Annotated in this window: 48 protein-coding genes and 1 pseudogene (1 of these 49 cut by a window edge); 25 read left to right on the top strand and 24 right to left on the bottom strand. The window is 71.8% G+C overall.

The window, feature by feature from the left end:
* From ACZ601_RS02470 to ACZ601_RS02455, 4 genes are all read right to left on the bottom strand, one after another.
* Positions 1-4,753, bottom strand: partial view of a beta-ketoacyl synthase N-terminal-like domain-containing protein gene (locus tag ACZ601_RS02470; RefSeq protein WP_469532187.1) — the 5' portion only. Its footprint begins 1,880 nt before the window's first position; 4,753 of the gene's 6,633 nt are visible here — the first part of the coding sequence; the start codon lies at positions 4,751-4,753; its stop codon lies beyond the left edge, outside the window.
* A gap of 70 nt (positions 4,754-4,823) precedes the next feature.
* Positions 4,824-10,880, bottom strand: a complete 6,057-nt coding sequence (locus tag ACZ601_RS02465) for an SDR family oxidoreductase (protein WP_469532185.1) — start codon at positions 10,878-10,880, stop codon at positions 4,824-4,826.
* 56 nt (positions 10,881-10,936) lie between these two features.
* Positions 10,937-12,517, bottom strand: a complete 1,581-nt coding sequence (locus tag ACZ601_RS02460) for a PfaD family polyunsaturated fatty acid/polyketide biosynthesis protein (RefSeq protein ID WP_469533795.1) — start codon at positions 12,515-12,517, stop codon at positions 10,937-10,939.
* Between the two features lie 93 nt (positions 12,518-12,610).
* Positions 12,611-13,753: an SDR family oxidoreductase gene (locus tag ACZ601_RS02455; RefSeq protein ID WP_469532183.1), complete on the bottom strand. Its 1,143-nt coding sequence runs from the start codon at positions 13,751-13,753 to the stop codon at positions 12,611-12,613.
* Positions 13,754-14,575: 822 nt separating this feature from the next.
* Here ACZ601_RS02455 and ACZ601_RS02450 point away from each other — a divergent pair.
* Positions 14,576-15,943, top strand: coding sequence for a wax ester/triacylglycerol synthase domain-containing protein (locus ACZ601_RS02450; protein ID WP_469532181.1), 1,368 nt, complete (start codon positions 14,576-14,578; stop codon positions 15,941-15,943).
* A gap of 41 nt (positions 15,944-15,984) precedes the next feature.
* Here ACZ601_RS02450 and ACZ601_RS02445 read toward each other — a convergent pair whose 3' ends face one another.
* Positions 15,985-17,358, bottom strand: a complete 1,374-nt coding sequence (locus ACZ601_RS02445) for a flavin-containing monooxygenase (RefSeq protein ID WP_469532180.1) — start codon at positions 17,356-17,358, stop codon at positions 15,985-15,987.
* 318 nt (positions 17,359-17,676) lie between these two features.
* On the opposite strand from ACZ601_RS02445, the gene ACZ601_RS02440 reads away from it, so the two are divergent.
* The 3 genes from ACZ601_RS02440 to ACZ601_RS02430 all read left to right on the top strand — a co-directional run bounded on the left by ACZ601_RS02440 (position 17,677) and on the right by ACZ601_RS02430 (position 19,910).
* Positions 17,677-18,291 carry an ABC transporter ATP-binding protein gene (locus ACZ601_RS02440; RefSeq protein ID WP_469532178.1) on the top strand — a complete coding sequence of 205 codons (615 nt, stop codon included), beginning with the start codon at positions 17,677-17,679 and terminating at the stop codon, positions 18,289-18,291.
* On the top strand, positions 18,288-19,163 hold the full coding sequence (locus ACZ601_RS02435) for an ABC transporter permease (RefSeq protein ID WP_469532176.1): 876 nt from the start codon (positions 18,288-18,290) through the stop codon (positions 19,161-19,163). Before ACZ601_RS02440 ends, ACZ601_RS02435 begins: the two co-directional genes overlap by 4 nt.
* A 183-nt stretch (positions 19,164-19,346) precedes the next feature.
* Positions 19,347-19,910, top strand: coding sequence for a hypothetical protein (locus ACZ601_RS02430; RefSeq protein ID WP_469532174.1), 564 nt, complete (start codon positions 19,347-19,349; stop codon positions 19,908-19,910).
* A 130-nt stretch (positions 19,911-20,040) separates the two neighbouring features.
* Here the strand turns inward: ACZ601_RS02430 and ACZ601_RS02425 are convergent, their stop codons facing one another.
* A complete protein-coding gene (locus ACZ601_RS02425; RefSeq protein ID WP_440575831.1) occupies positions 20,041-20,310 on the bottom strand; it encodes a hypothetical protein in 270 nt (89 codons plus the stop codon).
* Between the two features lie 267 nt (positions 20,311-20,577).
* On the opposite strand from ACZ601_RS02425, the gene ACZ601_RS02420 reads away from it, so the two are divergent.
* Positions 20,578-21,372 carry an SDR family NAD(P)-dependent oxidoreductase gene (locus ACZ601_RS02420; RefSeq protein ID WP_469532172.1) on the top strand — a complete coding sequence of 265 codons (795 nt, stop codon included), beginning with the start codon at positions 20,578-20,580 and terminating at the stop codon, positions 21,370-21,372.
* Positions 21,373-21,420: 48 nt separating this feature from the next.
* Here ACZ601_RS02420 and ACZ601_RS02415 read toward each other — a convergent pair whose 3' ends face one another.
* Entirely contained in the window at positions 21,421-22,551 is a 1,131-nt protein-coding gene (locus tag ACZ601_RS02415) for a glutathione-independent formaldehyde dehydrogenase (protein WP_469533792.1), read from the bottom strand.
* Between the two features lie 275 nt (positions 22,552-22,826).
* Between ACZ601_RS02415 and ACZ601_RS02410 the strand changes: the two genes are divergently transcribed.
* The 12 genes from ACZ601_RS02410 to ACZ601_RS02355 all read left to right on the top strand — a co-directional run bounded on the left by ACZ601_RS02410 (position 22,827) and on the right by ACZ601_RS02355 (position 29,910).
* Positions 22,827-23,588 (top strand): hypothetical protein, encoded by a 762-nt coding sequence (locus tag ACZ601_RS02410; protein ID WP_469532170.1) that lies wholly within the window; start codon positions 22,827-22,829, stop codon positions 23,586-23,588.
* Positions 23,589-23,807: 219 nt separating this feature from the next.
* A complete protein-coding gene (locus ACZ601_RS02405) occupies positions 23,808-24,131 on the top strand; it encodes a gas vesicle protein GvpO (RefSeq protein WP_440575828.1) in 324 nt (107 codons plus the stop codon).
* A gap of 33 nt (positions 24,132-24,164) precedes the next feature.
* Positions 24,165-24,620 (top strand): gas vesicle structural protein GvpA, encoded by a 456-nt coding sequence (locus tag ACZ601_RS02400; protein WP_440575827.1) that lies wholly within the window; start codon positions 24,165-24,167, stop codon positions 24,618-24,620.
* The gene (locus ACZ601_RS02395) at positions 24,617-25,378 is read left to right on the top strand and encodes a GvpL/GvpF family gas vesicle protein (RefSeq protein WP_469532167.1); all 762 of its coding nucleotides are present in this window, start codon (positions 24,617-24,619) and stop codon (positions 25,376-25,378) included. Before ACZ601_RS02400 ends, ACZ601_RS02395 begins: the two co-directional genes overlap by 4 nt.
* Before the next feature lies 1 nt (position 25,379).
* The gene (locus ACZ601_RS02390; protein ID WP_440575825.1) at positions 25,380-25,634 is read left to right on the top strand and encodes a gas vesicle protein GvpG; all 255 of its coding nucleotides are present in this window, start codon (positions 25,380-25,382) and stop codon (positions 25,632-25,634) included.
* A gap of 7 nt (positions 25,635-25,641) precedes the next feature.
* On the top strand, positions 25,642-26,496 hold the full coding sequence (locus ACZ601_RS02385) for a histone protein (RefSeq protein ID WP_469532165.1): 855 nt from the start codon (positions 25,642-25,644) through the stop codon (positions 26,494-26,496).
* A gap of 6 nt (positions 26,497-26,502) precedes the next feature.
* Positions 26,503-27,603, top strand: coding sequence for an SRPBCC family protein (locus ACZ601_RS02380; protein WP_469532164.1), 1,101 nt, complete (start codon positions 26,503-26,505; stop codon positions 27,601-27,603).
* Positions 27,596-27,967, top strand: a complete 372-nt coding sequence (locus tag ACZ601_RS02375; protein WP_440575822.1) for a gas vesicle protein — start codon at positions 27,596-27,598, stop codon at positions 27,965-27,967. The genes ACZ601_RS02380 and ACZ601_RS02375 overlap by 8 nt, the downstream gene beginning before the upstream one ends.
* Positions 27,964-28,779 carry a GvpL/GvpF family gas vesicle protein gene (locus ACZ601_RS02370; protein ID WP_469532162.1) on the top strand — a complete coding sequence of 272 codons (816 nt, stop codon included), beginning with the start codon at positions 27,964-27,966 and terminating at the stop codon, positions 28,777-28,779. The genes ACZ601_RS02375 and ACZ601_RS02370 overlap by 4 nt, the downstream gene beginning before the upstream one ends.
* A gap of 4 nt (positions 28,780-28,783) precedes the next feature.
* Entirely contained in the window at positions 28,784-29,011 is a 228-nt protein-coding gene (locus ACZ601_RS02365) for a gas vesicle protein (protein ID WP_469532160.1), read from the top strand.
* Entirely contained in the window at positions 29,008-29,286 is a 279-nt protein-coding gene (locus ACZ601_RS02360) for a gas vesicle protein K (protein WP_469532158.1), read from the top strand. The genes ACZ601_RS02365 and ACZ601_RS02360 overlap by 4 nt, the downstream gene beginning before the upstream one ends.
* Before the next feature lie 159 nt (positions 29,287-29,445).
* Entirely contained in the window at positions 29,446-29,910 is a 465-nt protein-coding gene (locus ACZ601_RS02355) for an Asp23/Gls24 family envelope stress response protein (RefSeq protein ID WP_469532157.1), read from the top strand.
* Here the strand turns inward: ACZ601_RS02355 and ACZ601_RS02350 are convergent.
* The 5 genes and pseudogenes from ACZ601_RS02350 to ACZ601_RS02330 form a co-directional block, all read right to left on the bottom strand.
* Entirely contained in the window at positions 29,904-30,941 is a 1,038-nt protein-coding gene (locus ACZ601_RS02350; protein WP_469532155.1) for an iron-containing redox enzyme family protein, read from the bottom strand. The two genes, ACZ601_RS02355 and ACZ601_RS02350, sit on opposite strands and share 7 nt — an antisense overlap.
* On the bottom strand, positions 30,938-31,180 hold the full coding sequence (locus ACZ601_RS02345; RefSeq protein ID WP_440575817.1) for a CDGSH iron-sulfur domain-containing protein: 243 nt from the start codon (positions 31,178-31,180) through the stop codon (positions 30,938-30,940). The genes ACZ601_RS02350 and ACZ601_RS02345 overlap by 4 nt, the downstream gene beginning before the upstream one ends.
* Positions 31,164-31,841: a HemK2/MTQ2 family protein methyltransferase gene (locus ACZ601_RS02340; protein ID WP_440575816.1), complete on the bottom strand. Its 678-nt coding sequence runs from the start codon at positions 31,839-31,841 to the stop codon at positions 31,164-31,166. Before ACZ601_RS02340 ends, ACZ601_RS02345 begins: the two co-directional genes overlap by 17 nt.
* A 107-nt stretch (positions 31,842-31,948) precedes the next feature.
* Positions 31,949-32,488, bottom strand: a pseudogene (locus ACZ601_RS02335) (PP2C family protein-serine/threonine phosphatase); the annotation flags it as partial.
* A gap of 243 nt (positions 32,489-32,731) precedes the next feature.
* Positions 32,732-33,178, bottom strand: coding sequence for a hypothetical protein (locus ACZ601_RS02330; RefSeq protein WP_469532152.1), 447 nt, complete (start codon positions 33,176-33,178; stop codon positions 32,732-32,734).
* A gap of 469 nt (positions 33,179-33,647) precedes the next feature.
* Here ACZ601_RS02330 and ACZ601_RS02325 point away from each other — a divergent pair, with 469 nt between their 5' ends.
* The 5 genes from ACZ601_RS02325 to ACZ601_RS02305 all read left to right on the top strand — a co-directional run bounded on the left by ACZ601_RS02325 (position 33,648) and on the right by ACZ601_RS02305 (position 38,180).
* Complete coding sequence (locus ACZ601_RS02325) at positions 33,648-35,159, top strand: cryptochrome/photolyase family protein (protein ID WP_469532150.1); 1,512 nt, start codon at positions 33,648-33,650, stop codon at positions 35,157-35,159.
* A 340-nt stretch (positions 35,160-35,499) separates the two neighbouring features.
* Complete coding sequence (locus ACZ601_RS02320) at positions 35,500-36,366, top strand: phosphotransferase (RefSeq protein WP_469532149.1); 867 nt, start codon at positions 35,500-35,502, stop codon at positions 36,364-36,366.
* Positions 36,367-36,639: 273 nt separating this feature from the next.
* Positions 36,640-37,065 (top strand): aspartate 1-decarboxylase, encoded by a 426-nt coding sequence (panD, locus tag ACZ601_RS02315; protein WP_073734563.1) that lies wholly within the window; start codon positions 36,640-36,642, stop codon positions 37,063-37,065.
* 30 nt (positions 37,066-37,095) lie between these two features.
* On the top strand, positions 37,096-37,458 hold the full coding sequence (locus tag ACZ601_RS02310; protein WP_311301829.1) for a GNAT family N-acetyltransferase: 363 nt from the start codon (positions 37,096-37,098) through the stop codon (positions 37,456-37,458).
* 62 nt (positions 37,459-37,520) lie between these two features.
* Positions 37,521-38,180: an aspartate/glutamate racemase family protein gene (locus ACZ601_RS02305; RefSeq protein ID WP_469532146.1), complete on the top strand. Its 660-nt coding sequence runs from the start codon at positions 37,521-37,523 to the stop codon at positions 38,178-38,180.
* 437 nt (positions 38,181-38,617) lie between these two features.
* Here ACZ601_RS02305 and ACZ601_RS02300 read toward each other — a convergent pair whose 3' ends face one another.
* The 4 genes from ACZ601_RS02300 to ACZ601_RS02285 form a co-directional block, all read right to left on the bottom strand.
* Positions 38,618-39,415: a family 1 encapsulin nanocompartment shell protein gene (locus ACZ601_RS02300; RefSeq protein ID WP_469532144.1), complete on the bottom strand. Its 798-nt coding sequence runs from the start codon at positions 39,413-39,415 to the stop codon at positions 38,618-38,620.
* A complete protein-coding gene (locus ACZ601_RS02295; RefSeq protein WP_469532142.1) occupies positions 39,415-40,491 on the bottom strand; it encodes a Dyp-type peroxidase in 1,077 nt (358 codons plus the stop codon). Before ACZ601_RS02295 ends, ACZ601_RS02300 begins: the two co-directional genes overlap by 1 nt.
* 172 nt (positions 40,492-40,663) lie before the next feature.
* Positions 40,664-41,419: an MgtC/SapB family protein gene (locus tag ACZ601_RS02290; protein WP_371774891.1), complete on the bottom strand. Its 756-nt coding sequence runs from the start codon at positions 41,417-41,419 to the stop codon at positions 40,664-40,666.
* A gap of 152 nt (positions 41,420-41,571) precedes the next feature.
* The gene (locus ACZ601_RS02285) at positions 41,572-42,210 is read right to left on the bottom strand and encodes an HAD-IA family hydrolase (protein WP_469532141.1); all 639 of its coding nucleotides are present in this window, start codon (positions 42,208-42,210) and stop codon (positions 41,572-41,574) included.
* A gap of 240 nt (positions 42,211-42,450) precedes the next feature.
* On the opposite strand from ACZ601_RS02285, the gene ACZ601_RS02280 reads away from it, so the two are divergent.
* Together ACZ601_RS02280 and ACZ601_RS02275 are read left to right on the top strand one after the other, a co-directional pair.
* On the top strand, positions 42,451-43,146 hold the full coding sequence (locus ACZ601_RS02280) for a type 1 glutamine amidotransferase domain-containing protein (RefSeq protein WP_469532139.1): 696 nt from the start codon (positions 42,451-42,453) through the stop codon (positions 43,144-43,146).
* A gap of 128 nt (positions 43,147-43,274) precedes the next feature.
* The gene (locus ACZ601_RS02275; protein WP_469532137.1) at positions 43,275-44,942 is read left to right on the top strand and encodes a sigma-70 family RNA polymerase sigma factor; all 1,668 of its coding nucleotides are present in this window, start codon (positions 43,275-43,277) and stop codon (positions 44,940-44,942) included.
* 18 nt (positions 44,943-44,960) lie between these two features.
* On the opposite strand, the gene gndA is transcribed toward ACZ601_RS02275, so the two are convergent.
* From gndA to ACZ601_RS02250, 5 genes are all read right to left on the bottom strand, one after another.
* Positions 44,961-46,400, bottom strand: coding sequence for an NADP-dependent phosphogluconate dehydrogenase (gndA, locus tag ACZ601_RS02270; protein ID WP_469532136.1), 1,440 nt, complete (start codon positions 46,398-46,400; stop codon positions 44,961-44,963).
* A gap of 504 nt (positions 46,401-46,904) precedes the next feature.
* Positions 46,905-48,263, bottom strand: a complete 1,359-nt coding sequence (locus ACZ601_RS02265; protein WP_440574034.1) for a GH1 family beta-glucosidase — start codon at positions 48,261-48,263, stop codon at positions 46,905-46,907.
* Between the two features lie 20 nt (positions 48,264-48,283).
* Complete coding sequence (locus ACZ601_RS02260) at positions 48,284-49,192, bottom strand: carbohydrate ABC transporter permease (RefSeq protein ID WP_469532133.1); 909 nt, start codon at positions 49,190-49,192, stop codon at positions 48,284-48,286.
* Positions 49,185-50,195, bottom strand: coding sequence for a carbohydrate ABC transporter permease (locus ACZ601_RS02255; protein ID WP_469532132.1), 1,011 nt, complete (start codon positions 50,193-50,195; stop codon positions 49,185-49,187). Before ACZ601_RS02255 ends, ACZ601_RS02260 begins: the two co-directional genes overlap by 8 nt.
* A gap of 8 nt (positions 50,196-50,203) precedes the next feature.
* Positions 50,204-51,517: an ABC transporter substrate-binding protein gene (locus ACZ601_RS02250; protein WP_440574037.1), complete on the bottom strand. Its 1,314-nt coding sequence runs from the start codon at positions 51,515-51,517 to the stop codon at positions 50,204-50,206.
* A gap of 145 nt (positions 51,518-51,662) precedes the next feature.
* Here ACZ601_RS02250 and ACZ601_RS02245 point away from each other — a divergent pair, with 145 nt between their 5' ends.
* Positions 51,663-53,021, top strand: a complete 1,359-nt coding sequence (locus tag ACZ601_RS02245) for an ROK family transcriptional regulator (protein ID WP_469532129.1) — start codon at positions 51,663-51,665, stop codon at positions 53,019-53,021.
* Between the two features lie 79 nt (positions 53,022-53,100).
* On the opposite strand, the gene ACZ601_RS02240 is transcribed toward ACZ601_RS02245, so the two are convergent.
* From ACZ601_RS02240 to ACZ601_RS02230, 3 genes are all read right to left on the bottom strand, one after another.
* Complete coding sequence (locus ACZ601_RS02240) at positions 53,101-53,664, bottom strand: hypothetical protein (protein ID WP_469532128.1); 564 nt, start codon at positions 53,662-53,664, stop codon at positions 53,101-53,103.
* 112 nt (positions 53,665-53,776) lie between these two features.
* On the bottom strand, positions 53,777-54,886 hold the full coding sequence (locus ACZ601_RS02235; protein ID WP_469532126.1) for a LacI family DNA-binding transcriptional regulator: 1,110 nt from the start codon (positions 54,884-54,886) through the stop codon (positions 53,777-53,779).
* 8 nt (positions 54,887-54,894) lie between these two features.
* The gene (locus ACZ601_RS02230; RefSeq protein ID WP_469532124.1) at positions 54,895-57,417 is read right to left on the bottom strand and encodes a glycoside hydrolase family 3 C-terminal domain-containing protein; all 2,523 of its coding nucleotides are present in this window, start codon (positions 57,415-57,417) and stop codon (positions 54,895-54,897) included.
* Between the last annotated feature and the right edge of the window lie 70 nt (positions 57,418-57,487).

The raw sequence follows: 57,487 nt of genomic DNA, 5'->3' as shown, positions 1-57,487 counted from the left end.
CACCGCCGCTGCCGGCGAGCTCCGCCGGGGTGAAGAACCCGGCCTGGCCCTCGCGGACACTGAGCCGCAGTTCGCCGTCCACGTAGCAGTCGTAGTGGAAGAAGGCCAGCCGGACGCCGTCGGCCTCCGCGTGGCCGTCGACATGGATCTCGAAGCACAGGGTGTCGCCCGCTTTCGGCGGGGTGCCGTGGAACGTCACCTCGCAGCCGAGCAGCCGGTACGCGCGCTCGCCCCGGTTCAGGAGGTCGACGCCGAGCCAGCTGAGCAGCAGCAGATCGGCCTGGCCCGCCTCGATGAGCAGGCCGGCCGGCATCCGGCCCGTGGGGTCCAGGTACCAGCTCCCGGGCAGGACGTCGGTCTCCGTCCAGATCCTCCCGTCCGTGCGCACCGGACCCGGCAGCGTGAGCGCCGCGGGCACCGCGTCGAGGCCGGTGACCCGGTCGGCGAACAGCATGGGCGGCCCCGGCATCCGGGTCTGTACCGCGTATCCGTCCTGTTCGGCGAAGCGCGGACCGAACAGGACGGAGATCTCCCCGGAGGCGAGGTGCTCCAGCTGGGCACGGTCGAACTTCGGCCCCGGCCTGTGAACGTGCGAGGGCGAGGGCGAGGGCGAGGGCGAGGGCACCGGCACGCGTGCAGGTGGTGGAGCGGGGGGCCGTACCGGAGGGGAGCCGGGCCCGGCTCCCCTCGTGCCGGCGGCGGTCAGCGCCCTGACGGCGAGCGCGGACACCCGCAGGAACCGCTGGTGGGCCTCGGTGTGCGCGGCCATGACCTCCTGATGCAGCGTGGCGACCCGTAGGCCGTGCGCTGCGGCCACGGCCCCGGCGCCCGTCGCCTCCGCGACCCCCGGCTCCTGGGCGGTCCGCGCGGGCAGCCGGGCCGGGGCGGGGGAGGAGGGCGACGGTACGACGACAGCGGGCTCGGCGGGCTCGGCCGGCTTGGGGATCACGGCGGCCCCGGAGATCACGGTGGTCGCGGTGGCCTCGGTGATCTCGGTGGGGGAGCCGGGGGGCGGGACGGGGCGCCGGTCCGGCACGGGGGCCAGCTCGGGGGCCCGGGGCAGAACGGTCACAGCACGCTCCAGGGACGGCAGGCACGGGGTCGGTGGCACGGGAACGGTGACGGCGGGGCCGGGCGGCGGGAGCTGCGCCGAGGCCTCGGCGAGCCGGGCGAACACCGCGTCGGCCCGCACCGGCACTCCGGCGACGACGAGTTCACCGACCGCGAGGCACAGTTGCCGCAGCCCGGCGTCCCCCGAGGCGTCCAGCGCGACGGCCACATGCTCCCGGTCGCCGAGCACCCGCTTGATCCAGCCGGTGCACAGCCTCCGGGGCCCGTGCTCCACGAACACCCGCACGCCGTCCGCCCACGCCCGCTCGACGGTGGCCGCGAAGTCGATCGTGCCGACCCCCTGCGCGGTGATCGCCTCCGCGGCCCGCTCGGAGGTCGGCCGGTACGCCCGCCCGGTGGCCCCGCTGTAGAACCGCACCCCGGGCACGTCGACCGTGGGACGGCGGTGGGCCTCGCGCCACACCTCGGAGACCTCGGCCAGCTCCGGCGCGTGGGCCGCCAGGTCGTAGTCCAGCTCGATCGCCCGGTCGGCGCCGATCCTGGCCACAGCGGCCGCACACGCCCGGGACTCGCCGCCGATGACACAGACACCGGGCGCGTTCACCGCCATCAGGTGAACCGAGGCGTCCGAGGCCAGCTCCGCGCGGACCGCTTCCAGCGGTACTCCGAGGAGGTAACTCGACCACCGGGAGCCCTGGATGCCCCGCTGCCGCCAGTAGCGCCGGACCGCCCGCAGCTCACCCGTGAGTTCGGTGGTGAACAGACCACTGTCCCGGACGGCCTCGAACAGCCCGGAGGCGTCCGGCCAGGCCCCCAGTGCGACGAGCGCCGTCGACTCGCCCGAGGAGTATCCGAGCGCGGCGTCCGGGCGCAGTCCGAGCAGGTCGCGGCTGAGAACGGTGTGGAAGACCGCCAGTTCGGCGGCGGCCCAGATCTGGCCGAGGACTCCCGGCTCCGGCTGTGACCGCAGCTGGGCCGTCATCGCCCGGTGCTTCTCCCGTACGGCCTCGCCCAGCGACGGCAGGGCGAGCATCAGCTCATGGCCCATCCCGGGGTACGCGGCCGAGCCGTTCGTGTACACGAAGGCGGTCTGCCCGGTGACCGGCCCGTCCCGGTACAGCAGATCGGCCGGGCGGACCCCGCCCTCCGTCAGCCAGCGGCGGGCGGCCTCCCGGCGGTCGGCCGGCAGGGTGTCCCCGTCGGCCACGAGCGCCAGGCGGGCCGGACCCGAGGCGGACCGCGTCCCGGAGTCCAGCGCGGCCAGCACCTCCTGACGGTTCGCCCCGGAGAAGACGTGCAGACGCGGCGCCGTGGACCGCAGCCACGGCAGGGCGTCCCCCGCGCGCAGCCGGACGCTCGCGGCCGGCCCCTCCAGGGGTACGGCCACGGCCAGCGCCGTGTGGGCGACGGCCGCGGCGTCCGCGGGCCCGCCGGGGCGGGGCACCGCGCGGTGCTGGAGCGAGAGCGCCGCGACCGCGACGGAGACCAGCCCGGACGCGGCATGGGCACGCCCGAACACCGACGACGGATCGAACACCGCGTCCGGTCCGTCCCCGATGACCATGTCCGGTTCCCCGGCAGCCCCCTCGTCCAGCAGGGCCACGACGGTGTCGCCGTCCCTGCGCGCCGCGTCCAGGGGCTTGAGGACCAGGACGACCGCCGCGTCCCCGGGCTCGTCCTCACGGCCGAGCTCCCGCAGAGCGGCCCGGTGGACCGCCTCGCAGGACAGGTCGGTGGCACCGACGAGAGCGGCGTCGGCCTCTCCGGAGCGGATGGCCCGGACCGCGAGTTCCAGCGCGACCAGACCGGACGCCTCCTCCGCGGACACCGTGAACCCGGGCCCGGCCAGGTCCAGTTGGGTGCTGATGCGGTTCGCCGCGAGGTTCGGCATGCTGCCCACCACCCCCTCCGCCGTCATCGGGGGAGCGAACGCCTCCCGGGCGGCATCCGCGGAAGAACCCGTGACGGGCGCGCCCGACTGCTCCAGCCAGAACGGCACCCGCCAACGGGCCCCCGCGCGGGCCACCTGCGGGTCCACCCCGGTCCCGATGACCACCATGGTCCGCTCCCGGGGCAGGCTCACCTTCCGTACGGCCTCCCGGGCCGCCTCCAGCACCAGGAGCTGATGGGGTACGGCCCGCTCCAGGGCCAGCGGCGGGAAGCACAGGTCCGTCAGCTCCACGGCGATCTCCGTGACGGGACCGCGCCGTTCACCACCCAGCACCGCCTCTCGCAGGTCCTCGGCGGACGTACCCTCGCCGACCCTGGCACCGATGGCCACGATCGCCACCTGGACCGGGGCCGGTGCGGGCGTCGAGTTGGGAGCGGCCGGCCGGGCGCGCCGCACGGCGGACCCGGGAACGGCGTCCGGCGGGTCGACGATCAGGTGGGCGTTGGTGCCGCCGAACCCGAAGGCGCTCACCGCCGCCCGCCGGGGCCCCGTCCACTCCTCCGCGGCGGACAGCACCCGCAACGGGGTTCCCGCCAGCGCGTCCAAAGGCCGCTGTGCGCCGAGCGTCGCCGGGCGGACCCCCGCCCGCATCGCGCCGAGCACCTTCAGCAGTCCCGCCACGCCCGCAGCGGCCAGCAGGTGCCCGACGTTCGACTTGGCCGAACCGATGGGCATGTCGTCCGCCGCCCCGAAGACCCGGGCCATACCGCGCGCCTCCACCGCGTCACCGACCGGAGTCCCCGTCGCATGGCACTCGACGAGCGACACCGACTCCGGCGATACCCCCGCCACCTCGTACGCCAGCCGCATGGCCCGTACCTGGCCCTCCTGCGACGGGCTGATCAGTCCGGAACCCCGACCGTCGTTGGACAGCCCCACCCCGCGGATCACGCCGAACACCGGCAGTCCGGCGGCGCGGGCCTCTGACAGCCGCATCAGGGCGACGAACCCGGCGCCCTCGCCGTGCACCAGCCCGTCCGCGTCCCGGTGGAACGGGCGGCTGCGCCCGGTGCGGCTGGTCGCGGAGAGGCCGCAGAACCCCACGTGGAGGTAGAGGGGATCGGGGCGGCTCACCGCGCCCGCGACCATCAGGTCCGCCGTGCCGTCGTGCAGCCGGTCGCACGCCAGCTTGATCGCGTACAGCGAGGACGCGCAGGCGGCGTCGAGCGACCACGCCCCGGCACCGAGGCCGAGCGCGTCGGCCGCGAGCCCGGCGGGCAGCCCGGACGAGAAGCGGTTGCGGGCGTCGGGGCGCGCGCCGCGCTCACCCGTCAACAGGGCTTCGCGCAGCGGCGGTTGCTGCGCGGACAACCAGACGTGCTCGGCGTAGGCCGCCCCGGCGGGTGTCGGGTACGACAGGTTCCCCAGCACCAGGCCGCCGCGCGGCAGCGGGCCGGTGCGGCCCGCCTCCGTGAGCGCCTGCCGCACCCCGTACAGGACCCAGTGGAAGAGCGGGTCCAGAGACGAGATCCGCTCCGGGGAGATCCGGAAGCCGGCAGGATCGAAGACGGACTCGAACCCGTGGACGTACCCGCCGACTTCGGTCCAGGTGCGGTCGAGATGGTCGTCCACCGAACCCATGGCCCAGTGGCGCGGCAGCCGCCACCGGTCGGCGGGGGCGGCCGACAGGCTCAGGCGCCCGCCGGCGATGTTCTCCCAGAACGTGTCCGGGTCGAGCGCGCCGGGCAGTACACAGCCCCGGCCTACGACGGCGATGGGTTCGACAGGCATACGGGTCTCACTTCACGGCAGGGCGGAGGCCGAGGGCGGGGTCAGGAGGGGCTGGGTCAGGAAGGGCGGGTCAGGAGGGGCGGCGGACGAGTTCGACACCGATCAGTTCCAGCCGGACAGACCCGTCGGCGTCGATCAGTGCCGCGTCGCAGCGCGCCCCCGTGTCGTGCGCCTTCCGCCCTCGCACCACACACCGCACGGTGCCGTCCACCGGGCCGCGTCGGTGCACCCGGCACTCGGCGACGGCCATCGGCAGCGTCGCCGCGCCGAGCACCTCCTCGCCCCAGAGGAGGGCGAGTTGCAGCGCGCCGTCCACAGCGGCCGGATCGAGCGGCCAGTAGTGCTCACCCGCCCAGTCCAGGGCACGCAGTCCCGCGACGGTCGCCTCCGCGCCGTGCCCGGAGACGCCGCGCACCGAGCGCAGTGCCTGGAAGCGGGGGCCGTGGAAGAGGACCTTCCCGTCGTACGACTCGGCGCGCGCGAGCGGCTCCAGTCCGTCCGGGATCTCCCAGGCGGCCGCATCGGGGCTGCCGTCCCCGGTGTCCAGGACCGCCCGGAAGTGCGCCGAGCCGTCCTCGCCCAGCAGCTCCGCCTCCAGCTCCGGGAACGAACCGGGCGCCCGGCCGCCGACCACGGTGATCCGGTGGCCCGCGCTCCGCAGTTCGGGCAGGGCGTACGTCCGGTACACCCGCAGATCGCGCAGAACCAGCTGTCCGGCATCCGGCAGCCAGGCCTCGGCCGAGGCGGCGAACCAGTTCAGGACCATGGCCACCGGCAGCACGGGAACCCCGGCGGGCGTGTGGTCGGCCAGCTGCGGAAGGGTGTCGGAGCGGAGCAGCACCTGTGCGCGACGTGAATCACCCGCCGGGGACAGGGCGTCCGGCTCGTCCCCGGCGGCCAGTACCACGCGGGCCTCTCCGGCGGTGCCGTCCAGCTCGGCCGTGAAGGCCGCGGCGCCCTGGTCCAGGGGGATCAGCGGAACCCCGGACCGGTCGAAGTGCGCGGCCAGGGCCTGGGTGACCATGCCGCCCTGCCAGGGCCCCCAGGCCACACACCGCACCAGAGAGCCGGGGCGACGGGACTGCTCGGCCGACGCGACCTGGTGGAGCACCTCATTGGCCATCGCGTAGTCGCCCTGGCCCGGATTGCCGAACACGGCGGCCACGGAGGAGAAGAGGCAGATCGTGTCCAGGGGGTCGTCCGCCGTCGCTGCCAGGAGCGCCCGCAGACTGTCCACCTTGCTGGACATCACCAGCTCGGCCTGCGCGTCGGTCTTGTCCGCGATCCGGCTGTCGGCCAGTACCCCCGCGCCGTGCACGATGCCGGTGACCGGCCCCCACGTCTCGCGCACGTCGCACAGGGCGGCGGCGAGAGCGTCACCGTCGCGGACGTCCACCCGGATGTACCGGACGGGCGATCCCGCGGCCTCCAGCCCCGCCACCGTCGCCCGCACCTCGCGCGCGGCCAGGATCTCCCGGGCCCGCTCCGCGATTCGGACGGGAGAGGTGTCCGCCGCGTCCGGGCCGGCGCGTTCCGCGAGCAGCCGGGTGAGGGCCGGTTCGTCGGTCGCGGAGGCCAGCTCGTAGGGCTCGGCGGCCGGCTCGGTCCTGCCGAGCAGCACGATCTGCGGACGGTGGGTCCTGGCCAGGTCGAGCAGGGCCGCAGCGGTCACCCCGCGTGCTCCTCCGGTGGCCACGATCACCGAATCGGAGGAGATCCGCGGCGTGCCGCCGGGCGTCACCCGCTCCTGTACCAGCCGCACGAGGGTGCGGGTGCCGTCCGCGCGCAGGCCCACCTCCGGATCTGTTCCGCCCGCCAGCAGTTCCCGCACGATCGCGGTGGCGACCTCCTCTTCGCCCCGTCCGCCGCGCCGGCAGTCGATGACCTTGACCGAGGCGTCCGGCCACTCCTTCGCCGCGGTCCTGGCCAGGCCGGCGACCCCGCCCAGCCACGCACGGCCGGGTTCGCCGCCCCCGAGCCCGAAGTCGCCCCCGGTGTCCTGGACGGTCACGAACAGCCCGCCGCCCCCGGCCGACCGAGCCGTGGAGACCGCACGCGCCGCGCGCAGCGCGGAGCGGTGGACCTCCCGCGCCCCGTCCGGTGTGGCGTCAGAGGTGAGCGCGCCGAGATGGATGATCGCGCGCGCGTCCGAGGGCACCTCCGTCATGGCGGTGGCGTCCACGCCGTGTTCCGCCAGTTTCCGGGCGATGAGGCCGGCCGTCGCGGACCCGGCCGTCCCGCCGCCGGTCACCACGACAGGCCCGTCGAACAGCCCGGCCGTGGCCAGCCCGGACGGCGGCGACTCCACGGTGCGCGGGACCAGCCTGGTCAGCGGCGTCCGCCCGGCGGAACCGGTGCGCGGGGCGGGCTGCGCGGGCGTCGCGGCGACGGCGGTGACTTCGGGGGATCCGGGGGGCTCGACGGCTTCCGGCACCGTGGTCCCGGGAGACGGGGCGCCGTCGGTGAGCGCGTCGACGATCTCGCGCAGCGTACGGAGCTTGCCGAGCCGGCCGATGTCGCCCGCGCCCACGTCGCGCACCTCTCGGCGCATGACCGAGAGGATCTCGACGCGCTTGATCGAGTCGACGCCCAGGTCTGCCTCCAGTTCCATGTCCATGTTGAGCATGGCGGTGGGATAGCCGGTCAGCCGGGCCACCACGGACAGGAGCAACTCCTCCAGCTCGGACGGCGACAGGGGCATCGCGCCATCGCCATCGCCATCGGCGGGGGCGGGTGCGGGGACGGTTGCCGGCACAGCGCTCATTGCCGGTACCGAAGGAGCCACGGGTGCCGGTGCCGGTGCGGTTCGCGGCGAGGAGGAGCGGGGGAGCGGCAGCGGCGGCGCGGGGACGGACACGTCCGGACCTCGACCTCCCCCGGCGTACACGTCCGGAGCACCGCCCACAGGTACTTCCGGGGCCCTGCCCACGGGTACTTCCGCGGCTCCGCCCGGGTGCGGTTGCCCGAGCATGGCCGCCAGGGTCGTCTCGGTCATCCGCAGGAAGGCGATGTGGCTGTCCGTCAGCATGCGTTGGCACGCCGCGTGCGCCTGCGCCGTCTGCCGCTGGACACTCTCGACGGCGGTGTACCAGCTGTCGTGGGCGGCGGGCTCGGCACCGGGCACCGGTTCGGGCTCCGGCTGCCACGGCGCGGATGCCGTCCCGTACTCCGACGGCTGCGGAGGGTGGACCGGGGAGGGGACGTACGCGGGCATGGGGACCGCCGGGGTGTCGGACGCGGATACGGGGGCGGGGGCGGGCCGGGGCCGGTGTTCCGGCTCCTGTTCCGGAGCGGGCGGCGGCTCTGCGGACGCGGTGCGGGGCGGCGGGAACTGACCGCAGTTGGCTCCGCTGATCTTCACGGTCATTCGGGGTTCGTGCTCCTTCGCTGGTCCCTCGTGGGCGTACGGCGCCCAGAGGGTGTCGAGATCGAGGGGGACGCCGCGTACCGCGAGTTCCCCGAGCGCGGCGTGCAGGGTGTCGGCGCCGGGCCGGGCCGGCCGGTCCAGGGGGACGGCCGCGTGCTCGCGGTCACCGAGGATCTGTCCAACCAGGCCGGTCAGCGCCGCGCCCGCGCCGACCTCGACGAAGGTCCGCACCCCGGCCGCGTACATGGCCTCGATCTGGTCCTGGAACAGCACCGGGGAAGCGACATGCCGGGCGATCCGGCCGCGTACCTCCTCGGGCGACGACGGGTACGGCGCCGCGTCCGCGTTGCCGTAGACCTCGGTCCGGGGCCCGGTGAGAGGCACCGTGCGCAGGTACGCGGCGAACGGCTCGACGGCCGGCCGGACCAGCGGACTGTGGAAGGCGGTCGATGCCGCCAGTCGGCGGGTGCCGGTCCCGTCGGCAGAGAACGCCTTCTCGGCCCGCGCGATCGCCTCCGAGGAGCCAGAAAGCACCACCTGGCGCGGCGAGTTGTGGTTGGCCGGCCAGATGTCGCCGAACCCGCCGCCGGCCAGCACCCGAGCCACGTGCGCGCGGTCCGTCGCCACCGCCAGCATCCCGCCCGGGGTGACCGCCGCGTCGCGCATCAGCTCGCCGCGGCGGCGGGCCAGGTCCACCAGCGAGCCGGCGTCCAGAACTCCCGCGCAGTGCAGCGCCACCAGCTCACCGAAGCTGTGACCCGCCACGCAGTCCGGCCGCAGGCCCAGCTCGCGCACCACTTCCAGCAGCGCGAGCGCGTGCACCGCCAACGCGGGCTGCGCCCACTCGGTGGCGTCCAGCAGGTCCCGCCGGGCGGCCCGCTCCCCGTCGGTGAAGGCGGGCGGCGGGAACACGGCCCGGTGCAGGGGGCGTCCGTCGAAGCGGGTGCCGCCCAGCCGGTCCCACACGGCCTGGGCGGCCGGCGCCAGCATCGCGAGATCGGCGCCCATCCCGACGTACTGGGACCCCTGTCCCGGGAACAGGAAGCCGATGCGGCCGGGTTCGGCGTCCCCGCAGGCGTACCGGACACCGGCCGGGGTGGAGAACGCGTCGCCGGGGCTGCGCCGGATCAGCGCGAGGGCCCGCGCGTGCTTCTCCCGCAGGTCATCGGCATCGGTGGCGACGACGGCCAGCCGCATCCGGGCGGCCGGTGCGAAGGAGCTGTGGCTCTCCCGCGCCAGTGCGGCCAGCGGGCGGCCGTCGTCGGCCCTCGGTGCCGCGAGGTCCGCCGGGGCCTCGCCGCTGAACAGGACGAGCTCGCTCGGGGCGGAGCGGTGGCGCAGAGCCGTACGGCCCCCGGTGGCCCGGGGTGTGTACTCCTCAAGCGTGACGTGGAAGTTGCTGCCGCCGAAGCCGAAGCTCGACACCGCTGCCCGGCGTGGATGCCCGGCGGGCCGCACCCACGGGCGGGTCTCGGTGTTGACGTAGAACGGGCCGTCCGCGTCGGCTGCCGCCGGGTTCGGCCGGTCGACCTTCACGGTCGGCGGCAGCACCTTGTGGTGCAGCGCCATGACGGCCTTCAGCAGCCCCGCCGCGCCCGCCGCGCACTTGGTGTGGCCGATCTGCGACTTGACAGAGCCGATGGCGCACCACTGGCCGTCCGTACGGCCCGTCGCGCCGAACACCTCACTGAGCGCCGCCAGTTCGGCGGTGTCCCCGGCCTTTGTGCCGGTCCCGTGTGCCTCCACCAGCTCCACGGTCTCCGGCCCGTAGCCCGCCCCTTCGTAGGCGCGGCGCAGGGCCCGCGCCTGGCCGTCGGGGAGCGGGGCGTAGATCGCCGTGCTCCTGCCGTCGGAGGACGTGCCGATGCCCCGGATCACGGCGTGGATCCGGTCGCCGTCCCGCTCGGCGTCGGCCAGCCGCTTCAAGGCGTACATCACGACCGCCTCGCCCAGCATGGTGCCGTCGGCCGAGGCCGAGAACGGCCGGCAGTCGCCGCTGGGGGACAGGGCGGGCGTCTTGGAGAAGCACAGGAACATGCCGATGTCGTTCCCGGTGTCCACGCCTCCGCTGATCACCAGATCGGCCCGGCCGAGGGAGAGTTCACCGACCGAGGTCGACAGGGCGGCCAGCGAACTGGCGCAGGCGGCGTCGGTGGTGTGGTTGATGCCGTGCAGGTCGAACCGGTTGGCGATCCGTCCCGCGACGACGTTGCCGAGCAGTCCGGGGAAGGTCGATTCCCGCCACGGTGCGAAACGCGACGAGATGCGGTCGCACACGGCTTGTGCCTCGGTCTCACCGAGTCCGCTCTCCCGCAGCGCCGCGAGCCAGACCGGGCGCTGGGCCCGCCCGTACATGTGCGGGAGCAGTTCCAGGGCAGCGGCGCCGAGGACCACACCGGTCCGGTCCCGGTCCACCCGACCCGGCCCGCCCGCGTCCTTCAGTACCTGGTCGGCGACCATCAAGGCGAGCAGTTGAGACGTGTCCGTCGTCGGCAGAATGGTGGGCGGCACCCCGTAGGCCATCGGATCGAAGTCGACCTCCGGCAAGAAGGCGCCCCGCCGGGCGTACGTCTTGTCGGGAGCGGCCGGGTCCGGGTCGTAGTGGTCCGCCACCCTCCAGCGCGAGGCGGGCACCTCGGTCATCAGGTCGCGGCCGCCGGTCACGATCCGCCAGTAGCCGGCCGCGTCCGTCGCGCCGGGCACCAGGGCCCCGACGCCGACCACGGCGACGGGGACCTGGCGGTGGGGTGGGCCGGGCACGGTCTCTCCTCCGGGTCGGTCTGTCGTTGCTGACGCCGGGGCGGCGCCGGTCCCGCTCACGCCAGCTCGCGCGGCGGGAAGCTGAACGCCTCGGCCGTCAGGGGGACGCCGTAGGTGCGCAGTTGATGGGCGCGGGTGACGACCGCGGCCCCTTCGAGCAGGTTGAGCGCGATCTGCACCACGGACCGGTTCGCCGGGGCGGCCAGGAACGAGCCCGCCACCCACCGGTTGAAGGCGCCCATCGCGGGACCGCACCAGATCTGGTAGTCGGCCCGCCGCGACGCCTCGCCGCTGATCGCCCACTGGCTGGAACTCCCCAGGTACCAGCGGAAGACCAGGGCCATCCGGTGCTTCGGGTCTGCCTCCGCACGGGCGATCTCCGCCGGGTCGCGCCGGTCCCAGAACGCGCGCGTGTGCTGCCAGACCTCGTCGAAGGGGGCGCGCAGCACGTCCCGTTCGATCGAGGACCGCAGCGCGGCCGGGAGCTCCTCCAGCGAACCGTGGGCCCGGTACGCGGAGTGGAGCCGCCCGGCCCGCTGGGCGAACATCGTTCCCCGGGACAGCACTTGCAGCTTCACGCCCAGTTCGAACATGTCGGCCGCCGGCGCCATGGTCACATCGGAGATATCCGCGTCGCAGAGCATCGTCTTGGCCTCGTCCGACAGTCCCGCCTCCGCGGCCGTCTGGTTCACAGAGCCGATGACGACGTAGGACGCGCCGAGGGCGAAGGCGGCGGCCACCGCGTCCGGTGTGCCGAGGCCGCCGGCCGCGCCGAGCCTGACCGGCCGGGGGTAACCGAACCGGCGGCACAGGGTGTCGCGCAGGGCCGCGATCCTCGGCAGCAGGGCCTGAAGCGGCCGGTTGTCGGTGTGGCCGCCGCTGTCCGCCTCCACGGTGATGTCCTCCGCCACCGGCACCAGAGCCGCGAGATCCGCCTCCTGCCGGGTCAGCTTCCCCCGCCCGACGAGCTGGTCCAGCAGTGCGGGCGGAGCGGGGGAGAGGAACCTCTCGGCCACCTCGGGGCGGGAGACCTTGGCGAGCAGCCGGGTGCGCCGGACGATGGAGCCGTCCGGGTCCCGGCGCAGCCCGTGCGCGGAGCACAGCACGACGGCCGGGGTCAGCTCCATGAACGCCGAAGCGGAGATCCGGGGGACTCCGGCGCCCACCAGCAACTCGGCCACGCGGAACTCCAGTTCCGGCTCTGCCGGTGAGTGGATGAGGTTGACGCCCCAGTTGCCGCGGGTGTCCAGCTCCCGCGCGAGCGCGTGCACGGCCCGTTCCACCTCGGGATAGGCCAGCCCCCCTGCCCCGAAGAAGCCGAGCATCTCCGCCCGTGCCATCGCCGAGACCATCCGGGTGGTCGCGATGCCGTTCGCCATCTCCCCCGCGACATAGGGGAAGCGGACGCCGTGCGCCTCGCAGAAGGTACGGCCGCCGAGCCACTCCGGGTACAGCGGCGGCAGCATGCCGAGCACCGGGCCGTCGGGTACCGGTCCGGTCGCGATCCCCAGCTCACGGCCGTCCGGAGCGCTGACGACGTGGACGGGTCTCCGGATCTGCCGGGCGCGGGCCGTGATCTCCTCGGGCGAGAAGACGGGCGAGAAGACGGGCGAGAAGACGGGCGAGGAGACCGGCAGGGACGCGGCGGGGGCGCCGGGAACGGTGGGGACGGACACGCAAGGGCTCCAACGGGAGAGGACGTGAGCTGGTCAGGCGTACGGGTCCGCCGGTCAGGCGGACGGAAGGACGGCCGGTGAAGCGCCCGGCGCCGGGGCGAGGGGCCGGCCCCTCGGGGCCAGACCGGACCAGAGGTAGTCCAGGCCCACCGGGGCGGAGGCCGCCGACGGCCCCAGCCGGGTCCTGACCCGGGTGTCGTCGAACCGCCGCCGGTGGGCGAGGTAGGCCGTCATGCCCGGATAGAACTCCAGCAGGGCCTCCAGCGGCGACGGGGTCTCCGGCTTGGCGGCGACCAGGTCGATCGAGAGCGGGACCAGCCGCTCCAGCAGGGTCACGACCGTGGGAACGGGCACATCACGGTCGTGGACGACGTGGTACGTGTCGACGCCGCCCGAGGGAGCCAGACCGGCCAGCCGCACCATGACCTCGGCCGCGTGCTCCACCTGCAGCAGATTCAGTCGTCCGCTCCGATGCCCCAGCGTCCGGACGAGCGGCCGGCCGGCCGGACCGCCGGGCGTGCCGGGACCGGCGGTACACCGCGCGTCCCGCAGGATCCGTTCGATGACCTGGAGCGGGTGCGAGGGCAGTTCGGGGTGCGGCGGCAGATCCGTGACGAGGACGCTCGGCCGCAGGACCAGGGCCGGGCGGCCGTGCTTCCGGGACCACGCGTGCACCAGCAGCTCCGCCTCGTACTTGGACCGCTCGTAGGCGTTCTCGAATCCGAAGGTGTCGTCCAGCTCGTCCTCGTACGCCACTCCGTCCCGCCGCGCCCCGGCGACGAACGCGGTGCTCACGTGACGGACCAGGGGCGCCCGGCGGCCCGCGGCCGCCAGCTCCAGCACCTGCCGGGTGCCTTCGACGTTGATCCGGCGCAGCTCGGGGAGGTCCCCCTCCAGGTTGATGGAGCCCGCGCTGTGCCAGATCGTGCCCAGACCGTCGGCCAGCTGCTGGAAGTTCCGCCCGGACAGTCCCAGCCGGGGCTGTGCCAGATCGGTCTCCACCACCCGTAGCCGGTCCGGCAGCTCGGCGGTGAACGCCTCGGGTGCGCCGGTCAGTTCGAAGAACCGGGTGATGCGGTCCAGTGCGTCGGCCGATCCCGCGTGGGCCAGCACCGTCACGGACGGGTGCGTGCCGAGCAGGCGGCGTAACAGGCGCAGTCCGAGAAATCCGGTGGCGCCGGTGAGGGCGACGTGCACGGGTGCGGCTCCAAGGGCGGTGAGAGGGCGGTCCCGGGACCGGGTGCGGAGGCGGGGTGCCGCCGGTGCGGCGGAGCGGGATGCCGCTGGTCGTCCTGCGAGGCGGAGTGCCACTGGCGGAGGCATCGCGCGGTGCGGTTCGGTGCTCGCGGGTGCTCCGGCTGCCCCGTCCGGCAGGGGTTCCTGGGGCCTGCCCCAGGCCGGTGACCTCCGGCGCACGGCACACAATGTCAGACGGTGGGCGGACCGAGAGCCCCGATTCCCCCTGCTCACCCGAACGAAGTACGGGTACGCGGTGCAGGACACGGGCAGTGCCGTACGGGCGCAGTCCTCCTTTCGGGGGAACCTGGCGGTGAGGGTCCTGGACCGGCCGGGGGTTCCGGGCAGGCCCGCCGGGGCCCGGCGCGTCGTCCGCGGCTGCCGGTGGCGCGGGGGCGGCAGGCCAGCCACGGCACGGGAACACGGGCCGCGGGCACTTGTGGGGCGGGCGGCGGCCGACAGCCCGGGGCCACGAGGCGAACCGGGGTGCTGAGGGCCTTACGGCGCGCGGGTGCGGGCGGAGCGGCTGCGGCCGGTGGCCATTCTGTTGTCCGGCCGGTCCGGGTGGGCGTTGTGCTGCGGCCACCGCCGGACGGACCGCCCGGCGGCGGCCTCCCGCCGCATGTCCGCCCGTGCCGCTCCGTCTCACCTCCCCGTCCCGACTGTCCCTCCCATCTGTTCGTCTCGTCTGCCCTTCTCTCCTGCCGCCGGTGCCGTCGCCCAGCCGCGGCTCCGCGGTTGCCCTGCTATGGCCTTCGGCCGGAATCGGAGCCCCGAATCCCCATGCCTGATCTCGAACAGTCCGCTGAGCCCGCCGAGTCGGCTCAGCCGGAGCCGCCCGCCTCCCCCGAGCGTTCCGCTCCGTCCATTCCTTCGCCCCGCCACCCGACGCACTCGGTCGACCGTGCGTTCCTCAGCCTGGAGCGGCGGCGGCCCGACGTCCGCTGGGACGCCGGCGGTGTCGCGTACCTCAGTGGTCCGCCCCCGGCCCTGCCGGACCTTCGCGCGTACGTGGCCTTCCGCCTGGGCGGGCTGCCCCTGCACACGAGCCGGGTCGAGGGCGGCCGGCGGCCCCGGTGGCAGCCGGACGCGGAGTTCGACATCGGCCGGCATGTCCACGAGGTGGTCGCCGACGGCCCCGCCGCGTGGGACTCCGCCCTGCACACCGCGCTCAACGCCCCCTTCGCGCCCGGTGCCCTGTGGGGGGTATGGCTGGTCCACGGGCACCAACCCGACGCCTACGCCGTGTGCTACCGCTTCCGGCACGCCTGCCAGGACGGCTCTGCCGCCGCCATGACCTTCCGCGCCATGCTGGGCGAGGGGGAGCCGTCGGCGCGCCCGGTACCGGGCCGGAGCCGTCGGGCCGGGGTGCCGCGGCGGGTGGGCGCGGCCGTCGCGCTGGCCACGAAGTTCGTCGCGGGCACCTTCGCCGTACGGGGGCACCGGCCGGATGCCGTCTTCACCCCCTCCGGGGAGCGGCGGCTGTGGCGCGGGCGGGTACCGGCGGACACGCTGCGCCGGATCGGCGCCGCACGCGGCGGCTCCGCCCATGACGTGCATCTGGCCGCACTCGCCGGGGCGTTGTCCGCCTGGTCGGCCCGGTCCGGGGTGCCGTTGCCTCGGGTGACGGCCGTGCTGCCCATCGACGCACGCCGTCCCGACGAGGACCAGACGTGGGGCAACCGCTGCTTCGCCGTGCCGCTGGAACTGCCGGTGCGGACCGTCACCGAGGACCCGGACGGAACCGGCGACGCTGCGGCCGCACTGCGGCGACTGGACCAAGTCATGGCGACGACCCGGAAGTTGCGGGGCGAGTCCTGGCGGCAGGGCATTCAGGACCTGGTCCGGTTCATGCCGGGCCGTCCCACCGAGTGGTATCTGCGAAGGGTCCTCTCCCCGCGCGTCACCAACGTCATGGCCACCTCCATGCCGGTCGCCGAGAAGGGGAGCCTGGGCGAAACACAGGTGACGGGCACCGCCCTGCTGCCCCTGGTCGTGCCCGGACACCTCTTCGGGGTGGGGCTGTCGTTCTTCGGTGAATGGGCCGAGGTGTCGTTCGTGGCCGATGGCGCCCTTCCGCTCGGGGAGTCGCTGCCGGAGCTGTGGGAGCGGGCCGTGGGCGAGCTGGAGGCGAACACGGCGCCGGCCTGAGCCGGGCCGGGCGTTCGCCACCGGTCACGGTGCGGAGCGGTTCACGGGACCTCGGCCGCCGGACCGGGACGGGCAGCGGCCAACACCGGCACGGGCGGTACGACACCGCGTGCTCGGCGCCGGCCCGCCCGGAGCTCCCGGCGGAGGGCCCGCTGGTAGGAGCCGACGTCGATCTCGATCCCGTGGCGGTAGCTGGGCGCGTAGGTCCGTTCATGGGACCGCCGCTCGCGGCCGATCGCCCGCGTCATGTCCTGCGGTGACGGCAGGGCGACCGTTCCCGTGATCAGGCCGGCGACCCACTCCGCCTGCGGTTCGAGCAACGGGAAGGCCGCGCCCGAGGGTTGAGCCAGCCCCATGAAGTAGAGGCCGGGGAGCCTCGGCGGCACGGTACGCAGATAGAGCTCCGTGCGGCCGTCCCGGGCCGCGAAGACGGCGGGGTCGAGGAAGGGGAAGGAGAGGGAGTATCCGGTGGCGTACACCACGGCGTCCACGGGTTCGCGGCTGCCGTCCGTGAAGGCCGCCGTGTCCCGGCCGAAGGAGCTCACGCCGGGCTTGGGCGTCACCGCGCCCCGGGCCAGCTGGACGAGGAGCTCGTCCGAGGTGGACGGGTGGGCGGCGAGGGGGCCGTGTACCGGATCGGCCAGCCCGTACTGGGCCGGGGCGCCTCGGGTCAGGCGCAGGAGAAGCGCCATCGCCGGGCCCTTGAGGAATCGCGGGATACGGGACAGCGGGCTCCGCACCAGGTGGTCCGCCGGCCGGCCGAGCAGCATCTTGGGGAACACGTGCGTCGCCTCGCGTGCGGAGAGGAAGGTCCGGGCCGCCGTTCGCGAGATCTCCGCCGCGATCTCGCACGCGGAGTTGCCCATGCCGATCACCAGGACCTGCCGGCCGGCGTACGGCTCGGGGGAGCGGTACTCGTGCGAGTGGAGCGCGGACCCCTCGAATTCCCCGGCCCCCGGCACGGCGGGGCCGGGCAGGCGGGGGCTCCAGTGGTGCCCGTTGGCCACCACCACTTCGGTGTACCGCCGCGTCGTCACCTCCGCCGCCGGGTCCCCGCGGCGCCGGCGGCCGACCTCCCAGCCGCCGTCGTCCAGGGGCCGCACCGAGGTGACCTCCGTGCCGAACGTGATGTGGCGGTGCAGACCGGATCTCGCGGCGTACTCCTCCAGGTAGGCGAGGACCCTGCTGTGGTGCGGGAAGACCGGAAAGGTCTCCGGCATCGGGAGCGAGGAGAAGGACATGCTCTCCTTCGAGATGTTCGCGTGCAGCGACGCGTACACCCCCGACATGCCGTTGTCGTTGCCGTACCGCCAGAGCCCGCCGATGCCCGAACCGGCCTCGAAGCAGTCGAACGGAACACTGTGCGAGGCGAGGACCTTGCTCGCGGCCAGACCCGACGGACCCGCTCCGATCACACACGTTCTCCGCACGGCTGACCGCCCCTTCGCCTGCACCGAGCACGATGCTCCGGAGCGGGTCACGCTATCCACGCCGCGACCCCTGGAACCGGTCTTCGGCGGTGGACCCGTCGCGCGGATGAACACGTCGTGCACGGGGTTGACGACAGCGGTACGGGTGCTCCTTCCGGCACCGTTTCCGCTGCCCGGCCTGCTCGTTGGGCACGGGCGGACCGGACGCGCCACCGAACGCCCGGCCCACGTACTCCCGTACACCGGCAGGACGCGGACCACTCCCGCGGCCCACAGCCGGACCCGGCACGACGGAGCGACACCATGGACGTCACAGATGTGCACCACTCCTATCGCCGGCACGCCGTTCTCCGGGGCGTCGACCTCCGGCTGCGGCCCGGCACCCTCGCGGGCATCGTCGGGGAGAACGGATCGGGCAAGACCACTCTGCTGAAGATCGTCTCCGGTGAACTCGGGCCGGACCGGGGTTCGGTGCGTCACCGGGGCAGGTTCGGCTACTGCCCGCAGTCCGTGGTCCTGGACGACTCCTTCACCGTCCGCCAGCACCTCGACTTCTTCAAGAGCGCGTTCGGGCTCCCGGACCTGCGGCTGGCCGAGGAGGTGATGGAGGTCCTGGCCTTCACCGAGTACCTCGACCAGCGTGCGGGCCTGCTCAGCGGGGGCTCTCGGCAGAAGCTGAATCTGACCCTCGCGCTCATGCACGATCCGGACGTCCTGCTGCTGGACGAGCCCTACCAGGGTTTCGACTGGGAGACGTATCTGCGCTTCTGGGAGCTGGCGACCAGGCTGCGTGACGCCGGGCGCTCGGTGCTGGTCGTCTCGCACCTGGCGTACGACATCAACCGGCTCGACGTGCTCTGGCGCCTGGAGAACGGGCGCCTGCACTGCCAGGAGCCGCGTGCGGAGGCGGTCGCATGAGGCGGCACTGGTCCCTGTTCAGCACGGCGTCGCGGTACGCGTTGATCGGGCACACCCGCAACCGGTTCGCGATGCTGCTGGTGGTCGTGTACATCCCCGTATGGATCGCCCTCGCCTATGTGACCATCCCCGACCGGCCCGCCCCGTTCCGGCTGCGGGCGACCGGCGAGGTGCTGTCCCCGCCCGGCAACCACCTGACCCAGATCACCGGCGCGCTGAACGCGGTCACGCTGATCGCTGGATTCATGATGTTCGCGGCCACCTTCACCGGAGGCGCCTTCGACCGCCGGCTCGCGATGGCCGGCTACCCCCGGTACCACCTCGTCCTCGCCAAACTCTCCGCGCTCACGCTGGTCTGTGCCGCCATCGCCGGGTACGCCACGGTCGCCGTCGGATTCTCCTGGCCGCCGCGGCAGCCCATCGTGCTCGCCGCCGCGCTGTTCTGCGCGGCACTGACCTACGGTGCGCTCGGCGTGGTCTTCGGATCGGTACTCCGCCGTGAGGTGGAGGGCATGTTCGCCATTCTGATGATCAGCATCCTCGACGTCGCGTTGCAGAACCCCCTCTCCAGCTCCGGGTCCGACAGCGCGGTGGTGCGCTTCCTGCCGACGTACGGAGCTGTGCAGGCCGGCATGTCGGCGGCGTTCTCCGACGCCTCGGCCGTCCAGGGCCTGGTGATCCAGTGCCTCTGGCTCGTCGCTGCCGCCTCGGCCGGGTTCCTGGTCTTCCGCCGGCGGACCGGAAACGCGCTCCCGCCGGAAAGGCGGCCATGGGTCCCCGCTCCCCACGGGCCCGGAGCGGCTGGGGACACCCCCGCGCCACTGCCCTCGGCGGAGCCCGGACCGTCGGCGGAGCACGTACGGCCCACCTGAACGCCCGACCACCGGCAGGGCCGTGGATGTCCCTGTCGCACGGACGCCCGACGCCTCTTTGTGCCACCGTCCGGTGCGCGGAAAGCAGCCGTGACCTGCGGGGCACGGTGATCGTTCTGTAGCCGCCGGGCGCCGACGCGGTGCCCGGACCGACAGATCCTTCCGTGCAAGGAGCACTACTCCATGACTCTTTCGCGTACCGTCCGGCGCACCGTCCTGACCGCCGCTCTGCTGTCCGCCTCCGCGCTGACCGTCTCCTCCAGCGCCGTGGCCGATCCCGCCGCCCGCGCCGCCGCCCCGGCCGCCGCACAGGCGGCCCCGCTGCCGCCCGCGTGTCAGGAGGCGCTGCTCGAAACCCTGGACAAGTTCCCTGTCGTGGACTTCACGGTCCCCGACAAGGCCAAGAACGCCCTGCTGGCTGAAGTGCTGGGGCTGAGCGAGGCCGACCAGGCGGCCTTCACCGAGGCGGGGTGCGCGGCCTGGAACACCTGGGCGACCAACAACGGCCAGGCGGTCGCCTCGGACCTGGACACCCGCTACCGGAACGCCGCCGCGCCCGCCTGCAACAAGTTCGCCAAGGCCTCGATCGGGTCGATCAAGAAGTTTGCCCCGAACGTACCCGCCGCGACCCGTGACCTGGAGGCGCTGGCCAAGAAGGTCTGGAAGAGCGCGATGGAGAAGCTCGCCGCGGAGGCCACCAACGCCGACTGCCGCGCGGCCTACAACGGGGTGAAGGCCGGCTGGTAGCAGACACGGAGCGTGGGTCCGGTCCGCCGAGGCGGACCGGACCCACGCTCCTGCGCCGGGGACGGCATGGCCCGGGGCGGGCCCGAGGCACGGATCCGGACCGTCACGAGGCCGGCGCGGGTCCGGACCGTCACGAGGCCAGCAGTGCTCCGAGCACCATGCCGCCGACCAGGCCCACGGCGCTGACCACGATGGCGATCACCGCAAGCCGCTCGTGCCGGACGGTCTTGGCGACGATGGCCAGGACCAGGGCAACCACGCCGAAGACGATCGGCAGGACGACGAGCGAGATGACTCCCAGCACCATCGCGATGATGCTCAGCACGTTGCCGGTCGCCGCGGGTCGCGGTGCGCCGTGGGGCTGTTGGCCGGTCTGGTGATTGCCGTACTGCGTCGTCATGACCCACTCCTTCGTGATCGGCCTGAGGCCAGGTCCGGTGATGACCGGCTTGAACCTCGGTTGCCCCGAACGCCCTTATGAACACCTCGACTTGAGTCCGCTGGAGGTGACGGCCGGGTGCTTCACCGTCCTGGCTGTGCACTTCTGCGGCCTACGGGAGGCATGGGGCGGCCGTGGCGCCACGGGGGAGGCGCAAGGGGTGAGTGGGGTGACAAATCGACGATTCTCGACTGATTGATCCGGGTTCATCCGGGGAAGGCGACTTCCATGCTCGTCAATCTCTCCGGAAAATCAGCCCTGGTCACCGGCTCCACGCAGGGAATCGGCGCGGCGATCGCCGCCGGTCTCGCGGCGGCGGGCGCCCGGGTCGCGGTCAACGGCCGCAGCGCGGATTCGGTGGCGGCCGCCATCGAGCGGCTGCGCGAGCAGTGCCCGGAGGCGGAGTTCGTCGCCGCGCCGGGCGACATCGCGACCGACGACGGCGCCCGGCAGGTGCGGGAGGCGCTGCCGCACGCCGACATCCTCGTCAACAATCTCGGCATCTTCGGCGCTCAGCCGGCGCTGGAGATCAGCGACGACGACTGGCGTCGCTACTTCGAGGTCAACGTGCTGGCCGCGATCCGCATGACCCGGGCCTATCTGCCGGGGATGAAGGAGAACGGCTGGGGCCGGGTGCAGTACATCGCCAGCGACTCGGCGGTGGTCATCCCGGCGGAGATGATCCACTACGGCGTGTCCAAGACGGCGCTGCTGGCCGTCGCCCGAGGCTTCGCCAAGGACGCCGCGGGCACCGGAGTCACGGTCAACTCCGTCATCGCCGGCCCGACACACACGGGCGGGGTCGAGGACTTCGTCTACGAACTGGTGGACAAGGACCTTCCGTGGGACGAGGCGCAGCGCGAGTTCATGCGCACGCACCGGCCGCAGTCGCTGCTCCAGCGCCTCATCGAGCCAGAGGAGATCGCCCACATGGTGGTCTACCTGGCCTCATCGTTCGCCTCCGCGACCACGGGCGGCGCCCTGCGGGTGGACGGCGGCTACGTGGACTCGATCCTGCCCTGACCCCTGCCGCCCGCCCGAGCCCGGCCCCGGCGCCCCGCGTGGCGGGGGTCAGGGCTTGAGGACGACCTTCGTCCACCCCGCGTCGCGGTCGTCGAAACGGCGGTAGGCGTTCGCGGCCTCGTCCAGCGGCAGTTCGTGCGAGACGATGAACGACGGCTTCGCCCTGTCGTGCTGGATGAGCCGGCCGAGGTAGCGGTTGTACGCCTTCACGTTGGCCTGACCGGTCCCGATCCGTTGTCCCTTGAACCAGAACTGGCCGAAGTCGAAGGGCAGCTTGCCCTCGCGGGTCAGTTCGGTCGGAGCGCCGTCGTCCTGGGGGAGGAACACTCCGACGACTCCAATGGCGCCGGTCGCCTTCACGGACGCGACCAGGTCGTTCATGGTCGCCTCCGGCCTTTCTTCGCCCTGCGGGTCATGGGCCTGGTACCCGACGCATTCGCAGCCCTTGTCGGCCCCACCGTCGGTCAGGTCGAGTATCCGCTCCACGTGATCGCCATCGGAATCATCGACCGCGGTGGCTCCGGCCTGCTCGGCGAGTCGGAGCCGGTCGGCCTGCCGGTCCACGACCAGGACCTGGCTCGCGCCGCGCAGACGCGCGGAGTAGGCCGCCATGAGACCGACGGGCCCGCCCCCGTAGACGACGACGGACTCACCCGGCGAGACACCGGCCAGTTCCGTGGCGTGGTAGCCGGTGGGGAAGATGTCCGCCAGCATCACGTAGTCGTTCTCCTTCTCCGCCGCGTCGTCCGGGAGGACAAGGCAGTTGAAGTCGGCCCAGGGGACCCGCAGGTACTCCGCCTGGCCCCCGGCGTAGGTGCCCATCGCGGCGAAGCCGTAGGCCCCGCCGGGTGTGTCGGAGTCGACCGAGAGACAGAAGCCGGTGAAACCGCGCTCACAGTTGGCGCAGAATCCGCAGCCGACGTTGAACGGCAGGCAGACGCGGTCACCCACCTTCACGCGGTCCACCCCGGCGCCGGCCTCGATCACCTCTCCGAGGTTCTCGTGGCCGAGTATCCGCCCGGTCTCCATGGTGGTCCGCCCCTCGTACATGTGGAGGTCGGACCCGCAGATATTGGTCGAGGTGACCTTGACGAGCACGTCTGTCGGACGTTCGATCCTGGCATCGGGAACATCGGTAACCGCAACATCCCGCGGCCCCTGGTAGACGAGTGCCTTCACAGGGCTCACCGCCTCAACTGATTGGTGTGCACCACCTCGAACCGGTGCCGGCCCGAGGGCGAGCGAAACAGCGTCGTCCATCCAGCATGCGCACAAGCCGGGGGATATGCAGAACGGGCCCCGCCTCGGTCCGGACCGAGCCGGCAACCCGGAGCCGGCTCCGCCGCACCCCGTGTGAACTGCGGTTTTCTGGGAAACGGCTAGAGGTAAGGACTCGCAGCCGGAGCCGAATCAGGAGAACCCTCGTGGGGTACAAGGACAATGGTGCGCAGCACATGAGGGACGACCTCGAAGCTGCCATAGGTCACTACATGGTGGCTGTCGCCGGAAAGCTTCTCGACGAAGGCCTTCCGGTTTCCTCCATTTCCTCGTACGGGGTCTATGACGACCCCAGCCAGGACGCGTTCGGTGCTGACGTGGAAGGAAGCGTGGAGTTCACTCCTTCCTTCCGGCGAAAGGTGTTCGGTGCGGGCCGGGACGCGGGGCTTCTTTGGTGCGGCGTCTCTGGCTGGTGCTTCTTCCGCATGCCTGAGGGATCCGGTGTGACGCTGATGGAGTCGGCCCGATGGATGGGGGGCGGGCTGACGCCGGACCCAGGCCGAGTGGCCGCGTTCCTCTCCGAGGTCCAGCTGGACCCCGAATTCTCGGGTAGCGACGAACGACCCTTCTATCGGGCTCCGCACGGGGACCCGAGACCGCTTCTCCAGCGGCTCGCCGTATTCGACGCCGACAGCGGGGGTACGGAATCATCCTCCTACGACAGCCGGTTCGAGTCCTTGCGGATCGATGCCTGTCAGAGGCGGGTGGTGAGGGCCCTGACCGCCGAGAAGCAAGAGGTCGTCGAAGTTGCTTTGCGCAGCGGCGAGTTGCAGGCGCTGCTGGGATTTCTGGAGTACGTCGAGGGGGCGGCGCCGCAGGACGACGCACGCGAGATGGCGCGCAGACTCCGCTCGGACCTGTCCTTGAGGGCGCGGGACGGGCGGGAGAGCCTTGACGAGCATCGCGAGGCGCTCACGTTCGCGGAAGAACAACGTTAGCTGTCAGTGCCATGTGAATGATCGGTCATGCTGCCAAGCAGCACCGGCGCGCCCAGTTTCCGTGCGGCGTTCGCCGCCCGCGCGAAACCGAGGAATTTCCCCGCCGCCCTGCCCCCTGTACACCGCTGGAGACCCCGGCAGACGTTCCGGCCGTCGTACCACGCACTCCGATGGAACCGCTCAAGATGCGCGGTAGACGGGAGTGGCGAGACTGGCCTTATGGCAGAACAACGTCGCACGAACGCCGGGAGCTCGAAGACGGCGACCGCTTCCCGCGCCCGACGACCGGCGCGAGGCCCGGAGTACGCGGCTCGTGCTGCCGGTAAGAGCCTGGAGGGGTTGATCGGTCATCCCGCGGAGGGGGTCTCCGCCGTGCGCCGCGAGGACGACGGCTGGTGCGTGGTGGTGGACGTTCTCGAAGTGCCACGGATCCCCGACACCACAAGCCTCCTCGCCTCCTACGAGGTGCAGCTGGACCGGGACGGCGAACTCCTGCAATACCGCAGGGTCCGCCGCTACCGACGCGGTGCAGCCGACGAGTGACCCGCGCTTTGCTCCCTGTTGGAAGGACTTTCCATGACCGCGACCACCTACACGGACGAGGTAGTGGCCTGCCCGCCCCGCGCCGGAACGTTGTACGACGTACTGGAGCTCATTCTTGACCGTGGCATGGTCATCGACGTGTTCATTCGGGTGTCGCTGGTCGGCATTGAGATCCTGAAGATCGACGCGCGCATCGTTGTCGCGAGCGTGGATACGTACCTGCGCTTCGCGGAGGCGTGCAACCGGCTCGACCTTGAGCGCGATTCCGGCAGCACCACCATTCCCGAGCTTCTGGGCGGCGGTGTGGCCAAGTCGGTGGGGAAGCGCAAGGCGCGAAACGCGGTGGAGACCGTGGGCAACACCGTACGCAAAGCGGTGGGCGGCGACGACGACTCGTCCGAGGAAGAGGACGAGCCGCAGGCGCGTCCGAAGAAGCGACGTGCGCCTGCCCGCAGCAGTGAGAGCCGACGACGGCGCGCGGAGGCATGAGCGTGAGCGCGTCAACCGAGGGTGTTTACGTCTACGCGGTCCTGCACGCCTCAAGAGCGCTGCCGAAGGACGCGGTCGGCGTCGGATCGCCACCGGCTGCCCTCAGGGTCGTCAGTCAGGGCCTGCTTGGAGCGGTCGTCAGCGACGCGCCGCCGCGACTGCGCGCCCGTCGACGCGATCTGCTGGCACACCAGGACCTTCTGATGCGACTGGCCGACGATGGGCCGGTGCTTCCTATGCGGTTCGGCATGGTCGCGGCGGACGAGCAGTCGGTCCTCGCGCAACTGACCGCTCAGGAGGCCGCATACGCCGCCACCCTGGAGCGGCTCGCGGGCCGCGTCGAGATCAACGTGAAGGTCCTTCCCGCGCAGAACGCGCTGGAAGCACTCGTCGCCGAGGACACGCGTGTGCGGCAGTTCCGTGCGGCTGCTCGGAGAAACCCGGGTTACGAGGCCAGCCTCCGGCTGGGCGAGGCCATCGCCGGCGCTCTCACCAGGCGCGCAACCGCCGCGGGGCAGCGGATCCTGCGCGAGCTCGCACCTGCTGCTCGGGCGTCCGTCCCGGGACCGGAGGTCCAGGGATGCGTGCTGAACGAGTCCTTCCTCGTCGACCGCTCCGAGAGCGAGGCCTTCCTCTCGCGGGCCCAGAGCCTCGGGGCGGCCTTTCGGGAGCATGCGGAGATCAGGCCCGTCGGCCCGCTTCCCTGCTACAGCTTCGTTTCGGCGGAGGCCCGACCCGCGCTCGTGGGCGGCAGCTGACATGGGGCTGATCACCGGTTTGCTCACGCTCCCGATCGCGCCGGTGCGCGGCGTGGTCTGGGTGGCCGAGAAGCTCAATGATGCTGCCGAGCGCGAGCTGCACGACCCTGCCGTGCTGCGTACGCAGTTGGCGGTACTGAACCAGGAACTTGAATCCGGAGACATCAATCTGGAGGAGTTCGAACGCGAAGAGGAACGCCTGCTTGACCGCCTGCACGCCGTACGGGTCGGCCCGGCACAGAGTGATCGAAGGTGACGAGCTCATGGAAGATCAGACGAAGTTGACCCTCGCGGTCGCGGTAGTCGGCGGCTATGTGCTGGGCCGGACCAAAAAGGGACGAGTGGCTCTCAGCGTCGCGACCTATCTCGCCGGCCGGCGTTTCGGTATGGAACCCCGCCAACTCGCCGCAGAGGGCATGCGCCGACTCGGCGAGGTCCCCCAGGTCGCTGAACTTCAGGAACAGCTCAGGGGCGAGGTTCTCGACGCGGGCCGCAAGGCCGTGACCGCCGCCGCCAACCGGAGCATGAGCACGTTGGCCGGCTCGATCAGCGAGCGCACGGCTCGTCTCCTTGAACCCCCGAGCGACGAGGACGAGGACGAGGACGAGGCGTACGCGGACCAGGACGAGGAGTACGAGGACGAAGAGTACGAGGAGGAACCGGAGGAGGGCGACGACGAGGGTGAGCAGCCAGTAGAGGACGAAGACGAAGAAGAGGACGAAGAAGAGTACGAGGACGAGGACGAGGAAGAACCCGAGGAGGAGCCGGAGGAGCAGCCGAGAAGGCGCCCTCGGACCGACAAGCCCTCGGCGAAGCGGACCGCTCCGGCCAAGAAGGCGGCACCGGCGAAGAAGGCCGCAGCCAAGAAGGCCGCCCCGGCCAAGAAGGCGGCAGCCAAGAAGTCCGGCTCCGCGAAGAAGGCCGCTGCCAAGAAGACCGCTCCGGCGAAGAAGGCGGCCCCGGCCAAGAAGGCGGCGGCCAAGAAGTCCGGCGGCTCCGCGAAGAAGGCCGCTGCCAAAAAGACCGCCCCGGCGAAGAAGGCGGCGGCCAAGAAGACGGCAGCGGGCAAGTCATCGTCGAAGCGGGCCGCATCCAAGCGCACCAGCGGTCGGAGGTAGCGGGTCATGGCCAGGACGGAAAAGGCAGAGCCTGATTCGGAAGAGACCGAAGAGGCAGAAGAGACCGAAGAGTCCGGAATGGACAAACTCCGCGGCGAGCTGTCCAGCTTCCTCAGCACGCAGGTGGAGAAGCTTGCGGAGAAGGCGGGGGACAAGCTGACCGATGTCACCGGCCAGTTGACAGATGTAGCCGAGAACGGCGGCTCTTTGCCGGCCATCGGTTCCCGCATCCTCCAGGGCGATTCCCCGGTGAAGGCGTTCGTCTCGGAGAAGGCCAAGGGCGTCAAGGACAACGTCGTGGACAAGGCCAAGGAGACCTTCGGTGGTGGCGGCAAGGGCAAGCGCAAGGCGAGCGGCGGAAAGACCATGAACATCATCGAGGTCCTCGATGTGGGAGTGCCGCTGCGCACCGCGTACGACCACTGGACCCAGTACGACCAGTTCAGCAGCTTCGCCAAGGGCGTGCAGGACGTCTCGATGGACGAGGAGATGACGAGCGACTGGAAGGTCAAGGTGGGGCCCTCCTCGCGGAGCTTCAAGGCAACGGTTCAGGAGCAGGTCCCTGACGATCGCATCGTCTGGACATCCGAGGGCGCAAAGGGAACGACACGGGGCGTGGTGAGCTTCCACGAACTGGCACCGTCCCTCACACGCATCGTTCTGGTCATTGAGTACTACCCGTCCGGCTTCTTCGAGAAGACGGGAAACCTCTGGCGTGTGCAAGGACGCCGGATCCGGCTCGACTTCAAGCACTTCCAGAAGTACGTCACACTCACGGACGAGGAGCCGGACGGGTGGCGGGGTGAGATCCGCGACGGAGAAGTAGTCAAATCTCACGAAGACGCCATGGAAGAGGAAGAGGCGGAGAACGAGGAAGACCCGGAGGGGGAGGAGTACGAAGACGAGGACGAGGACGAGTGGGATGAAGAGGACGAGGACGAGGACCCACTGACCGACGAGGACGACGAGGAAGAGGAAGAAGAGCCGGAGGAAGAAGAAGAGGAAGAGGAGCCCGAGGAAGAAGAAGAGGAAGAAGAGGAAGAGGCACCGCGCAGAAGGCGGACCGGGTCCGCGAAGCAGCGATCACGGAGAGCACGAAGTGACTGATCTCGACTTCCGACAGGACGCTTCCTATCCCGTAGCCGGACCGCAGAACACGAACCTGGCGGACATCCTGGAGCGCGTTCTCGACAAGGGCATCGTGATCGCCGGGGACATCAAGATCGACCTTCTCGACATCGAACTGCTCACCATCCGCCTGCGGCTCTTCGTGGCGTCCGTGGACACGGCGAAGAAGGCCGGGATCGACTGGTGGGAGACCGACCCCGCGCTCAGCTCCCACGCGGCGAGGGACGCCCTGAAGGATGAGAACCGCGAGCTGCGGGCGCGGCTTGAGGCACTCGAATCGCGCACCGAAGAGACATCGCCGGACCCGCGACGAGCCACGGAGAGGAAGAACAGGGGCTCATGACGGAGTGCAGCACAGGGACATCGGAGACGAACGCCACCTACGTGTTCGCGGTCTGCCACACGGAGGGGAACCCCGACGTGGACGGTCTCGCCGGGGTCTCGCGCGACGGACCGGTGCGCTGCCTCCGCACCGGCTCGCTCACAGCGATCGTGCAGACCGTTCGAGGGGCTGACTTCACGGACGAGGCCTGGCAGAACCGGCTGAGCGACGAGGCCGAACTCGAACGGTACGCGCGTGCCCACCATGAGGTCGTCTCGTCGGTCGCCGCGCGCTTTCCCACGGTCCCGTTGCCGCTGGCCACGTTGTACAACGGGGACGAGAGGGCCGCACTCGCACTCGCCGGTGAGTCGACACGCTTTCGCAGGGCGCTGACGCGAATCGCGCATCACGCCGAATGGGGAATCAAGGTCTACGCGCCCCTCTCGCGGAGCGCGGGCGACGACCCCGCCGAGGAACGGACGGCTGTGCCGGCGGACGGGACGGGTCCGGCCCCCGGAGCGGGCAGGGCGTACCTGGAGCGCAAGCGCAACCTGCAGTCGCGGCGTGAGCGGCGACAGGTGGACTCCTTGCGGATCGCGGATGCCGTGGACGCGGACGTGAGCCGCCTCGCCACGGAATCCCGTCGCCTGCGGCCACACGGCGATGGAGCCCGTGACGACCATCGCGTGCAGGTTCTGAACGCCACCTATCTGGTCGAGGGGAGCCGGGCGGCAGAGCTGGACCTGCTGGTGGCCGGCCTGCGAGAACGCACCGGTGCGCACATCGAGGTCTCGGGGCCCTGGGTGCCCTACTCCTTCGTGGGAGAGGTGTAAGTCCGTGACGCGTGAAGCAGTTCCGTGGGACACCCCCGGCGGCTTGAGCGGTCCGATCGGCGTGCCACTGGTCGATCTGCTGGACCGTGTCCTGGGGACCGGGGTGGTCGTGAGCGGTGACCTGGTCATCGCGATCGCCGACGTACCCCTCGTACGGGTCTCACTCCATGCGCTGCTGTCGTCGGTCAACGAGCGTGTTCCAGCCCCCTGGGCCGACAGCGGGCCGCTGTGACGAGCTCACGGGTGGACCTGGATTCCGAGAAGTTGGGGCGCGATCTGGTCACGCTGGTCCTCACGGTGGTCGAACTGCTGAGGCAGCTGATGGAGCGGCAGGCCCTGCGGCGCATCGACGAAGGTGACCTGACCGACGAACAGACCGATGAGATCGGCACGACCCTGATGATGCTCGACCAGCGCATGACAGAGCTCTGCGAGCAGCACGGCGTACGGCCGGAAGACCTCAACCTCGACCTCGGACCCCTGGGCTCCCTCCTGCCGCGTGACTGAGAGCGGAGTCCGGGGGAGGCCGAGCCGAATGCGCTGCGCCGCCGGGGCACTCGAATGGCGGACGTGGGGATCTTGGAGCACGGTGGAAGGGGGCACGAGTGGCGGAACCGTCCGCCACATCCGGTTCGCCCCTCTCAGGACTCTCGCTGCGAGGTACTCATGGCGACGAACGGCAGTGAAAACGGAACGGCGCTCGGATCGAACGAATCGTCGAGCGGAACCAAGGGGACGACGGTCATCGCGGACACCGTGGTGTCCACGATCGCGGGAATAGCGGTACGCGAGACCGATGGGGTCCACGCCGTCGGTGGGGGAGCCTCCCGGGCCGTGGGGGCGATGCGGGACAAGGTGTCCCGGTCCAACGACCCCGGCCGCGGAGTGAAGGTCGAGGTGGGCGAGAAGCAGGCAGCCGTCGACGTCGACATCGTGGTCGAGTACGGAACTCTCATCCTGGACACCGCCAAGAAGATCCGCGTCCATGTCACCGATGCGCTGGAGACGATGACCGGACTGGAAGTTGTCGAGATCAACATCAAGGTTCTCGATGTCTACGTGCCGGGGGACGACGACAGCGAGGACGACGAGGAGAAGGGCTCTCCCGGGAAGCCCCGTCGCGTTCAGTGAGGCCGGCGGGTCGCTGTCAACGGGACGCGCAGGGCGGAGTCGCCGCCTCGCCAGGCCGCCAGCAACACCGCACCCAGCCTGTCTTCGAGCAGACCGGTGGCCTGGACGCCGAAGGCCACGTCCGCGTCCAGACCGGGCTCGGCCGCCAGGAGCGGGTCGATCACCTCGTGCCGGACGACCTGCTCATGGACTGCGTCGGCCTCGACGTGCTCGTCGTAGAAGTGTGCCGCCGCCGGCCCCGCACCCGTGCGCCGCATCGCGTTGGCGAGCCGCCGGGACCCGGGCGAGGACGTCACCTCCACCGCGGCGAAGTGCCCCACCAGAGCGCCGCGCAGCGCCCGGTGCAGACCGAACAGCGACATCACGTTGACCGTGCACAGCCCCTGCGCGGGGGCCGCGTCGAGATAGTGACCGTAGGTGTGGTCCAGACCGAGGTCGTCCATCAGGTCCGCGAAGAGCCGGGCGTGGACGTCCTCGGCACGTCCGGCGCCGAACTCGTCGTACTCCACCGCCACCATCGCGGCCTTCGCGCGGCCGTGCAGCCGCGGGATGACCCAGGCGTGCGGGTCGGCTTCCTTGAGGTGGTAGAGGGAGCGCAGCGCCGCGTATTCCCGGACCTGCCAGAGCTGGCCCTCGTCCTGCAGGAAGTTGCTCACGCCGGTGCCGTCGTCAACGGCCGGTTCGGTGAGGACGGTGGCGAGGGCTTCACGCGCGTCGGCCCCGCCCGGCACGTCCGCGCGCAAGGCGCTCAGGAAGCGGTGTTCGAGTGCGCCGCGCAGCCGCAACAGGTCGGGATCCCACTCACGGTCGTCACCAACGGCGTCGAACCCCTGGTAGTGCAGCTCGTAGAGCACGTAGAGCGCGAGCTGGAGATCGTCCCCGTACGGATCGGCCCCGGAGACGGCCTCCGGATCCACCAGGGGGGCGTGCCCGTCCCGCAGGGCCGACAGCACGCCGCGCGAGACAACACCGCGTGGGACGGGCAGCGCCGGGCTGGTGCCACGGGATTCGAGGTAGGGAGAGGTGGTCATGCCGCTCCACCGGCTTCCGGGTCGGTGGCGGCGTCGGTCCCGGTCCGGGCAGGGCGGCCGCGGTGGCTGGTGTCGCACCAGGGGTAGCGGCGGCTGCGACGGCAGGTGCACACCGCCACCATGAAGCGCTCGGAGGTGACGGCCACGCCGTCATCCCCGGTGACGGTCACGGGCCCCTCCACCAGGAGGGGGCCGTTGCGTTCGAGGCGGACACGGCGGGGGTCAGCATTGTCGCGCACGGATAACCACCAGTTCCTCTTTGTCCTGCTCTTCGTCGTCCAGCAGCCCCTGATCGCGCAGCCACGGGAGGCGGGAGCGCAGAACGGGGCCGAGGGGGATGAGTTCGCGGTCGACGACCTCCGCGTCGAGGCGCGCCCGCGCGAGGACATCGACCGTCGTCTGGGCGCCGCACATCTTCGAATGGACCATGAGCAGCGTTCCGCCCGGTCGCAGGACGGCCGCGGCGGTGGCACAGACCTGGTCCACGACGGCCCGGCCGTCCGGGCCGCCGTCCCAGGCACGCGCTCTGCCCCGCAACGGCGGCAGAGCGGCCGGCGAGGGAACGTACGGGGGGTTACTGATCACCATGTCGTACGGTCCCGCGTCGCGGGCCGACAGATCGCGGTACCGGACGGTCACCCGGCTGCGGTGGAGCGCGGCGTTCACTCTGGCGCACAGCACCGCCCTGTGGGAGACATCGACGGCGGTGACCCGGGCGCCCAGTCGGGCGGCGTGCACCGCCAGCGCGCCGCTGCCGGTCCCCAGTTCCAGTACACGTGTGCCGGGGCCGATGTTCTCCCTGGCGAGGGCTCGCATGAGGAGGTGCGTGTCGTGCTGCGGGGTGTAGACGCCCGGCACTGTCAGCATGCGTCGTGGCCTCGTGCGAAGTGGTACGGCCATGGCCGCCTCTCGCCTTCGTAGTGGCGACGACTGATCGCCGCCTGTCCAGAATGGGCTGCGCGCGAGTCGGCCGCCACTTCGGCGGTCACGGCCCGCGCCGGGCCGGGACGCTCTCCCGTGCGAGCGCCGTGCCAGTCGAGGCACATGAAGGTGGCGTCGTCCCTGGGGGCGCCGTGGTAGGCGTCCGTCACCGCGGCGACGAGCGCGCGCACGGCCTCGCGGGGGTGCTCGGCCGCGGTGTCACGGAGAAGGACGGGCAGGTCGACGGCTGCGGCTTCACGCTCCTGCGTGCCGTCGGTGTACAGCAACAAGCGGTCGCCCGGCCGCAGGCCGAGATCCTGTACCTGGTACGGGCCCTGTCCGACGACGCCGAAGGGCAGGTTCACCGCCAGTCGGAGCTCGTCGACCCGGCCGTCGCGCAGCCGCAGCGGCCGGGGGTGGCCGGCGTTCACGATCTGTGCGCCGGAACCGCCCAGGGCGACGCGCAGGAGCTGGCCGGTGGCGAAGGTGCGTCTGCCGTGGTCGAGGAGGGCCTGGTGGGTCTGGCGGGCTTGTTCGGCGAGGTCCGCCCCGGCGCGACGGGCGCCGCGCGACGCGTTGACCAGGAGCGTCGCCATGAGCGAGGCGTCGACGCAGCCGCCGGCCGCCGCCGCGCCCAGTACCTCAGCCAGTTCCATTCGATCACGCGTCACTGTGGCCTCCCTGGGTTCGGGGCACTCCTGCCCACCGAAACGCGAGGCATGACCGCGGTGGCGTATGCGCGGGCCCGCACGGCGGCGGGTGCTCTCCCGAGTCACCGCCCGGGAGAGCACCCGCCGTCTACTTCTCCTGATCCGCCGACCGGATCCGACCGGATCCGATGCGATCCGACGTGATCCGGACCCAGGACGCTAGTCCGGGTGCATGGTGGTGCCGGGAGGGCCTCCCAGAGGGCGGCGGGCCCCTTTCAGCTCGGCCTCGTACAGGTGGTCGCGACCCTGGGCGAGCCTGTGGACCAGTTGCTGCTCGATCTCGGTGAAGGGCCGGTAGTAGGTCCGGTTGTAGCTCTCGACGAGCTGGAAGGTCCAGTGGCCGGGGATGACGTTGCGGCCGAGGAGCTCACGTTCGACGAGGTCGGCGTCCTGGTCGTGGCCGGCCTCGCGCAGCAGACGCACCGCGTCGCCGACGGCGAAGTCGGCGCTGCCGGTCAGCTGGTGGAACTCGTACAGTGCGCCGCGGGCGCGCTCGGTCGTCTCCAGCGCCTTCGACAGGGCGCCCAGCGCTTCGACGGTCTTGTCGCTCACGCCTTCGGGGCGGCGGTGTGCGGTGTCCGGGGGGCTGTTCTGTTCTTCGCTCACGCCCGTACCTATGCCCTGGGCGTGCGCGCGCCTACCCGCCGGTCGCTCCTCCGCGGGGGCCGGGGCGGCCCGGGGCGCGGCCGCCTGCCGGAATGCGCCGAGCCATGAAGGGCGCGACAGTGAAATAGACCTGGGTTCTTGCGGAGGAAGGGACCGGGTGAGGGGGACGGGGCCCAGCCGACGGCCCACCTCTTCGGCGGCGCGGGCCATCGCCTCGTCATCGGTGACGTCCACGTGCCAGTGGAGTGACCGCGTGGGCAGTCCTGCGGCGGTCCGGGCGAGCGCGTCCCAGGAAATCCTGACGCAGCGGGCGCAGAGTCGGCTTCGCCGTGCGAGGCGCCTGGCGTGTGCCGCCCGCGCCCCGGGCCGTCGTGCGCTTTGATCTATGGGGGAGGCGCGCGGTGCGGATCGGTCCGGCGGGCACCGCGTGGCACCGGCCGGGCAGCAGTCCGTCAAGGGAGCGTTCGGCATGAGCAAGGAAGAACCCGGCACGCCCCACTGGCTGTTCGGTGATCAGCTCGGCCCGCATTTCATCGACCCGGCGCACGGCGGCCCGCACCGGGACGCGCCGCTGCTGATGATCGAGTCCCGGAACGTCCTGCGCAGGAGGCGCTTCCATCGCGCCAAGGCGCATCTGCTCCTTTCGGCGATGCGCCACCGGGCCGCGGAGCTCGGTGACCGGGTGCGGTACGTCAAGGCGGATACGTACCGGCAAGGACTGCGTGAGGCGGTGGGCGATGCCCGGGTGACCGTCCACCACCCCACATCCCGTGCGGCCCACGCCTTCGTGCGCGGGCTGCCCTCGGTGCGGGTTCTGCCGGCGCGCGGCTTCCTCGTGAGCCACGACGACTTCAAGGCCTGGGCGGACGGCCGCGCCTCGAAGCAGCTCCGTCAGGAGGACTTCTACCGATGGGTCCGCCGGACGCACGGTCTGCTGATGGAGGGCGACCACCCCGTCGGCGGCCGCTGGAACCTGGACCACGACAACCGGCAGCCCCCGCCTCGCGACGTCACCGAACTGGGCGTACCGGCACCGTACCGGCCCCGGGAGAGCGAGATCGACGACGAGGTGCGGTCCGACCTGGACCGGTGGTCGCGGGACGGGGACGTGGAGTTCGTCGGCGAGGACGCACCACGCGTATTCCCGGCCACGCGCCGGGAGGCGCTCGCCGCACTCCGGCGCTTCGTGGAGCACCGGCTCGCCACGTTCGGGGAATACGAGGACGCGGTTCTGGCCGGGGACCCGACGATGAGCCACAGTCTGCTGTCCACGTCGCTCAACCTCGGGCTGCTGGACCCCGCAGAATGCGTCGAACGGGCGGAGGCCGGATGGCGGTCGGGCGATGTGCCGCTCAACAGTGCCGAGGGGTTCGTGCGGCAGATCGCCGGGTGGCGCGAGTTCGTCTGGCACGTCTACTGGTACTTCGACGAGGAGTACCGCGAGAGCAACGTTCTGCGCCACCGCGAGCCACTGCCCGACTGGTTCACGGAACTGTCCCCGGACGGCACCGGGGCGAACTGCCTCTCCCACGTCCTGGAACAGGTCAGGACGACAGGCTGGACCCATCACATTCCCCGCCTGATGATCCTGGGCAGTTTCGCCCTCCAACGGGGCTGGGACCCCCGGGCCGTCACCGACTGGTTCCACCGCAGCTTCGTCGACGGCTACGACTGGGTCATGGTCCCGAACGTGGTGGGCATGTCGCAGTACGCCGACGGGGGCCGCATGACCACCAAGCCCTATACGTCCGGGGGCGCCTACATCGACCGGATGAGCGACCTCTGCGGCCCCTGCCGGTACAACCCGTCCGTACGGGTCGGCGAGGACGCCTGCCCCTTCACTGCCGGGTACTGGAACCTCCTGCACCGCCACCGTGACCGGTTCGAACACAACGCGCGGATGACCCGGGCGGTGCGAGGTCTGGACAGGCTCCGCGATCTCGACGCGCTCCTGGAGCAGGAGCGCGAGCGCCGCGACTGACCGGCCGCGGGCAATGCCGCCAGTCGGCGAAGCCGGCCTGCGATGGTCTTCCAGGTAGTGGATCAGTCCCACCAGAAGTCCCGGCGGTGGGCACCGGTGATTCGCTCGGCGTACGCACGGCCACCGCCTGACCGTCGCGTTGGCAGTGACCTCCCGGTAGCACCGCCAGCGTCTCGTCCGCGGTGTGCGGGCAGAAGAGGAACCGGAGGTCGAAGTGCTGGTGTTCGGGTCCGCCTCCGCCCGGGTCGGCGTCGACGCCGTGTATGCGCCGGGCCACGATAGTTGGCACCTGACCACGCTGGTTGGCATCACCCTCGCTTGTCCATGCCAAGATGCGAGGATGGATAAGACCGACGTCACGCGTGCGATCGCGGCTGCGACTTCGGTCGCCGCATCGCTCGACCTGCCAGCCAACGACGCAATCGTTCTCCACAACTCGAACAAGCTGGCACTGCGGCTGACGCCGTGCGATGTCTTTGCCCGGGTCGCCCCTGTGGGACAAGAGGTCGCACAGTTCGAAGTCGATCTCGCTCAGCGGCTCATCGAGGCCGGATGCCCGATGTGTCCCTTGGAGCCTCGGGCGGACCCGCGCGTGTACACGTGCGATGGCTTCGCAGTGACGCTGTGGACCTACTACGAGCCCGTGACACCTCACACCTCACCGGTCGACTACGCCAAGGCGCTGGAGCAGCTGCACGCCGGCATGCGACAGGTCGAGATGCCGAGTCCGAGGTTCACGGACCGGATCACGGAGGCGGAAGAAGTCGTCGCCGACCCGGATCGCTCGCCGCAGCTCACCGGCGCGGACCGCGTGTTCCTCAGCGGCAGGCTGGCAAGTCTGCGACGAGCGATCGACGACCGCGGCGCCGTGGAGCAGCTGCTCCACGGCGAGCCGCATCCGGGCAATGTGCTCAGCACGAGGAACGGCCCGTTGTTCATCGACCTTGAGACGTGCTGCCGCGGACCCGTCGAGTTCGATCTCGCCCATGTTCCCGAGGCTGTCTGCGAGCACTACCCAGGCGTCGACCAAGGGCTGCTGAACGAGTGTCGCGAGCTCGTTATCGCGATGGTCGCCGCGTGGCGTTGGGAGGTTGGCGACCAGTTTCCGAATGGAAGGCGATTCGGAAAGGAATGCCTGCGCTTGCTGCGCGAGGGTCCTCCTTGGCCGACACTCGACACAGTGACCAGGCGGCTGGATGGTCTGTAGAAGCCGCCGAAGGTCAGTGAAGGCGGCAAGGAACCAAGCGGCGAGGCCGTCGCCGTTGCGACCCCATGCGCGGCGGCCCCACTGCCGCGCTGAACCGTGGCGCCGGTGCCGAATCGAAGACGTGCTGTACCTGGGCAGCGGACAGACACGGTCAGTGTGAGTCATGGAGAACCTGGAGACCGCCTGCTCGGACGTGCGACTCGTTGTAGGGTGTCGAAACAGCCCTTGACCTGCAAAAACGCAGGCAGGGAGCCTATGAGTGGGAGTGTTCCGATGATGCGCACCATGTTCAAGTCCAAAATCCACCGGGCCACCGTGACCCAGGCCGACCTGCACTACGTCGGTTCCGTCACCATCGACGCCGAGCTGATGGAGGCCGCGGATCTGCTCCCCGGCGAGCTTGTGCACATCGTGGACATCGACAACGGGGCCCGGCTGGAGACGTACGTCATCGAGGGCGAACGCGGCTCCGGAGTCATCGGGATCAACGGCGCCGCCGCCCACCTCGTCCACCCCGGTGACCTGGTCATCCTGATCAGCTACGCGCAGGTCGACGACGCCGAGGCGCGCAGCCTGGTCCCGAGCGTCGTCCACGTCGACGCGGGGAACCGGATCGTCGCGCTCGGCGCCGACGCCTCCGCTCCCGTCCCGGGCACCGACACCGCGCGCAGCCCGCACGCCGTCCCCGCGGCGCGCTGAAGCGACCTACCCAGCGAAGGAGCATCCGATATGGCGGACCGGAGTGGTCAGGACGGGCCCGACATCCGTGACGACCGGGCGGCGGGCAGACTGCTCGCGTACGAGGACGGCGCGGCCGCCGGGGTCATCGTGTACTTCGTGATGGACGGGGCACCCGCCGCGCTCGTCGCCGTACACACGGTCGTCGAGCCGGGGCACGAGGGCAAGGGGATCGGGAGCGCACTGGTCAGGGAGTTCTACGCGATGGCGGGCCGTGACGGAGTCCCCGTCGTACCGCTCTGCCCGTACGCCGCGAAGTGGGCGTCGCGCCATCCCGACGAGGCTCCGCAGGCCCCGGCCGCACTGGTGGAGCGGGCGAAGGAACAGCTCGCGTCGCGTCCCGAGCTCTACTGATCCCGGAGGCCGGCGGCCCAGGCCCGAACAATGCCCAGCGGCGGGCCGATAGCGTCTCGCCCATGCCCCTCGCTCTGCTGCACACCTCCCCGGCCCACGTCCCGGTCTTCGACGCCCTGCGCGACGCAGGCCATCCGGGGCTCGTGCTGCGCCACCTCGTGCACGAGGGCCTCCTCGAACGGGCCGGGGAGAGCGGGCCGCAGGCGGTGACGGGCGAGATCGAGGCGTTGCTCGCCGGGGCGGTCGCCGAGGGGGCCACCGCGGTGCTCTGTACGTGCTCGACGATCGGCGGTGTCGCGGAGTCGCTCGGGCCGGCGCTCGGCGTCCCCGTGCTGCGGGTCGACCGCCCGATGGCGGCCGTCGCGGCCCGTGCGGAGCGGGTGACCGTCATCGCGGCGCTCGCCGCCACCCTGGAGCCCACCCTCGCGCTGATCGCCGAGGAGGCCGACGCTGCGGGCCGGCCTCCGGCCGAGGTCCGCACCGTGCTGGTCGCGGGCGCCTGGGAGCGCTTCGAGGCGGGCGAGCGTGACGGCTATCTGGACCTGGTGGCCGAGGCCGCAGACGCGGTGGCGGACGCCGATGTGATCGTGCTGGCCCAGGCGTCCATGGCCGGTGCCGTCACCCGTACGGTCACGCGGATTCCGGTGCTCTCCAGTCCGCGGCCGGGCCTGGCCGCCGCGGCGGCAGCGGTCGCTTCGGTGGGCCGGACGGATCTTTCGTAGGCCGAACGTATGGACTCGCCGGGCGCGGGCAGCCGCTCCGGGAGACGGTGGAGGAGATCCACCCAGACCGTTCGGAGGACCGAGATGACCCATCCGTTTCCCGACCCCGTCCCGCCCGCGCCCACTCCGGGACCCATTCCTGGGCCGCCCCAGCCGCTGCCGGAGCCGGAGCCCGTGCCGCCGGGGCCGGGGCCGACGCCGCCCGTCCCCACGCCGCCGGGGCCCTCGCCCGACCCGATCCCGCAGCCGCCCGCGCCGAACCCCGAGCCGGTGCCGCCGCCGGAGCCGGAGCCCTCACCGGTGGGCTGAGCCGTGCGGGTGACCGACGCGGGTGGCCGGCCGCCGCCGTCCCTGCCCACGGGCGGCCCGATGAACACCGCCGCTCTCCGTGCTCCTGCCGGAGGCTCACCGTTACGAGCCTCCGGCATGAGCTGCGATCAGGCGATGATCGGGACCACGGCCTCCGGCGTCAGCATCCGGAACGTGAAGGACTGGTGGAAGTAGAGACTGACGGTCGTCGCGTCGTGCTCCTGATAGCCGATCGACAGATCCTCGCCCAGGCACAGCTCGAAGTCGCCGCCCCGGGTGGACAGCAGCACCCCGCCCGCCACCGCCGGCGCCCACAGGATCTGGTCGTCGAGCAGCCGGGTCAGATGGGTGGAGACGGGATATCCGTGGTCGGATGTCTCGGTCGCCTCCGTGAACGCGTCCGCGCCCAGCAGCAGCCGGTAGGGCCCGTCCACACCGGCCAGCCGCAGCTTGGTCAGCGCCTGGCTGACGGTGGCCGGATAGTCCCGGGCATCTGCCGGAAGCGGCAGCGGGGCGTGTGAGGAACCGTCCCGCAGACCGGTGATCCCGGCCGCCGCGTAGCCGTCGATGAGCGCCATGTCCTCCGCGAACGCACAGGTCCGGGCGGCGTCCTTGACCGGCTGCCAGTCACTGTCGTCGGAGCCGCGCTCGACATCGTCCACCGCCGCCCTGTCCAGTGTGAACGGCACCCGCCACTCGATGACCGGTACCGAGGTGCGGGCGCGGGCCAGCACGTCGGGGGTGGGCGGGTCGATCTCCCGGAGGTGGCCGTCGCCGACGGCAGCCAGCCGCGGGCCCTGTGGCCCGCTGACGTCGACGACGCGCCGGCCCGCCAGATGACGGCTGAAGGTGCGCCGGGCCTCCTCCTCGATCTGGTCCCAGGCGGCTTGCGTGACGGGGGCGAGTGCGCGGTGGAGGTTGTTCATCACTGGGCGCTTTCTTGCAGGCTGCCGATGTGCAGCGAACCGTCACGGGAGTCCGGCGGGATCAGGGTCTGCGCCGTCGGCGCGGACGCCGGCTCCGGCAGTGCCCCGGTCCCGGCCGCTGCGGACTCGGGCGACGGCGGCGGGGCGTCGAGGAAGTCGGCGCCGGGGGCGTGGAAGAGCGTGCCGGTGACCGCTGTCGAGAAGTCGAGAATGCGGTCGTGGGTGCCGGGAGGACTGCCGAGGAACATGTTCCGGAGCATCTGTTCGGTGACGCCGGGGTCGGCGGCGTACCCGATGAAGTACGTACCGAACTCACCCTGACCGAAGCTGCCGAACGCCATGTTGGCACGCAGGATGTCGCGCTCCGTGCCGTCCGGGTCCGTGATGGTGTTCAGCGCCACGTGTGAGTCGGCGGGTTTGACGTCGTCGGCGAACTCGATGTCGGTGAACTTGGTCCGCCCGATCACCCGCTCCTGCTCCTCCGTGCTCAGCGCGTTCCACGACGTCAGATCGTGCAGGTACTTCTGCACGACGACATAGCTGCCGCCCGCGAAGTCCGGGTCCTCGTCACCGACCAGCGCCGCCGAGAGCGCGTCCGGACCGACCGGGTTCTCTGTCCCGTCCACGAAGCCCAGCAGATCCCGGTGGTCGAAGTAGCGGAACCCGTGCGTCTCGTCCACGACCTTCACCGCACCGCCGAGCCGGCCGAGCAGCTGGGAGGCCCACTCGTAGCACACGTCCATCCGCTCGGCCCGGATGTGGAACAGCAGGTCGCCCGGGGTGGCGGGGGCGTGGTGGCGGGGCCCGCGCAGTTCCTGGAAGGGATGGAGCGAGGCGGGACGCGGCCCCTCGAACAGCCGGCCCCAGGCATCGGAACCGAAGCCGGTCACACAGGCCAGCCCGGAACCGGGAAAGCGGAACCCGATGGAGCGGGCCAGGGCCGCCAGATCCGGCAGCGCCTCGCGGACAGCGGGCTCACCGCCCGGCTCGATCGTGGCGACCAGGATCAGCGCGGCGCTGGTCAGCGGTGCGACGACGGGCTGCGCCGCGGCCGCTTCCTCGGTGGTCCCGGGCATGCGGCGGCTCCATGGGGTGGCGTGGGCGACAAGGCGGCACCCGCGCGGGTGAGGACGCGGGGCCCGCTGCCACTTACCCACATCCGGCGGGGCGCCGCACCCCGGCGCGTCCGACCGGGCGACGTGCGCGCCGCTCCCTCGCCCGCCCGGCCGGGCGCTTGCCCCGGCCCGGTCACTCGTCGGCGAGGTCGCTCCGGCTGCACGCCAGCACCCCGGTGGTGCCCGACAGCCGGGCCATCAGCGCGTCCGGATCGCCCCTGCCCTGCACGCTGAGCGCGACCTCGACGGTCCGCTCGGGCGGGGGCACGGTCTCCGACCGGCGACGGCGCCGGAACATCCCCTCGCCGTCGGCGGCGAGCGTGGTCAGCTCGGAGATCGCGAACCCCGCCTCCGTACAGTGCTTGACCAGCTCCCGCAGCGCGCCCACCCCCTCCGTGTAGGTGATCCGGTAGCCGATCGAGGCGTTGCGCAGCGCCGGCAGCCGGTGGGCCAGCGGGCGGACGCCGTACGACACCAGGAAGTAGGCGAGCGTGGCGAGGGTGGCGAGTACCGGCAGCCCGGCGCCGGCCGCGCAGCCGACCGCCGCGGTCAGCCAGATCGACGCGGCCGTGGTCAGCCCCTTGACCGAGCCGCGGTGGACGAAGATGACACCACCGCCGATGAACCCGAGCCCGGAGACGATCTGCGCCGCCACCCGGGACGGATCCAACTCGACCTGCCCGGTGACCAGTACGTCGGAGAAGCCGAACTTGCTGACCAGGGTGAACAGTGCGGCCCCGAGCCCGACGATCGTGTACGTGCGCAGTCCGGCCGCCTTCTGGCGGATCTCGCGTTCGATCCCGATCGCGCAGGAGAGCCCGAACGCGATGCCGAACTGCGCCGCGTGCGTCCAGTTCTGGCCGAACGGTTCATTGATGTCGATTGCCACAGAGCCTCCGATCCGCTTGGGACCTTCCGGGCAGCCGGCCGCCGGAAGGAGAGCGCCGTCACCCCGCCGTGCCGGGCGGCGCGACGGTTGCGGCGGCGCGATGCTCCACCGTACCGGCCGCTCTCACCAGGCCCGGAGTGCGTTACGGCTCGTCAGGTCCGTGGCGCCCGGGAGCCTGCGCCGTCGAGCAGCGGGGCGAGGACGGCCCGCAGGTCCTCCGGCCGGCGGTAGTGGAGCGCGGTCATGCCCTCGCGTCGGGCAGCGGTCACGTGGGCCTCGGTGTCGTCCACGAACAGACAGCGCCCCGCCACGGTCCCGACGCGTTCGGCCGCGATGCGGTAGACCCTCGGGTCGGGCTTGGCGACGCCGATGCGCGCGGTGTTGACGACGGCGTCGGCCACCCCGCCCAGGCCCTGCCGGTCGAGGTCCAGCTCCAGCCTCGTGGTGGCGTTGGAGACCAGCGCCACCGCGGCCACCTCCCGGACCGAGGCCAGCAGCGCGACCACCTCCGGATCGACGAGCGGTACGAGCCCGGCCCAGGCGGCGACCGCGGCCCCGGCCCGGTCCGCGGAGCCGCAGACCGTGGTCAGTTCGGCCGCGACGGCGGACCGCCACTGCTCGTCGGTCACCTCGCCCGTGATCGCGGGAAGCAACCGCCGCGGGGCGAACGCGGCAGCCGCGAGTGCGCCTCGGGGCAGTCCGTGTGCGTCTTCGAGGGCATCCTGCGCGGGCCAGTGCCGGATCACGCCGTCGATGTCGCACAGCACGGCGTCGATGAGTTGGGCGGGCATGATCGGCTCTCCATCCGCTCAACGACGGCACACGCCGTCCTCCGACCGGTGACCTGGCCCGGCGGACGGCGGGCGCCCCCGCCGGCTGCTCCATCCACGTCACCCCATGACTTTCGCGCGCCCGACCGTAGCGCCCCTGCCGGGCTCCGGCGGGTGCGCACCGTACGGTCGGGTCCGTAGGCGCGAAATCGCGCGAAGCGTCCCGGGCGGCCGACGCCAGGGCCCTGCGGAAGATATGACATGGCAAAGATTCTTTTCGTGATGACCGGATCCGACCACTGGACCCTCGCCGACGGCTCCCTGCACCCGACCGGCTTCTGGGCCGAGGAGGCCGTCGCGCCGTACGAGAGGTTCAAGGCCGCCGGGTACGAGATCGTCGTCGCCACTCCCGGCGGCGTCGTGCCGACCGTCGACCGGGGGAGCCTGGCGCCGGAGTTCAACGACGGCCAGGAGAACGCCGACCGGGTGGCGAGCGCCCTCGCCTCCATGACCGAACTCCAGCATCCGCTGAGGCTGGCGGACGTGGACCTGGCGGACTACGCGGCGGTGTTCTACCCCGGCGGCCACGGCCCGATGGAGGACCTGGCGGTGAACGCGGACTCCGGCAGGCTGCTGGTCGGTGCGCTGGACTCGGGCCTGCCCCTCGGCATCGTCTGCCACGCCCCGGCCGCCGTGCTGGCGGCCACGAGGGATGACGGGGCCAACGCGTTCGCCGGCTACCGGCTCACCGGCTTCACCAACACGGAGGAGAGCCAGGCCGGGTTCGCGGACAAGGCCGCGTGGCTGCTCCAGGACCGCCTCGTGGAGATCGGCACCGACTTCCAGGAGGGCGAGCCGTGGGCCCCGTACGTGGTCGTCGACCGCAATCTGGTCACCGGCCAGAACCCGGCCTCCGCCGCCCCGCTCGCGGGTGAGCTGATCAAGAAGCTCGCCTGATCCGTCGGGCCGCCCGCGCGGGAACACGTACCGGAAACTCCGCTCCGAGGAACTGATATCCCGGCCGCCCTCGGCGGTCTCCCAGTCATCGGGCATCATCGGCGGCCTACAGGACAGGGACCCAATTCATGAGCAGTCATCACCACACGGTGGATCCGGTGCCACTGGTGATCGCCGTGCGCAACGGTGACGCGGGGGCGCAGGACGCACTGGCCAGTGCGTACCTCCCGCTCGTCTACAACATCGTGGGCCGGGCGCTGAACGGTTCCGCGGACGTCGACGACGTGGTGCAGGAGACCATGCTCCGCGCACTGGACGGCCTCGGCGGTCTGCGCGCCCCGGAGAGTTTCCGCTCCTGGCTGGTGGCGATCGCGATGAACCAGATACGTGCGCACTGGCGGGACCGCGATATCGCGCCCGGCACGCTGGAGGAGGCCGGGGAGATCGCTGATCCGGGGGCCGACTTCGTCGACCTGACGATGATGCGCCTGCAGCTGTCCGGACAGCGCCGGGAGACGGCGTGCGCGACGCGGTGGCTGGAGCCGGACGACCGGGGCCTGCTGTCGCTGTGGTGGCTGGAGTGCGCCGGGGAGCTGACCCGGACCGAGGTGGCCGAGGCGCTGGAGCTGTCGCTGCAGTACGCGGCGGTCCGGGTGCAGCGGATGAAGGCGCAGCTGGAGACGGCCCGCGTCGTCGTGCGGGCACTCGGCGCGCAGCCGCCGTGCGAGGAACTCCGCGGCGTCTGCGCTGCCTGGGACGGCCGCCCCTCCGCGCTGTGGCGCAAACGAATAGCCCGGCACGCCCGTGACTGCTTCCGGTGCTCCGGGCTGTGGAGCGGCCTGATGCCCGCGGAGGGCCTGCTGGCAGGGCTGGCGCTGGTCGCCGTGCCCGCCGCGCTCCTCGCGCTGTGGCCCGGCGGTGACGACACCGCACCGGTCGCCGCCGCACACGCCCTCGACACCGCGACAGCAGCCCCGCCCGGCCGGCACCGCTCCCGCGGCGGGCGGCACACGGGCGGACGTACCCCCTCCCGCGCCGCCGCCCGACGGCGGCGCCGGATTCAGCGCCGGGCGGTCGGCGGCGCGGTGGTGGTGGCGTGCATGACCGGCGGGGGCCTCTGGTACGCGGCCCTGGGGCCCGGAGCGGGGACCGGGGGAGACAGCGCGTCGAGCACGTCGGCGCAGCCCATCGCCGACCTCACGGCGTCCGGAAGCCCCGCCACCACCTCTTCGCCGTCGCCGGCATCCGCCTCGTCCTCCCTCTCACCCTCGGCCTCTGCCTCGCCGTCCAAGTCCAAGAAGCGGAGCGCCTCCACACCCCCGGCCCGCACACCGCACAAGAGCGTCGCCCCGGCGCCGAAGAAGACGCCCGTACCGCCTCCGCCGAGCGCCCCCGCCACGCGACCCGCCCCCGAGGGCGACACGGCCCAGGTCGTCGCCCTGGTCAACCAGGAGCGGGCGACGGCCGGATGCGGACCGGTCAAGGAGGACCCGCAGCTCACGGACGCGGCGCTGCGGCATTCCGACGACATGGCCGCCCGCGACTTCTTCGAGCACACCAACCCCGACGGCGCCGACCCCGGGCGCCGGATCACCGACGCCGGCTACCACTGGTCGACGTACGGCGAGAACATAGCCCGGGGCCAGCAGACTCCCGAATCGGTGATGGAGTCCTGGATGAACAGCCCCGGCCACCGCGCCAACATCCTCAACTGTGACTTCAAGGACATCGGCATCGGCATCCACCAGGGACCCGGCGGACCGTGGTGGACCCAGGACTTCGGCGCGAAGATGTGAGCTGGTCCGGCTCGCCCGTCAGCTCTCGACCTCGGTCCTGTCGCCGCCCCAGAGGGTGTGGAAGACGCCTTCGCGGTCGACCCGGCGATAGGTGTGGGCGCCGAAGTAGTCGCGCTGGCCCTGGGTGAGCGCGGCGGGCAGGCGTTCGGCGCGCAGCGAGTCGTAGTAGGCGAGGGTGGCGGCGAAGGCGGGCGTGGGGACGCCCTGGGTGACGGCGGTGGCGACGACGGCGCGCCAGTCGTCCTGCGCGGCGGCGATCTCCCGGGCGAAACTCTTGTCCGCCAGCAGGCTCGGCAGCCGGTCCTGGGCCTCGTAGGCGCTGGTGATCCGGTCGAGGAACGCGGCCCGGATGATGCAGCCGCCGCGCCAGATCGCGGCGACCCTGCCGAGGTCGATGTCCCAGTCGTACGTCTCGCTGCCGGCCGCGATCTCGTGGAAGCCCTGCGTGTAGGAGACGATCTTCGAGGCGTACAGCGCCTGCTCGACCTGGTCGGCGAACGCCGCGGCCTCGTTCTTTCCGAGCTTGCGGGCGGCCGGTCCGGCGAGGTGGCGTGAGGCTTCGCGGAGCGCGGCATGGCCGGAGACGGAGCGTGCGAAGACGGCCTCGGCGATCGCGGAGACGGGAACGCCCAGGTCCAGGGCGATCTGAACGGTCCAGCGGCCGGTGCCCTTCTGCTCCGCCTGGTCGAGCACCACGTCCACGAAGGGCTTGCCGGTCGCCTCGTCCACCTGGGAGAGGACCTCCGCCGTGATCTCGATGAGGTAGGAGTCCAGGCGCCCGGTGTTCCAGGTGCGGAAGGTGTCCGCGATCTGCGCGGGGGAGTACCCGGCCACGTCGCGGAGCAGCTGGTAGGCCTCACCGATCAGCTGCATGTCCGCGTACTCGATGCCGTTGTGCGTCATCTTCACGAAATGACCGGCGCCGTCGGGGCCGATGTGCGTGACACACGGTGCCCCGTCCTTGGCCTTCGCGGAGATCTTCTCCAGCATCGGCCCGAGCGAGGCGTAGGACTCGTCGCTGCCGCCGGGCATGATGCTCGGCCCGTTCAGCGCGCCCTCCTCGCCGCCGGAGATGCCGGCGCCGACGAAGTGGATGCCGCGCTCGCGCAGCTCCTTCTCCCGGCGCCGGGTGTCCTCGAAGTGGGCGTTCCCGCCGTCGATGATGACGTCGCCCTCCTCCAGCAGCGACGCGAACTCCTGGATCACCGCGTCGGTGGGATCGCCCGCCTTCACCATGACGACCAGGCGGCGGGGCCGCTCCAGCGCCTCGACGAACTCCTGCGGCGTGTGCGCGGCGACGAAGGTCCCCTCGTCGCCGAAGTCCTCGATCAGGGCGTCGGTCTTCGCCGCCGTGCGGTTGTGCACCGCGACCGTGAAGCCGTTGCGGGCGAAGTTGCGGGCGAGGTTGCGGCCCATCACCGCGAGCCCGGTGACGCCGATCTGCGCGGTGCCGCTCATCTGGGTGCTCCTGCAATCTGTCGGGGGAGGCCGGGACGCCGGGATGCCGAGGCGCCGGGATGTCGCGTCGTTCCAGTATGGATACGGGCCCGGCGGACGGCCTGTTCAGCCGGGCAGGCGGGTGCGCGCCGCCCTCCCGGGCACCTCGCACCGCCCTCCGTTCCCTCCCGTGCCCCGCTCGCTCGTCTTGACACTCGCTGAGCGGCGGCGCAACACTGGTTCCGGTTGGGAGAGCGCTCTCCCGGTCGGGTTTCACACCCTGGCCGGGCCGCCGGTCCCGCAGCCCGCCCGCACCGTCCCATCCCCGCTGTCGGTGCGGTGAGGAAGTCCGCGGTGGTCATGGAAATCCGTGACCACCGCGGACTCATGCCCGGAACCGGCCGCAGCCCGGCCCCGGCGGAAGGCTTCCCGGTGGAGGGATTCCCGTGGAAACGCGAAACCTCCGGCCGCGGCGGTCGTCCGCCGCGGCCGGAGGTTTCGGCCGGCCACCAGGGCCGGCCGGGGTCAGGCGGCCCTGCCCGAACGGCCCGCCCCGGCCTCACGGATCAGCTCGGCGTAGCGCCGGCCACTGCTCTTGACCGTGCGGCGCTGCGTCGCGTAGTCCACGTGGACCAGGCCGAAGCGCTTGTCGTAGCCGTACGCCCACTCGAAGTTGTCCAGCAGTGACCAGGCGAAGTACCCGGCCAGCGGCGCGCCCTTGCGGACGGCGCGCGCACAGGCGGCGAGGTGCTCCTCCAGGTACTGGGTGCGCTCCGGGTCGTGCACCGAACCGTCGGCCAGCACGACGTCCTGGTACGCCGAGCCGTTCTCGGTGACGTAGAGGCGCTCGACGCCGTACTCCTCGGTCAGGCGCAGCAGCAGCTGCTCCAGGCCCTGGGCGTGCACCTCCCAGTCCATGTGGGTGTGGCGGGAGCCGGGGAGGTAGACCTGCTTGGCGTGCGGGACGGGACCGGTCGCGTCGGCCGTGACGACCTGGCGGAAGTAGTAGTTCACGCCCATCCAGTCGAGCGGTGCCGAGATCAGGTCCATGTCGCCGTCCTGGACCGGGAGTTCGACGCCGTACAGGTCGACCATGTCCTGGGGGTAACCGCGCCCGAGGATCGGGTCGAGCCACCAGCGGTTGATGTGCCCGTCGCCGCGGACGGCGGCGGCGCGGTCCGCCTCGCGGTCGGTGGCGGCCTCCACCGGGCTGAGGTTGTTGACGATGCCGACGCGGGCGTCGGAGGACGCGGCCCGGATCGCCCGCACGGCGAGACCGTGCCCGAGGTGCAGGTGGTACGAGGCCCGGACGGCGGCGGTCAGGTCGGTGAGACCCGGCGCCATGGTGCCCTCCAGGTGACCGATCCAGGCCGAGCAGAGCGGCTCGTTGAGGGTCGCCCAGTCCTTCACCCGGTCACCGAGGCGCTCCACGACGACCGAGGTGTACGCGGCGAAGTGCTCGGCCGTCTCCCGGACCGTCCAGCCGCCCCGGTCCTGGAGCGCCTGCGGAAGGTCCCAGTGGTACAGCGTGGCGAACGGGGTGATCCCCGCTTCGAGGAGCCCGTCGACCAGCCGGTCGTAGAAGTCGAGCCCGGCCTTGTTGACCGGGCCGTCGCCGCCCGGGACGATCCTCGGCCAGGCGAGCGAGAAGCGGTACGCGCCCGCCCCCACCTCCTTGATCAGGCCGATGTCCTCCGGCACCCGGTGGTAGTGGTCGCAGGCCACGTCCCCCGTGTCGTTGCCGGCGATCTTGCCCGGGATGTGGGAGAAGGTGTCCCAGATCGACGGGGCGCGGCCGTCCTCGGCCACGGCGCCCTCGATCTGGTACGCGGCGGTGGCGACGCCCCAGGTGAAGTCGGCCGGGAGGGCGCTGAGGTCGTTCACGGACTTCCTTTCCGAAGTGGTCACTTGACGGCTCCCGCCGTGAGGCCCGCGACCAGGTACCGCTGGAGCAGCAGGAACCCGGCGACGATCGGGACGCTGACGACGAGCGAGGCGGCCATGACCTGGTTCCAGTACACGTCGTTCTGGGTGGCGTAGCCCTGGAGGCCGACGGCCAGGGTGCGGGTGGTGTCGTTGGTCATGACGGAGGCGAAGAGCACCTCGCCCCAGGCCGTCATGAAGGCGTAGACGGCGACGGCCACGATGCCCGGCACCGCGGCCGGCACGACGACCCGGAACAGGGCGCCGAGCGGTCCGCAGCCGTCCACCAGGGCGGCCTCGTCCAGATCCTTCGGGATCGAGTCGAAGTAGCCGATGAGCATCCAGATGGAGAACGGCAGCGAGAACGTCAGATACGTGAGGATCAGTCCGCCGCGCGAGCCGTACAGCGCGATGCCGGTGCTGTTCCCGATGTTCACGAAGATGAGGAACAGCGGGAGCAGGAAGAGGATGCCGGGGAACATCTGGGTGGAGAGCACCGTGACGGTGAAGACGCGCTTGCCGCGGAACTTGTAGCGGCTCACGGCGTACGCGGAGAACACCGCGATGATCACCGAGAGGACCGTCGCCGAACCCGCCACGACCAGCGAGTTGACGAAGTACCGGGCCAGCGGGACGGTCTTCCAGATGTCGAAGTACGGCTGGACCGTCAGCCCGGACGGTATCCAGTGGAACTTCCCGGACACGTCCTGGAGCGGCTTGAGCGAGCTGCTGATCATCACGTAGACGGGCAGCAGCGCGAAGGCGGCCAGGAAGGTCAGGATGATGCGGCGGGTCCAGAGGAAGGACTGCGGGGCGGCCATCGGGGACCGCCTCCGGGCCCGGGACTTCGACGCCCCGGGCCCCACGGCCGAGTGGGCATTGCTAGGCATCGGCGCCCTTCCTTCCGCGTGAGGTGATGATCAGGTAGCCGGCCGTCACGAGCAGCAGGAAGAGCAGCAGGAGGACGGACATGGCGGATCCGGTGCCGAAGTTCCAGGTGACGAACGACGACTGGTAGATGTGGATCGAGATCAGGTCCGCGTTCTCCGGCGCCGCCTTCCCGAACAGCACGTACGGGGTGTTGAAGTCGTTGAACGTCCACAGGAACAGGACGAGCACGAGGACCTGGTTGACCGGGCGCAGCGCGGGCAGGGTGATCTTGCGGATCTGCTGCCAGATGCCGGCGCCGTCGATCGCGGAGGCCTCGTACAGCTCGCGCGGGATGTTCTGGAGCCCCGCCATCACGATCAGGAAGGCGAACGGCCAGCCCTTCCAGACCGAGACGATGATCAGGGCGTAGATGCTGTTGTCACCGATCAGCCAGAAGGAGGGCTGGTCGGTCAGTCCGAGCTGGTCGTGCAGCACGTGGTTGACCAGGCCGTTGTCCCGCTGGAACATGAACGCCCAGGTGATGACGGCCGCGTAGACCGGCAGGGCGTACGGAACGAGGAAGATCGCCCGGAGGAAGCCCCGGCCGCGGAAGTTCTCCTGCAGCATGATCGCCGCCGCGACCCCGAACAGCCAGGCCAGGCCTACGGCGAAGAACGTGAAGACACAGGTGATGAAGAACGAGTGGAGCAGCGCCTCGCCGATCGGGGCGTTGACGTCCACGGCGATTCTGTAGTTGTCGAAGCCGCTCCAGGGCGCTCCGCCCCAGTTGTTGATGTAGAACTGCGTGAGCTGGCGGAAACTCATCACGATTCCGATGATCATCGGAATCACGTGGACGAGGAGTTCGAGCAGGACGGCCGGCAGGAGCAGGAGATAGGGCAGTCCGCCCTGGCGGATCCGGTCGGGGATGCGCGGCAGTCTCCTGCGCGCACCCCCGCTGCCCCGGCTCGTCACCCTGTCCGACTTTTCCGTCCGGCTGTCGGTGGTCACGGTGGCGGTCATGAGAAGCCTTACTGCTGCATCGTCTGCTGGGCCTTTTCGAGGCGCGCCTTGACGGATTCGGTGGTCACGGGGCGTCCGGCCGCGGCGTCGGCCCACAGCTCCTTGACCGCCGTACCCACGGCCGTCTCGAACTGCGACTCGTTCGGCACCTGCGGCAGCGGGGCGGCGCTCTTGGCCAGCGTGTCGCGCAGGACCGAGAGGTCGGGGGCGGAGAACGCCTCATCGGCCTGGGCGGCCTTGACCGGCGGGATCGATCCGTAGGTCTTGTTGAGCAGCTTCTGCTCGGCGTCGCTGGTCATGAACTTCACGAACTTCTTGGCGCCGTCGATGTTCTTGGTGTTCTTGAACACCGCCATGTTGATGCCGGCGACCATGGAGTTGGTGCTCTTGCCGGTGCCCGGAGTGCCGGCGGCGACGGGGACCGGCGCCGCGCCCCAGTCCTCCGGCTTCATGCCCTGGGAGGCGAAGGTGGAGGCGGCGGCCTGCCACAGCACCATCGCGGTCTTGCCCTTGGCGAAGTCCGTCAGGGACTGGTTCTGCGCGTACTCCGCGTTGCCCGGAGCGATGATCTTGTCCTTGGCCATGAAGTCGATGTACTGCTTCACGGCGGCGACGGCACCGTCGGAGGTGAAGGTCGCCTTGCCCGACTTGTCGAAGAAGTCCGCGCCGTGCTGCTGACCCAGGACGAAGGTCTGGTGGATGTTGTTGGAGAGGTTGGAGCCCTCGGCACCCAGCCCCCACTTGCCGCCCTTGGAGAGCTTCTTGCCGTCCGCGACCAGCTCGTCCCAGGTGGCCGGGGGCTTGCTGATGCCCGCCTCCGCGAAGCTCTTCTTGTTGTAGTAGAGGGCGTACGCGAGGGAGTACAGCGGCACCGCAGAGGGGTCCTTGTCCGCCGCGCCGGCCGAGGCGACCGCCGACTCGACGAAGCGGTCCCGGCCGCCGATCGCGTCGAAGTTCTCCTTGTTCCAGGGGAGCAGCGCGCCCGTCGCCTGAAGCGATGCCGACCAGGTGTTGCCGATGTTCAGCACGTCCGGGCCCTGACCGGACGTGGTGGCGGCGAGGATCCGGTTGAGCAGGTCGGCCCAGGGCACGACCTCCAGCTTGACCTTGATGCCGGTCTGCTTCTCGAACTTCTTCAGCTCGGGGGTGAGGATCTTCTTGTCGGCCTCGATGCTGGGGCCCTGGTTGGACGCCCAGTAGGTGAGGGTCTTCGGCGAATCGTTGCTGCCGCCCGAGGCGGACGAGCCGCCTCCGCAGCCGGTGACGCCGGCGGCGATGGAGATCGCGAGGGTGACTGCTGCTGCGGCTCTGACGTTGCGCATGCTGGATGGCCCCTTTCCGGGGAGGAAGGCCGTGTTCGAGAACCGAACGGTCTTCAGGACTTAATTTATGACGTGATTTAAGAGCTGAGAGAAGGTCGCGTCAAGTCCCGCGGTCACGGTATGTTGCGGGAAGGGAAGGAGCCACATGGCTGAGCGCAACAGACGGACCGTGCGTGACCTGCGACGGGGCAACCGGGCAAGGGTATTGCAACGGTTGTATTTCGACGGCCCGCTGAGCCGCCAGGAGCTCGGTCCCGCCACCGGGCTGAGCTCGGGTTCCATCAGCAACGTTGTTACGGAACTTGATGCCGAAGGCCTCCTGGAGGAGGCCGGAGTCGTCGATTCGGACGGCGGCCGCCCCCGCACACTGCTGCGCGTCGCACCCGCGGGCGGTCTCCTGATCGGCATCGACATCGGGGAGACCCGGATCAGGGTGGAGCTCTTCGACCTCGCCCTCACCGAACTCGCCCGCACCGAAAGGCTGCTGGCCCAGCACGGCTACGACGTCAGCCGCATCGTCGGCCACGTCCGCAGCGGGGTCGCCGATGTGCTGCGCGACGCCGGGGCCGATCCGCGCCGGCTGCTCGGCATCGGGATCGGCGTCCCGGGGATCATCGAGCGGGACGCCCCGGACGGCGCCGTCGGTGATGTGGGCTCCGTCGTCCACGGCCAGACGATCGACTGGAGTGCCGTCCCCTTCGAGCAGCTGCTCCGCGCGGCCGTCCGGGTCCCGCCGGAGGTCCCGTTCTTCATCGACAACGGTGCCAAGACGCTGGGTCAGGCCGAGATGTGGTTCGGCGGCGGCCGGGGCGCGGGAGCCTCGGCCATCGCGCTCATCGGCTCCGGTGTCGGAGCCTGCGTGAACCACGGCGACCTGCTCGACGAGGACCGCAGCAGCATGGCCCTCGAATGGGGCCACACCACCGTTCAGCTGCGCGGACGCCGCTGCCGGTGCGGCTCCATCGGCTGCCTGGAGGCGTACGCGGGCGCGGAGGCGATGCGCGAGCGCTGGCACGAGGCGGGCGGCCCGCTCGCCGCCGACGCCGACGACGAGACCGCGCTCGCCGCGCTGCTGGCCGCGGCCTACCCCGGCCCGGGCGGCGAGCCCGACCCGCTGGCGGTGTCACTCCTGGACGAGACGGCCGAATGCCTGGGCGCGGCGCTGGGAGACCTGATCAACCTCTTCCTGCCCGAGCGCATCCTGCTCGGCGGCTGGGCGGGCCTGCTGATCGGGCCGCACCTGCTGCCGGACATCCGCCGCTACGCCCAGGAGTACGCGCTCCGGCACGCCGGGGCCCGTACCACGATCGAGATGGGCCGCCTGGGCCCCGACGCGGTCACGGTCGGCGCCGCGACGCTCCCGCTGGCCGACTTCCTCGCCAGAGGCGGCAGCCGCCCGGCCCCTGAGCCCCGGCCCAGCGCCCCGGCGCCGGGGTTCCGGACCGCCGCGGACGCCGTGCGGAGGCGGGAGTACCCGCAGACCGCTTCGGACGCGACGGGCTGAGGGGCGGGTGTGCGGCGGGTGGCGCCGGGCCGGTACGGCACGGCAGCGGGACGGCGGAACAGCCGGCGCCCCGGCAGCGTCAGCGCGTGGGCGACGAGCGGGACGCGGGGCGCCACGCCTGCGGCCAGGCCACGTTCCGGGCGACGGCTCCCGGCACGCCGAGACCTGCCCTGGCGTGTTCGACATAGCGGCTCCGGGCAAGCCGGAAGTCCTGATACGCCTCGTCCCAGTCCTGTTCGACCTCGGTGGCGACGGCCCGGGCCAGGCTCTCCAACCGCCATACGCAGTGGTCCAGTGTCTTGGACGCCGTGTTCGCCTCGGTGTCACCGAGCAGCGCGAGGGTCTCGGACAGCGCGGAACGGCGGGACTCCAACTCGCCGACCTCCGCGAGCACCTCGGGCGTCGGTTCCAGCGGTATCGGCCCGGTCGTCAGACCGCGGGCGGCGGCGATCATCTGATAGCGGGCCGCCAACTCCTTGACGGCATGGGCGTATTCGGCATACGCCTTCAAGCGGTGCTCGTCCCACCGCACCGCCTGCTGTCGCCGCCATCTCGTCCGCTCGTTCACACTGCTCACCAGGAACGACATCAGCGCTCCGAGAGCGACGCCCGCGAGGGGCAGTATCCGGTCGGTCAGATTCACCAGGGACCCCGATCAAGTGGTACAACGACCACCCGATCCTTTCCGTGGTTCCACGACGGCACAACACCCCCACGGCGGCGGGGAGACGGCCGGTCCCGGCGGACCCGCCCGGCTACGCCGAGTCCCGCACCACCAGCGCCGGTTCGAAGATCACGGAGGTCGTCGCCCCGTCCGGTTTCGCCAGCCGTTCGATGAGCAGCCGGGCCATCTCGGCGGCCATCGCCTCGACGGGCTGCCGGACCGTGGTCAGCGGCGGGCGGCAGGCGGACGCCGCGCTGCTGTCGTCGAACCCGATCACCGCGACGTCCTCCGGCACCCGCTTCCCGTGTTCCCGCAGGACGTGGCAGGCGCCCACCGCCATCAGATCGTTGGCCGCGAACACCGCGTCCACGTCGGGATGTTCGACCAGCAGCCGTTCCATCGCGGCCTCGCCGCTCTCCTGGGTGAACTGCCCCTCCGCGATCGGGATGTACGGGTGCCCGAGCCCCGTCATCGTGTCGCGGAAACCCGCCAGCCGTTCCTGCCCGGCGGGTACGTCGAGCGGTCCGGTGATGGTCGCGATGCGGCGGCACCCCCGCGACAGCAGATGCTCGGCCGCCAGCCGCGCCCCGTCCTGGTGGGCGAGGTCGACATAGCTGATCCGGACCGGGCGGGCCGGCCGCGCGTACAGCACCGCGGGCAGCCCCGCGTCCGTCAGCAGGCCCGGCAGCGGGTCCTCCGCGTGCGTCGAGACGACCAGGGCGCCGTCGGCGCTGCCCTGGCGGAGGAACGAGACCACGTCCTCCCGGGCCCGTGACGTCTCGGCGAACATCAGCACCGGGTGCATGCCCCGGGGCCGCAGGTAGTTGACCACCCCGGTCACCACCCGGCCGAAGAACGGGTCCGCGAACACCTGCGCGGTGAAGGCGGAACCGCTGTCGGGCTCGCCGGTTTCCGCGGGCCCGGAGCCGGACGAGCGTGCCCCGTCCGCCGGTTCGGTCTCCACCCCGGCGCCCGAGACCACCAGCGCGATGGCGTCGGTGCGCCGGGTCACCAGCGAGCGCGCCGCGCGGTTGGGGGCGTATCCGGTGCTGGCGACCGCCCGGCGCACGGCCTCCTGGATCACCGGATCGACATTGCGGACTCCGTTGATCACCCGGGAGACGGTGGCGCGGGAGACTCCGGCCGCCCTCGCCACGTCCTCCAGGGTGGGTGTACCGGCCGAGCGCAGATCATCCGTCATACGCGCATTTATAGCACCGACGGAGAGCGCTCTCCATCGCGGTGCGGCGCCTCCGGAACACCGGTGCCCGGCGAGGGCGCCGCCCCGGTCGCCGTCAGCGTCGCGCTGAGCGGCAGTTCGCCCGCGCAGCGGCCGGCCAGCAGCGTGTACCCGCCGGACTCCGTCTCCCAGCCGTGCCGCTCCACCGACCAGTGCGCCAGGGCCCGCCCGGACACCCGCACCACCGCGACCGCGCTCTCCCCGGGCCTCGCCCGGACGGCCGCGTATCCGATCAGCCGGCGCACCGGCCGCTCCACGGAGGACCCGCTGGAGGACCCGCTCCTGGCGAGGTAGACCTGGACCACCTCGCGGCCGGACCGGCGGCCCGAGTTGCGCACCCGTACCCGTACGTCGAACGGCTCCCCGGCCCGTACCCCGGCCGGGGCGGTCAGCTCCTCGTACTCCCAGTCCGTGTAGCCCAGTCCGTGGCCGAACCAGTAGGCGGGCGCGGAGCCGGAGCGCAGCCAGGCCCGGTAGCCAATGTGCTGGCCCTCCTCGTAGCGCAGCCGCCCGTCGGGGGTGGGCAGGGTGTCGAGCACCGGTACGTCGTCCTGGGCGGCGCCCCAGGTGGTCGGCAGCCGGCCGCCCGGCTCCGCCCGGCCGAACAGCACGTCCGCCAGCCCGCTGCCCGCCTCCTGCCCCGGGAACCAAACGAGCAGCAGCGCGGGCACCCGGGTGTGCCAGGGCAGGGCGACCGGGCCGCCCGAGTTGACCACGACCACCGTGCGCGGATTGGCCCGCACCACGGCCCTGACCAGCGCGTCCTGCCCCTGCGGCAGTTCGAGGCTCTCGCGGTCGTGCCCCTCCGACTCGCTCTGCTCGGTGGTCCCCACGACCACCACCGCGACCTCCGCCGCCCGTGCGGCGGCCACGGCCTCCGCGAGCGCGGCGGGCGCGTCCCCGGCGGGCGGGGCGGCGGCGAGGATCGTCGCGACTCCGGAACGCGGCGCGAGCGAGCGCAGCGCCACCACCTCCACCTCCTCGCCCGCCGCGAGCTCGGTCCGCGCGCCGTGCTCGGGCGGCGCGACATGGACCCGGGTCGGATCGTCACTGTCCAGCGGGAAGGTCCCGGCCAGCACCTCCTGGCCACCGACAGACAGCGAGATGTCGCCCCAGCCGCCCACCGCCCAGGTCCACACCCCGCCCACGGGCGGCCGGACCAGGGCCCGGATCTCCACGGCCGCCGCGCCCTCGACCGTGACGGAGGGCTCCACGATCCGGCCCGACAGCCGGTGCTCCGCGTGGAGTTCGGCCCCGCTCGCGTCCAGCAGCCGCACGAGCACGCCCGGTTCCCCCGACCGGGGGTCGCGCGACCAGTCCCGGCCGAGGGGCCGGGGCAGCGGCGACGGCGGCAGCCCCGGCCGGTAGGTCACCCTGGCCTCCCCGCCCAGCGCCTCCCGGATACCCGCCAGCGGAGTCACCACATGGTCGGGAAAAACCTCCGCGCTGCCGCCGCCCTGGATCCGTACGGCGGTGGCGTGCGGGCCGATCACCGCGACCGAGCGCAGCGCCGCCGGGTCGAGCGGGAGGAGCCGCCCTTCGTTGCGGAGCAGCACCGAACCGGCGGCGACGGCGCGGCGCAGCAGGGCACGCCGCGCCGCGGGGGCCACCGCGGGCCGCCGTACCGGGTCGGGGGAGCCGAGCGCGCCGACGCGTCGCGCCAGCCGCAGCAGCCGCCGCACCTTGTCGTCGACCACCTCCGGGGGGACCAGCCCCCGTTCCAGGGCGGCGAGCAGGCCGGTCGCCCAGGGGCCGTCGGGTCCGGGCATCACCAGGTCCTGTGCGGAGCGGGCGGTGTCCAGGAGGGTCCGCACGCCTCCCCAGTCCGATACGACGGTCCCGTCGAAGCCCCATTCGCTCTTGAGGGGGCTCTCCAGCAGCGGGGACGCGGACATCGTCACGCCGTCGACCTTGTTGTACGCCGACATCACCGCCCAGACCCCGGCCTCCACCGCGGCCTCGAAGGGGGCGAGGTAGACCTCGTGCAGGGTCTGCTCGTCCATGCGCACGTCGACGGTCAGCCGGTCGGTCTCGGCGTCGTTGGCGACGAAGTGCTTGGCGGTGGCGGCGACCCCGCCGGACTGGATGCCCCTGATGAGCGCGGCCCCGGCCCGCCCGGTGAGCAGCGGGTCCTCGGAGAAACACTCGAAGTGCCGCCCGCCCAGCGGGGAGCGGTGCAGGTTGAGGGTCGGGGCGAGGACCACGTCCACCCCCTTGCGGCGGGCCTCGGCGGCGAGCAGCGCGCCGAGATCCGTGAGCAGCCGCTCGTCCCAGGCGGCCGCCATCGCGGTCGGGGAGGGGAGTACGAGCGAGGTCTCGCGCTCGTCCCACGTCTCGCCGCGCACCCCGGCGGGGCCGTCGGAGAGGGTGAGGGCGCGCATTCCGACAGCCGGTTCGGGGTGGGTGCGCCAAGTGCTCCCGCCGGTCAGCAGACGCACCTTCTGCGCGGCGTCGAGCTTTTCCAGCAGCGGATCGATCTCTTCGTCCGTCATGACGGCCATGTCCCTTCACCCCAGCCCTCTCCGCATCCGGAGAGCGCTCTCCCGTGGTACCTGGGCCAGC

This window comes from Streptomyces sp. NPDC104307 (assembly GCF_055584045.1).
This window is presented reverse-complemented; position numbering and strand designations above follow the sequence as displayed.

Bases quoted from the DNA above. Each gene is read 5' to 3' on its own strand.
- ACZ601_RS02440 (WP_469532178.1), top strand. From the start codon at position 17,677: ATGGACGTCACAGATGTGCACCACTCCTATCGCCGGCACGCCGTTCTC.
- ACZ601_RS02405 (WP_440575828.1), top strand. From the start codon at position 23,808: ATGGCAGAACAACGTCGCACGAACGCCGGGAGCTCGAAGACGGCGACC.
- ACZ601_RS02285 (WP_469532141.1), bottom strand. From the start codon at position 42,210: ATGCCCGCCCAACTCATCGACGCCGTGCTGTGCGACATCGACGGCGTG.
- ACZ601_RS02310 (WP_311301829.1), top strand. From the start codon at position 37,096: ATGGCGGACCGGAGTGGTCAGGACGGGCCCGACATCCGTGACGACCGG.
- ACZ601_RS02450 (WP_469532181.1), top strand. From the start codon at position 14,576: ATGCCTGATCTCGAACAGTCCGCTGAGCCCGCCGAGTCGGCTCAGCCG.
- ACZ601_RS02300 (WP_469532144.1), bottom strand. From the start codon at position 39,415: ATGAACAACCTCCACCGCGCACTCGCCCCCGTCACGCAAGCCGCCTGG.
- ACZ601_RS02420 (WP_469532172.1), top strand. From the start codon at position 20,578: ATGCTCGTCAATCTCTCCGGAAAATCAGCCCTGGTCACCGGCTCCACG.
- ACZ601_RS02305 (WP_469532146.1), top strand. From the start codon at position 37,521: ATGCCCCTCGCTCTGCTGCACACCTCCCCGGCCCACGTCCCGGTCTTC.
- ACZ601_RS02320 (WP_469532149.1), top strand. From the start codon at position 35,500: ATGGATAAGACCGACGTCACGCGTGCGATCGCGGCTGCGACTTCGGTC.
- ACZ601_RS02250 (WP_440574037.1), bottom strand. From the start codon at position 51,517: ATGCGCAACGTCAGAGCCGCAGCAGCAGTCACCCTCGCGATCTCCATC.
- ACZ601_RS02350 (WP_469532155.1), bottom strand. From the start codon at position 30,941: ATGACCACCTCTCCCTACCTCGAATCCCGTGGCACCAGCCCGGCGCTG.
- panD (WP_073734563.1), top strand. From the start codon at position 36,640: ATGATGCGCACCATGTTCAAGTCCAAAATCCACCGGGCCACCGTGACC.
- ACZ601_RS02385 (WP_469532165.1), top strand. From the start codon at position 25,642: ATGGAAGATCAGACGAAGTTGACCCTCGCGGTCGCGGTAGTCGGCGGC.
- ACZ601_RS02380 (WP_469532164.1), top strand. From the start codon at position 26,503: ATGGCCAGGACGGAAAAGGCAGAGCCTGATTCGGAAGAGACCGAAGAG.
- ACZ601_RS02435 (WP_469532176.1), top strand. From the start codon at position 18,288: ATGAGGCGGCACTGGTCCCTGTTCAGCACGGCGTCGCGGTACGCGTTG.
- ACZ601_RS02275 (WP_469532137.1), top strand. From the start codon at position 43,275: ATGAGCAGTCATCACCACACGGTGGATCCGGTGCCACTGGTGATCGCC.
- ACZ601_RS02280 (WP_469532139.1), top strand. From the start codon at position 42,451: ATGGCAAAGATTCTTTTCGTGATGACCGGATCCGACCACTGGACCCTC.
- ACZ601_RS02355 (WP_469532157.1), top strand. From the start codon at position 29,446: ATGGCGACGAACGGCAGTGAAAACGGAACGGCGCTCGGATCGAACGAA.
- ACZ601_RS02255 (WP_469532132.1), bottom strand. From the start codon at position 50,195: ATGACCGCCACCGTGACCACCGACAGCCGGACGGAAAAGTCGGACAGG.
- ACZ601_RS02400 (WP_440575827.1), top strand. From the start codon at position 24,165: ATGACCGCGACCACCTACACGGACGAGGTAGTGGCCTGCCCGCCCCGC.
- ACZ601_RS02295 (WP_469532142.1), bottom strand. From the start codon at position 40,491: ATGCCCGGGACCACCGAGGAAGCGGCCGCGGCGCAGCCCGTCGTCGCA.
- ACZ601_RS02325 (WP_469532150.1), top strand. From the start codon at position 33,648: ATGAGCAAGGAAGAACCCGGCACGCCCCACTGGCTGTTCGGTGATCAG.
- ACZ601_RS02430 (WP_469532174.1), top strand. From the start codon at position 19,347: ATGACTCTTTCGCGTACCGTCCGGCGCACCGTCCTGACCGCCGCTCTG.
- ACZ601_RS02340 (WP_440575816.1), bottom strand. From the start codon at position 31,841: ATGGCCGTACCACTTCGCACGAGGCCACGACGCATGCTGACAGTGCCG.
- ACZ601_RS02230 (WP_469532124.1), bottom strand. From the start codon at position 57,417: ATGACGGACGAAGAGATCGATCCGCTGCTGGAAAAGCTCGACGCCGCG.
- ACZ601_RS02235 (WP_469532126.1), bottom strand. From the start codon at position 54,886: ATGACGGATGATCTGCGCTCGGCCGGTACACCCACCCTGGAGGACGTG.
- ACZ601_RS02370 (WP_469532162.1), top strand. From the start codon at position 27,964: ATGACGGAGTGCAGCACAGGGACATCGGAGACGAACGCCACCTACGTG.
- gndA (WP_469532136.1), bottom strand. From the start codon at position 46,400: ATGAGCGGCACCGCGCAGATCGGCGTCACCGGGCTCGCGGTGATGGGC.
- ACZ601_RS02410 (WP_469532170.1), top strand. From the start codon at position 22,827: ATGAGGGACGACCTCGAAGCTGCCATAGGTCACTACATGGTGGCTGTC.
- ACZ601_RS02395 (WP_469532167.1), top strand. From the start codon at position 24,617: ATGAGCGTGAGCGCGTCAACCGAGGGTGTTTACGTCTACGCGGTCCTG.
- ACZ601_RS02425 (WP_440575831.1), bottom strand. From the start codon at position 20,310: ATGACGACGCAGTACGGCAATCACCAGACCGGCCAACAGCCCCACGGC.
- ACZ601_RS02260 (WP_469532133.1), bottom strand. From the start codon at position 49,192: ATGCCTAGCAATGCCCACTCGGCCGTGGGGCCCGGGGCGTCGAAGTCC.
- ACZ601_RS02245 (WP_469532129.1), top strand. From the start codon at position 51,663: ATGGCTGAGCGCAACAGACGGACCGTGCGTGACCTGCGACGGGGCAAC.
- ACZ601_RS02390 (WP_440575825.1), top strand. From the start codon at position 25,380: ATGGGGCTGATCACCGGTTTGCTCACGCTCCCGATCGCGCCGGTGCGC.